This is a genomic window from Vibrio sp. St2 (assembly GCF_947311885.1).
In the GTDB taxonomy this organism is placed as follows: Bacteria; Pseudomonadota; Gammaproteobacteria; order Enterobacterales; family Vibrionaceae; genus Vibrio; species Vibrio coralliilyticus.
Map to the genome: position 1 here is coordinate 1 of NZ_CAMZNA010000004.1, position 57,671 is coordinate 57,671.

Sequence of the window (57,671 nt, forward strand, 5' to 3'; positions counted from 1 at the left end):
CGAGTGGCCAAAGGGATCAGACTGTAAATCTGCTGGCACTGCCTTCGATGGTTCGAATCCGTCCCCCTCCACCATATCAGCGAAAAGCCAGCTCATTGAGCTGGCTTTTTTCGTTTCTACTTTCCAGTTACGCATAAAAAATGCCCCGCACAAGCGAGGCAATGAAGAAAACACTATAGGGGGTGTGTTTACTCTTCAATCAAAATAATGCGTGTCTCGTAAGGACGTAGAGTTTGAGTTTCAGCAACGGCTTCAGGCAAAGCGTAGTTGCCTAATACATACTTAGCACAGTCCACCTTGAAGGACTCTGGCAGTGCACATTGTGCTTCCACGCCATAATAGTTGTTGAGACAAATCAGCGTCTGTTTGGCGCTCTTACGTTGATAGCCAAAGATCTGGTCGTGATTCGGATACAGATCTTGATAGTCCCCTGTCGTGATCACTTCAATCTCTTTGCGCAATTGAATTAATTTCTGATAGAAGTAAAAAACCGAATCACTGTCATCAACGGCTTTAGCTGCGTTCACTTGAGGATAATTTTCTGCCACCGCCAACCAAGGTTGAGCCTGAGAGAAACCAGCATACTGCTCGTCATTCCATTGCATTGGTGTACGTGAGTTGTCACGGGACTTCTGAGCCAGAATATCTATCATCTCTTCGTTACTGACACCTTGCTGGTTGACCATGATGTCATACATATTGGTGCTTTCCACATCACGGTATTGCTCTATCGAGCTATAGCCGGGATTGGTCATCCCAATCTCTTCCCCTTGATAAATGTATGGTGTGCCTTGCATCATATGGACAGAGGCTCCCAACATTTTGGCAGACTCCACTCGATAATTTTTGTCATCGCCTAAGCGGCTCACGACACGTGGCTGATCATGATTACACCAGAACAGTGCCCCCCAACCTTTGCCGTTCAATCCTGTTTGCCAATGGTTAAAGATCTGCTTTAGTTGTGAGAAATCAAAAGGCGCTTTGGTCCATTTCTCACCATTTGGGTAATCCACTTTGAGGTGGTGGAAGTTAAACACCATCGACAGTTCTTTGTTATCCAGAGAGGAATACTGCTGGCAATGCTCCAATGTGGTAGACGACATTTCACCAACCGTAACGCTACCATATTTCTGGAACACTGATTCGCTGATTTCCTGTAAGTATTCATGCACACGAGGGCCATCTGTGTAAAAGCGGCGACCGTCACCAATCTCATCATTCGGGAAATCTTGCTGCTTGGAAATCAGATTAATCACATCAAGACGGAAGCCATCCACTCCTTTGTCAGCCCAGAAGCTGATGACCTTTTTCACTTCCTCACGAACTGTCGGGTTCTCCCAATTGAGATCCGCCTGCTCTTTGGCAAAGAGGTGCAGAAAATACTGGCCTGTTTGCTCATCCATTTCCCAGGCGCTTCCGCCAAACTTGGACTGCCAGTTGTTTGGAACGTCACCTTCAACCGGATCTTTCCAAATGTAGTAATCACGGTATGGGCTGCTCTTATCCCCCAGCGCAGATTGGAACCAAGCGTGTTCGGTCGAGGTATGGTTAACCACAATATCCATGATGATGCGAATACCGCGCTGGTGCGCTTCACTAAGTAGACATTCAAAATCGTCCATGCTGCCAAACTGAGGGTTAATAGCGTAGTAGTCTGAGATGTCATAACCATTATCAATCATCGGAGACTGATAGACTGGTGTTAGCCAAATGGCATCAATACCGAGCAATTTTAAGTAATCGAGCTTAGAAATGATGCCCTTAATATCTCCTGTTCCTTTACTACCGCTATCACAGAAGCTCTTCGGGTAAATCTGATATATCGAAGCCGTTTTCCACCAGTTCGCATCATTTGTGATTGTTGTCATTGCTAAACTCACTTACCAAAAAATAAAAATCGAAAAAATAGCAGAAGCGATCGCCGAATTGCGATCGCTCCTTTTTGTTTGCGCTTAAGCGTTTGCAGGCTCTAGCTCGCCTTTCATTTGTGCACGCTTGTAGAAGAACAGGGTCAATAATGCTGGCAGTGCAATCGCCACCAGCATTGCAATCGCGTAGATGCCCCAGAATTGTGGTTGGATAGACAAAATGCCCGGCAGGCCACCCACACCGATACCATTAGCCATAACACCGGCACTACCACAGATCGCTGCTGCAATAGCACTACCGATCATCGCACTCAGCATTGGGAATTTGTATTTAAGGTTAATACCGTACATCGCTGGCTCGGTGACACCTAGATAAGCAGAGATAGCTGCAGGTACTGAGATATCACGCTCACCGTGTTTCTTACTGATGATGATGATACCGACAACCGCTGATGCCTGAGCAATGTTAGACAGTGCAATCAAAGGCCAGATTGGAGTACCACCTAGGTCTTGCATCAACTGTAGATCAACAGCGTTGGTTGTATGGTGAATACCGGTAATCACCAAAGGTGCATACAGGAAGCCAAACACCATTGAACCAATCACAGCGAAATCACCCGTCATTGCTGCTTTCGCGGCAAACGCCACACCATCACCCAATACGCGACCGAACGGGCCAATCAGAGAGTGCGCCAATACAACAGAAACGATGATAGAAACGAAAGGAACAACAACCAAATATAGGTAAGAAGGAACAATACGCTTAAGGTTCGTTTCGATGAACGCCAACGCGATACCCGCTAACATGGCTGGAATAACCTGAGCCTGATAGCCCACCTTCTCGATAGCAAATAAGCCAAAGTCCCACACTTCTGGCACTTGCTTACCAATCAGGTACGCATTCATTAGCTGAGGAGAGACCAAAGTGACACCAAGCGTAATGCCGAGGATCGGTGTACCACCGAGTTTCTTCACTGTTGACCAACACACACCGACAGGTAAGAAGAAGAAAATGGCTTCACCAATTAGCCATAGGAAGCTGTGAACAGTCGCCCAGAATTGGCTGATTTCCGTCAATGATTGACCATCAAACATCTTGATGTCGCCAATCACGTTGCGGAAGCCCAAGATCAAACCACCTGTAATGATTGCAGGTAACAGTGGTACAAAGATTTCAGCAAGATGGGAGATACCACGTTCCAAAATGTTCATATTCTGACGTGCAGCCTGTTTGGATTCATCTTTCGACGCTTCAGACTTACCCGACAGTTCAATCAGAACTTTATACACTTCATCAACTTCAGTACCGACAACAACTTGAAACTGACCCGCATTAGTGAAACAGCCTTTCACCAGCGACAATGCTTCCAGTGCTTTAGTATCAGCTTTATCCGTGTCATTTAACACAAAGCGAAGGCGCGTCAGACAGTGGCTTACACTGGCGATGTTATCGCGACCGCCAACCAGTTCTATCAGACGCTCAACCTCTTGTTTCGCAATCTTACTCATATCCTTGTCCACCCTAAATTGGTTTCTCGTTCAGATCAGAACTCTCTGATCAAAAGGTTAGTTATAATTAATTTGGGAACATTCCCATTTGTATTTATTATATTGTCAAATCTATCGAAATAGATAAATGGGAACAATCCCATTAATTGAATGAGATCACAGTATAATTCTAAACCATAGAGAAAAGAGAGGCTTAACTCAGGATTGGTTCCTGAGTGAGGTGCACCAGTTCAGACTCTCCATTAAGCTGAGAAATCAATAGCTTGGCAGCTCTTTCTCCAGCCTGAGCATAACCCGGGTCAATACTGAATACTCTCGGAAATAGAAAAGACAGCAGCTCATTACCACCGACACCAGTCACCATCACGTCTTCCCTATCCAACTCCTGAAGACGCTTAATTACACCAAGTGCCAAAGTATCACTGGCACACACAATTGCCTGGGTGGTTGGATTCAACACTTTATCCACCAGCTGATAAGCACTTTCGTGATGAAGGTGACCTGTTTGGTAGTTAGGGGATAATCGCTGCTCTGAACACCAATCTAAGTATGCATTGAGACGAATCTGCCCAGTAGTTCGGTCTGAAGGATCAACACCAATAAAAGCAATCTCACTCACCGATTGGCGCTGAAGGTGTTCCAGTGCACAGCGAATGACGCCTGTATTGTCGTAGTTTATCGATGAGGTTGCGTCGGTATCCATAGCAATCACCAGTGAACGATGTTGCCAACTAGAGAGACGTTCAATGTCAAAATCACTAAAGCCAAACACAATCACGCCGTCAACATTGCGTCTGCGTAGGACGTCGAGATGCTCATTGGTCATCTTGCGGTCAAATTGGCTTTCCATGATCACCGCATCATAGCCGTTACTGTAGAGAACTTGCAGCATGCTGCTGACAGCTTTGTTTTCCGATGGCGAATCAAGACGCGAAATGATAACCCCAACCACTTTCTGACTGCCGCCACGCATCGCTTGCGCCGACTTAGAAGGCACATAGCCAGACTCTTCAATCACACGCTCAACTTTGGCACGAGTTTCCGGTTTGACTTTAGGATCATTAGTTAACACACGGGAAACCGTAGATTTACCAACGCCAGAAAGTTTCGCAATATCAAGGATGGTCAGTTTTTTATTCATAATGCTGTGGATTCGCTCAATTGACAAAGCAGAGTGTACAGAAGATTAACGCTATTGGGTTTTACAGTTTTTGTAAACGACTCTGCCTAATTCTAACCGCGCATCATCACCTTTGGTGTGTAAAGTTACCGGATTTAGAATCGGCTTTGTTCCATTATCTAGGATGTATTTTGCACCAGAACCAGATGGGACCTGAGTGAGGCGGTAGTCATGTTTAGGCAAACGTAAAAGCGCTGCTTGCTCCTCAATCAGATAGGCGACCTCAAACTGCTTGTTTGATTCACACTGGTAGGTCACGAACTGATAAGTGTCATCTGCTTCGCGCTCAATCGCTGAGTGGCTGCAACCAAATAGTGTCGTTCCAGCCAGAAACGCTAACAAAGCATTCATTTTCATCCAAACTCTCCAATAGAAAAAAGGCCGCCTCAAGCGACCTCTTTTCTCGATAATTTACTTCGCTAAGTAGGCAGGGACTTCTTTGATACTGTCCAGTACAACAGAGGCAATCGCCTCACCTTTTTCCGTAACAGGCTTGCCAGTACGTACTAAAATACGCGTACCCACTTCAGCGGCTTCTGCGGCCATCATATCCTCAGCCTTGTCGCCGACCATAACAGAATTCGCCATATCGATTTTGAGAAAGTCACGAGCCGAAATGAACATGCCAGGCTTAGGTTTGCGGCAATTGCAATCTTCTTTGTACTTACCCTGACCATGTTCCGCATGGTGTGGACAATAGTAGAAACCATCAAATTCAACGCCATGATCAACAAAGTTCCAATCCATCCACTGCGTTAGTGAAAGGAAACGATCTTCACTGAATTTACCGCGAGCAATCCCTGACTGGTTGGTCACCAATACAAGCATATAGCCCATCTCTTTGAGCTTTTTCGTCGCTTCAAACACGCCATCAATAAATTCAAAGTCGTGCTCGTCATGAACATATCCGTGGTCGACGTTGATTACGCCATCACGATCCAAAAAGACTGCTGGTTTCGCCAAAATTTGCTTCTCTGTCTACTATTTATTACCAGAATTATTACACGCTTTATTTCTTTCATCACTATCTAATTACTAATCTGTTTGATTGAAATGAACGTTTAGACGTCTAGCCGTAAAAATATCTATTGACACAATTAATGCAAAACCATAGCATCCTCTACTAAATGAGAGGTAGTTCAAAATTATCTACTTTTTCCCAAAGCAGTCTGATAGCGGATTTCTCGATGATAGAAATTAATCAAGTAAACAAGGTATTTCTTCAAGGAAGCAAAGAAATACATGCCCTGAAGGACATCAACCTTCATATCCCACAGGGGACGATATTCGGTGTAATTGGCTCATCAGGAGCAGGGAAAAGTACGCTTATTCGATGTGTCAATATGCTGGAAGCGCCAACATCAGGCTCTATCATTGTTGACGGTATAGATCTTACCAAGCAGTCCAAATCAGAACTGAGTGAAACGCGCCGTAACATCGGCATGATCTTCCAGCATTTTAACCTGCTATCTTCACGTACTGTGTTCGATAATGTTGCTCTACCCCTAGAGCTCGCAGGCAAAGATAAGGCTCAAATCGATGAGAAAGTCACCGAACTGCTCAAATTGGTAGGCCTCTCTGATAAACATGAAAGCTACCCTTCTAACCTGAGTGGTGGCCAAAAGCAGCGTGTGGCTATCGCACGAGCTCTGGCTTCTGATCCAAAAGTATTGCTGTGTGACGAGGCAACCAGCGCTTTGGACCCTGCGACAACGCAATCTATTCTCGAACTGCTCAAAGAGATTAACCGTAAACTGAATATCACTATGCTGCTCATCACCCACGAAATGGACGTGGTAAAGAGCATCTGCCATGAAGTGGCGATCATTGGTGGCGGAGAACTGGTCGAGAAAGGCACGGTAGGTGAAATATTTGCTCACCCGAAAACAGAGCTGGCTCATGAGTTCATCCGTTCTACGCTTGATCTATCTATCCCTGATGATTATCAGGCGCGACTGCAAGAGACCCGCGTTGAAGACAGCTACCCATTAGTTCGACTTGAGTTTACTGGTGCAACTGTAGACGCGCCACTCGTCAGTCAGATCGCGCGTAAATTCAATATTGATGTCAGCATTCTAAGCTCTGACCTTGATTACGCCGGTGGCGTTAAATTCGGCATGATGGTCGCTGAACTGTTTGGTAATGAGCAAGATGACAACGCGGCAATCGAATTCCTCCGTGAACACAATGTAAAAGTAGAGGTACTGGGTTATGTCCTTTAACACAATTTCTGAGTGGCTGAGCCTTAACAGTAACCTTTTAATCGGTGCGACTTGGGAAACCATCTACATGGTCGCAGTGGCAGGTATTGTTGGCTTTGCCGTTGGTATCCCACTGGGCGTTATTCTTCATACAACGAAGAAAGGTGGCCTACTTGAGAACACCAAACTTAATAGCATTCTAGGCGCTGTCGTCAACGTTGGCCGCTCAGTGCCATTCCTAGTGTTAATGGTTGCCATCATTCCAGTTACTAAAATTCTGGTCGGCACTTTTATTGGTACTACAGCAGCTATCGTACCGTTGACTATCGGCGCTATCCCATTTGTTGCTCGCCTTATTGAAGGTGCTTTGTTGGAAGTACCAACAGGCCTAGTGGAAGCGGCTCAATCGATGGGCGCTACTCCGATGCAAATCATCAACAAGGTTCTGCTTCCTGAAGCAATGCCAACGATAGTCAACTCAGTCACCATCACGTTGGTCACTTTAGTCAGCTATTCCGCTATGGCCGGAACCGTTGGTGGCGGCGGCTTAGGTGATGTCGCCATTCGCTACGGCTTCCATCGCTATGATGTGGTTATCATGGCAGTAACCGTGGTGATGCTTATTGTTTTGGTACAAATCATTCAGTCTATCGGCGATGCCATTGTGCGCCGCGTCGATCACAGATAATAAATTTACAGATACAGAATAAGGAGAAAGTCATGAAATTTGGATTAAAAGGTTTACTCGCCATTGCAGCAGTCGCTTCTGCACTTGTCCTATCAGGATGCGGTGACAAGCAAGCAGATACCACTAAGATTAAAGTTGGTGTTATGGCGGGAGCTGAAGCTCAGGTAGCAGAAGTCGCAGCTAAAGTTGCAAAAGAAAAATACGGTCTGGATGTAGAGCTAGTCACTTTCACAGATTACGTAACGCCAAACGCAGCTCTGGATGATGGTTCTATCGACATCAACGCGTTCCAGCACAAACCATACCTAGATCAGCAAGTGACTGACCGTGGTTACAAGCTAACGATTGCGGGCAATACGTTTGTTTACCCTATCGCGGGTTACTCTAAGCAAGTGAAGTCAGTCGATGAAATTCAAGATGGTGCACGTATCGCAGTGCCAAACGATCCAACTAACTTAGGTCGTTCTCTACTGCTTCTTGAACAGCAAGGCCTGCTTAAACTACGCGACGGTGTTGGCCTCCTAGCAACTGTGCGTGATATCGCAGAGAACCCAAAAAACATCACCATTGTTGAGCTAGATGCCGCTCAGCTTCCTCGTTCTCTTGACGATGTAGCTCTGTCTATCATCAACACGACTTACGCAAGCTCAATTGACCTGACACCACAAAAAGATGGCGTATTTGTTGAAGACAAAGAGTCTCCATACGTAAACCTGATTGTTGCGCGTGAAGATAACGTCAAAGCTGAAAACGTACAAAACTTCGTTAAGTCTTACCAGACAGACGAAGTATACACCGCCGCTTCAGACATCTTTAAAGGTGGCGTAGTTAAAGGTTGGTAATCACTTACTCGCCGAATGAAACAAGGGCTGACGTTACTGCGTCAGCCCTTTCTCTTCCAGCGTTTTGATTATTGTTCAAAGGAACTTCTCAATCAGCACTTCATCAATGTACTGACCTTGCACATAAGCGTGCTTCTTTGCCGTCCCTATCACTTCAAAACCCTGATTAAGATACGCCGCTAACGCCGTTGGATTATCTTCTCTAACGTAAGCAAAAAGCTTTTCGTATCCCTTATTTCTTGCCGCTGCAAACGTCTTAGCAAATAGACGGCTGGCAATCTTCATCCCTCGAAACTGCTCATCCACATAGGTTCCGATAATTCCAACATGGGCAAAGGCCTGAGTATAGGACGCAAACGGCTCTACATTCTGAAACCCGAGCACTTGTTGATTCTCTGATATGGCAACATTGAAGACACCTCGCTCAGGAAACTGGCGTATAAAAGCCTGCTCTTCGGCAAGTGAAAACGGGGTATCAATCACGGTAAATTTGCCTTGCTCAATAATTGGATTTAATACACCACGAACACCATCAGCATCCTCGATTTTGACTTCTCTAATTGTTACTTCCATTGGCACTCTCATCACCCTTATCCACTAGAAATCGTAAGTTGTACAATGTTAGGTCTACTCACAATACCAAAAACAAAAAACCGGAGCACTTGGCTCCGGTTTTGTCGTTCGATAATACGTTATGGTGTGTAGTAAGTTGCTGCACCAGGACCAACTGGCAAGCCAAATACGAATACCCATAGATAGAACAGTAGACTCCAACCCACAATAAAGCAGATTGAGTAAGGTAACATGGTCGCAATCAACGTACCGATACCTAGGTTCTTCATGTAACGCGATGCAACAGCCAGAATCAGACCAAAGTAGCTCATCATTGGTGTAATGATGTTGGTCGTTGAGTCACCGATACGGTATGCCGCTTGAATCGTTTCAGGCGCGTAGCCGACTAGCATCAGCATAGGTACGAAGATTGGTGCAGTCACAGCCCATTGTGCAGAAGCTGAGCCAATCATCAGGTTGATGAAGCCACACATCAGAATGAAGGCGAAGAACAACATAGGGCCTGTCAAACCAATGCTCTGTAGGAAGTCTGCACCTGCTACCGCGAACACCTGACCAAAGTTAGTCCACTTGAAGAACGCGACAAATTGAGCCGCGAAGAACACCAGTACAATGTACATACCCATTGAAGACATTGACTTAGACATCGCGTCAATCACGTCGCGGTCATTCTTCATTGTGCCAACTACCTTACCGTAAACAAGGCCAGGGATAGCAAAGAAGACAAAGATGAAAGCAACGATACTTTTCAGGAATGGAGACCCCGCAACCGTGCCTGCGTCTGAACGAAGAATTCCATCTGCTGGAACGATTGTCCAAGCAAGTAGAGCAGAAACCGCAAGTACCGCTAGGCCAGCCATTTTCAGACCTTTCTTCTCAACGTCTGTCAGCTTGCCCATTGAATCGTTGGACAAATCTTCTGACGCTTCTTCTTCGTTGTATTTACCTAATTTAGGCTCAACGATTTTCTCCGTTACGAAGGCACCCATACCAGCGATGAAGAAAGTAGAAACAAACATGAAGTACCAGTTAACTTCTGGGCCAACCGTGTAAGTCGGGTCGATCATTTGTGCTGCAGTTTCTGTAATACCAGAAAGCAGTGGATCAACGGTACCGATTAGTAAGTTTGCTGAATAGCCGCCCGATACACCTGCAAATGCAGCTGCCAGACCCGCAAGAGGGTGACGACCTAAAGAGTGGAACAGCATAGCCGCTAGTGGGATAAGTACCACATAGCCTAGCTCAGATGCCGTATTAGAAATGATACCAGCAAATACTACCGTGACAGTGACCATGCTCTTCGAAGCACCCATCACCAAACCACGCATTGCAGCAGACAGTAGACCTGAATATTCAGCAACCGCGACACCTAGTAGTGCAACTAATACAGTGCCCAATGGCGCAAAGCCGACAAAGTTTTTAACCAGATTGGTAACAATTAACTCAAGACCATCAGCATTTAATAAGCTGACAACCTGAATCATACCGTCAGCCGCACGACCAGGTGCGCCTTCCGGACGAGGGTCTGCCACCGCCAATTCAAAGTAACCAGCGATACCGGAAGCTACTAATATAGCAACACAGAAGATGGCGAAAAGTGTGATCGGGTGGGGTAACAGGTTCCCCAAATATTCGACTGTATCTAAGAAGCGCGTAAATATCGGCCTCTTAGGCGAGTTTTGTTTAATCGAAGCAGATGAACTCATCTGTTCCCTCCTTGTAGTTATTCCTGCGCGTCATTGTGACGAGCTGCCACAAAACTCGCGCAGGTTACTCGACAAAGAGGTCAATTAGAAATCGAAAATGTAATAAAGTGTTATCCAGATCATTATATTTAACGCTAAAAAAACAAAAAACCAGCAGTTTCATCCACATATATAACAATCATTAGAATTATAAATTACATAGAATCATCGAAATTTATAATGTATTCACTATTTTTGGACAGCTTTGAATCTGGGATTAGTTTTACATATTACGTATAACCGTCCTCTTCTTTTTACAATCTGACAATCAGGGTGGCGGCTCTTGGCACTTTTCAGAGACTTCACGACTTTCATTTACTTATCTCCTTTCGAGAATTGGCCAAATCGACGCTTGAAGTTAGCTACTCGACCTTCCTGATGAATAACACGCTGTTTGCCGGTGTAGAAAGGATGGGATTTTGATGAAACTTCAATCGTGAAGTACGGATACGTCTTGCCATCTTTCCACTCGATCGTGCGTTGTGTTTGCAGCGTTGAGCCAATCAAGAAGTACTCATCAATACTTGTGTCATGAAAAACGACGGTTCTGTAATCAGGGTGAATATTAGGTTGCATAATTACCTCTCTATTAACTGTTATGTTATAACGTAATAAATGATAATCATTATCAAAAGGTTTTGCTACCCTTTTTGTGATACTTTTTGCGAATCACTGTATTTGAGAGAAAACAAATGTATTCCGTAGAACCGATCGGTTTTATTGAAAGCCCTTATAAAGAGAAGTTTGCCGTGCCAAGGCAGCCGAGGTTAGTGCCCGAGGCAAGAGCAAGGCTACGTTTAACGGGAGAAGCAAATTGTGCAGAAGCGATCAGAGGCATCGAGCAGTTCAGCCACCTATGGCTGTTGTTTATGTTCGATCAGAATTTGCAGGCCGGATGGAAACCGACAGTACGCCCACCAAGGCTGGGCGGAAACGAACGCATTGGCGTGTTCGCATCACGCTCGACATTCAGGCCAAACGGGATAGGCATGTCTGCGGTCGAGCTTAAAGGCATATCACAATGTGGTGACCAGTTTTATATCGAGCTTGGAAGTGTTGACTTAGTTGATGGTACTCCTGTTATCGACGTCAAACCTTACGTCGAATACTCAGATGCCATTATTAACTGCAGTAGCGGTTATGCCGACGAAGCGCCGTCCATCTCAGAAGTCGTATTCACCGATAGCGCGTTAGCGACACTCAGCCCCCTTCCTGACAGCCAACACATCTCTTTGGTTATTGAACAAGTACTGGCTCAAGATCCTCGTCCCGCTTATAAGAAGAACAAGCCCGACAATAAGGAATACGCGGTAAATCTATTCGATCTGAACGTGAAATTTCGTGTTGAAGGCAACTTAGTGACGGTTACGACCATTGAACGCTTTTGACAAAGCCAATTGGCTGATATTATAGGCGGCTAACTATTTTCCCTTGATGGGATCTCTTTACTCAAGCTCGTTCTGGCTAGAGTATCTAACTTAAATAAACGGATAAATTTAATGCGTACCAGTAATTATCTTCTTTCTACTCTGAAGGAGACTCCAAACGACGCAGAAGTAGTGAGCCACCAGCTCATGCTACGTGCAGGTATGATCCGTAAGCTGGCTTCAGGTCTATACACCTGGCTACCTACCGGTCTACGTGTACTGCGTAAAGTCGAAAACATCGTTCGTCAGGAAATCGACAATGCAGGTGCAGTCGAAACTTTGATGCCCGTTGTTCAGCCGTTTGAACTATGGGAAGAGACAGGCCGCAGCGAAAAGATGGGTCCTGAGCTACTTCGCTTTACTGACCGTCATACTCGTCCGTTTGTTCTTAGTCCTACCGCTGAAGAAGTCATCACTAGCCTTGTGCGTAATGAAGTGAGCTCTTACAAACAGCTACCGCTAAATCTGTATCAAATTCAAACTAAATTCCGTGATGAGCGCCGCCCACGTTTCGGCGTAATGCGTGCACGTGAATTCTGCATGATGGATGCGTACAGCTTTGATATCGATAAAGAAGGTCTGCAGAAGTCTTACGATGCAATGCACGATGCTTACTGTAAAGCGTTTGACCGCATGGGTCTTGAGTACCGTCCGGTACTGGCTGACTCTGGTGCAATCGGCGGCAGCGGTTCTCAAGAGTTCCACGTACTAGCAGAAAGCGGTGAAGATCTAATCGCATTCTCTACCGAATCGGATTACGCAGCGAACATCGAAAAAGCTGAAGCGCTAGCTCTGGCTGACGAAGCTGCTGCTCCAACTCAAGAGATGGAACTTGTTGATACACCAAACGCGAAAACCATCGCAGAGTTAGTCGAGCAACACGGTCTAGCAATTGAGAAAACCGTTAAGACTCTATTTGTTAAGGCGTCTGATGAAGTTGAAGCTGACCTAATTGCGCTTATCATCCGTGGCGACCACGAACTGAACGAAGTGAAAGCGGAAAACCTTCCTCAAGTTGCAGCTCCTCTAGAGATGGCAACAGAAGAAGAGATCCGTGGTCTAATCGGTGCTGGCCCTGGCTCACTAGGCCCTGTGGGTCTTGAACTGCCATTCATCGTTGATCGCTCTGTAGCAGTCATGAGTGACTTTGGCGCGGGTGCTAACATTGACGGCAAACACTACTTCGGTATCAACTGGGGTCGAGATGTTGAGCTAAGCCAAGTTGAAGATTTGCGTAACGTAGTTGAAGGCGATCCAAGCCCTTGTGGTAAAGGTACTATCGCACTAAAACGTGGTATCGAAGTGGGTCACATCTTCCAGCTAGGTAACGTTTACTCACAAGCCATGAACTGTGGAGTTCTTGGTCCAGACGGTAAGAACGTTATTCTAGAAATGGGTTGTTACGGCATCGGTGTTTCCCGTGTTGTTGCTTCTGCGATTGAGCAAAATCATGACAAGTACGGCATCATCTGGCCAGACGCACTCGCACCTTTCCAAGTGGCTATCGTGCCAATGAACATGCACAAGTCAGAAGAAGTAAAAGAAGCGGCTGAGAAGCTGTATGCTGAATTGACGGCGATGGGTATCGAAGTGCTATTCGATGACCGTAAAGAGCGCCCAGGTGTTATGTTCTCTGATATGGAACTTATCGGTATCCCTCACACTATCGTGATCGGCGATCGTTCGATGAAAGAAGGCAACTTTGAGTACAAGAACCGCCGCACTGGTGACAAGACACCTGTTGCGATGGCTGACATCGTTGAACACATTAAAGCTCAACTGGCTTAAGTTGATTAACGCTTAAAAACAGAAAGGCTGATGCATTGCATCAGCTTTTTTACTTGGAGTTTCCATCAAGCCCAATCTGTTGTCTCACTCCAACGGCTCAGTTGGCGCCTGACTTTCGACCTTTTTCGGAGCAAATGGTACATCAATGAGCTCATCGGCATTGCCATCGACAATCTCACCGAAATGTAAAATGCCAAACTCTCCCGGCTTCATTCGATGCCATTCTTCATTATCAGTTAGCGGCTGCGTCGCGATAACTGAAACCACATCATTGGGTGTCGTTTCTTCCTGAAAATTAATCTCGACGTCTTCATCAATTAAAGAAGCTTTACCAAATGGAGCACGACGAGTAATCCAGTAAAGATGGTTGGTACAATACGTCATGACATATTCACCATCTGACAACAGCATGTTGAACACCCCTTTACTTTTCAGGGTTTCACAACATTTCGCCACAAAGCGGAACACACCAATCATATCCTGAGGCGGCTCTGGGAATCGGTCTTCCATCTGCTTAAGCAACCAACAAAACGCCAATTCACTGTCTGTCTGACCCACAGGTCGATGACGCCCCGTATGCAGTTCCTGATAATCAGACAGCTGACCATTGTGAGCAAAAGTCCAATAGCGTCCCCACAATTCTCGGGTAAATGGATGAGTGTTCTCTAGATTGACGCCTCCACGATTCGCCTGACGAATATGGCTGACTATTGCGCAGCTTTTGATCGGATAATTCTGAACCAATTCAGCAATTTTAGACTTGCAGCTTGGGTTCGGATCTTTAAACGTCCGAAAACCTTTACCTTCATAGAAAGTGATCCCCCAGCCATCGCGATGAGGGCCGGTATTGCCACCACGCTGCATCAAGCCAGTAAAACTGAAACAAATGTCTGTCGGTACATTGGCGCTCATTCCGAGCAATTCACACATGGTTTATAAAACTCCCTTGCACTACCTAAGTGCCAGCTTAAACAACACTGGCACTTGCTAAACCAGTTTGAAAATTACTTTTCCATTTCCTTTTCGATCAACTGAATCACAATGTGGATGATCTTAATGTGGATCTCTTGAATTCGGTCAGCGTAACCAAAATGAGGAACACGAATTTCGATATCCGCTAAGCCCGCCATTTTACCGCCATCTTTGCCAGTCAGAGCAATCGTCTTCATACCTTTTGCCTGAGCAGCTTCAATCGCTTTAAGAATGTTGCCAGAGTTGCCCGATGTCGACAGACCAAACAAAACATCGCCTTTCGCACCTACCGCTTCTACGTAACGAGAGAACACATACTCGTAACCAAAGTCGTTACTTACACAAGATAAGTGGCTTGGATCTGAGATAGCGATACCTGGCAAACCCGGGCGATTTTCACGGTAACGACCTGTCAGCTCTTCAGCGAAGTGCATAGCGTCACAGTGTGAGCCGCCGTTACCACAAGAAAGCACCTTGCCACCCTGCTTAAATGAGTCAGCGAGCATCTTCGCCGCCGCTTCAATTTGTGCGATGTTACTTTCATCGCTAAGGAATTTATTTAGTACGTCAGCAGCTTCGGTAAGTTCGTTTTTAATCAGATCCTGGTACATAGGTTTTTCTCTAATTATTTTGTATTAAAAAGGCCGACGCTTATCGTCGCCAAGGTTATAGTCAGAGTTTACTCAAACAATTCTCACTGTCGATAGCTGCCCGCAAACAATTGCGTCTTTATTCCGTTTCTGCACCATCAAAAAGCGCTCGCCTCTTCATTTTTAGAACTTTCACTCTACCAAGATCACTTTTTGAACACATTTGTGTTTTACATTTATTTAATATTTTGATTACACTTTAACTGGTTGGACCTCTTACTAGATAACGGCGTAATCTGAATATCAAGCGCCGAACAAGGAACATTAACTATGGACATCTTGCTCTCTATACTTGGATTTGCTGCAGTTCTGGCGATCTGTCTCTACCATCGCACTTCGCTGGTGAAGTCGATTGCAGCCCTTACCGCCACACTGGCAGTGCTTTCTATACTTGGCACCGCAGGCTCACTCAGCTGGATTCTTTTCATCGCAGCCACTGCGGTAATCGCGATTCCTTCCGTTCGCCAATCTCTAATCAGCCAAAAAGCACTGACTTTGTTTAAAAAAGTCTTACCAGCGATGTCGCAAACGGAAAAAGAAGCTCTCGATGCAGGTACCGTTTGGTGGGAAGCCGAGCTTTTCAAAGGCAAGCCAGACTGGAACAAACTGCATGCAATTCAAAACCCTCAGCTCACTGCCGAGGAACAAGCGTTTCTTGACGGTCCAGTAAACAAGGTTTGCGCGATGGTGAATGATTACCAAGTGACGCACGAACTGGCTGATTTACCCCCAGAAGTCTGGCAGTACCTCAAAGACAACAAATTCTTCGCCATGATCATCAAAAAGAAATACGGTGGTTTAGAGTTTTCTGCTTATGCCCAGTCCTTAGTACTACAGAAATTGACCGGCGTCTCTGGCGTTCTTTCTTCTACCGTTGGTGTGCCTAACTCTTTAGGCCCAGGTGAATTGCTTCAACATTACGGTACGACAGATCAAAAAGATTACTACCTACCCCGCCTTGCAGAAGGTAAAGAAATCCCTTGTTTCGCCCTAACCAGCCCTGAAGCTGGTTCTGATGCGGGTTCCATTCCTGACTTCGGCGTGGTGTGTAAAGGCAAGTGGGAAGGCAAAGAAGTCCTAGGTATGCGCTTAACCTGGAACAAGCGCTACATTACCTTAGCGCCTGTAGCTACGGTTCTGGGCCTTGCCTTTAAACTGCGTGACCCTGAAGGCTTACTTGGTGAACAGGAAGAACTGGGCATCACCTGTGCTCTTATCCCTACCCACCTTAAAGGTGTTGAGATTGGTAACCGCCATTTTCCACTGAACGTTCCTTTCCAAAACGGACCAACTCGTGGTGAAGACCTGTTCGTTCCACTCGACTTCATCATCGGTGGCCCTAAGATGGCTGGCCAAGGCTGGCGTATGCTGGTTGAATGTCTGTCAGTTGGCCGTGGTATCACACTGCCTTCAAACTCTACAGGTGGTATTAAAACGGCAGCGCTTGCTACAGGGGCTTATGCTCGTATTCGCCGCCAGTTCAAACAGCCAATCGGTCAGATGGAAGGTGTGGAAGAGCCATTAGCACGTCTGGGCGGTAACGCGTACGTCATGGATGCAGCCAGTAACCTAACTGTCGCAGGTATTGATTTGGGCGAAAAACCTTCCGTTATCTCCGCGATTGTAAAATACCACTGTACCCACCGTGGTCAGCAGAGCATCATTGACGCTATGGACATTGTGGGTGGTAAAGGTATCTGTATGGGGCCTTCCAACTTCCTAGCACGCGGCTACCAAGGTGCGCCTATTGCTGTAACCGTTGAAGGGGCAAACATCTTAACTCGCTCAATGATCATTTATGGTCAAGGTGCTATCCGTTGCCATCCTTACGTGCTTGAAGAAATGAATGCCGCTTATTCAGACGCTTCTGATGCACTAGATAAGTTTGACGCAGCACTTGCAGGCCACGTCAGCTTCACAATGAGTAACCTGGTACGCAGCTTCTGGCTAGGTCTCACTGATGGTCGTTTCTCATCCGCACCAGTCAAAGACACTACTACTCGCTACTACCAGCAGCTTAACCGCTACAGTGCGAACATTGCATTCCTGTCAGATATTTCAATGGCCGTATTAGGTGGTTCACTGAAGCGTAAAGAGCGTTTATCAGCACGTCTGGGTGATATTCTCAGCCAGCTTTACCTCAGCTCAGCAACACTCAAACGTTATGAGAGCGATGGCCGTATCGCCGACGACCTTCCACTGGTCCACTGGGGACTACAAGATAGCCTGAAGCAGACAGAAGAAGCGATTGATGAATTCCTTGCTAACTTCCCGAACAAATGGCTAGGCAAAGTGCTACGCGTGATGATCTTGCCATTTGGTCGAGTGCGTAAAGCGCCAAGCGATAAGGTTGATAGCCAAGTTGCTCAGATTCTTCAAACACCGTCAGCGACACGTGATCGATTGGGTCGCAACCAATACTTCCAGGCGAGCGAGTTCAATGCCGCAGGTAAGATTGAAGAGGCATTGCACATCATTCTTGAAGCTGAGCCGGTATTTAAGAAAGTCTGTAAAGCCATCAACGAACGACGTCCATTCCTACGTCTCGACTTAATCGCAGACATTGGTCTAGAAAAAGGCATTATCGATTCTGCGGATGCACAACTACTGCGCAAAGCAGAAGAGCATCGCTTATATGCCATTAACGTGGATGATTTTGACCCAAAGGACTTAGCTGCCAAGCCGCTAGAGATAACACCTCAGATGGATGAAGTGGCGTAAAGTTCACACTCACTAAAAAGGGCTGCCGAGATGGCAGCCCTTTTTTGAGGTAACCTCGAATCTTATTTCTTCGGCATCTCCAATTGCATTTCAGGCATCATTTCTTTCTTAGCTCTTAACTTACGCATCACAAACCAAATCGCTAAGCCAAGAATAATCATCACAACATTTCCGACCCCAATCATAATGAAGGTTCGAGTGCGTTTTTCTTCTCGCATTTGAATCAAACGCATTTCTTCCATCAGCTTCTGTTGCATCATGCGTTCTTCTTCCTGCAGTCGACGGGTCTCTGCAAAATCAATTTCTTCAAGCACACTATAAGTATGCTCTTTGATTGGAAACGCCAGTGGGCGGCCTGAGCCCATTTCAGTCGCAAACACCTGACCCATCCAAGAATAATTGCCGATTTCACCGTTATAAGGGATGGTCAGTACCACTTTTTCTGATTCTTCTGAAGCGCTTTCCGCCGCCGAGATTTCGCTATTATCTGGAGACTTGTGCTCAATCTGGGCTGCCAAACTGCCCGGCTGAATCATACCCTGCTCCCCAGAGAAAACCACTTGGTGATCTTTCCCTTCTTCTCGGCTTTGAATAAAAGTGGTTTCAATCGGTGTTGGATAAATCAGCACTTCCTGCTCCTGAGCACGGAGGAACACACCATTGCCTGATGTAATACGTACACGATATTTGCCCGGTTCTGGGGATATGTTCAAAGAAACAGTAAATACACCATCCCCTGCCACTTCATCCAACCCACGGCCATCATCAGCAAACTCACCAATCGTGTAGGGAATTGGTCTTGCTTCCTTGATCAGTTCCTCTTCGTTTTCTACATACTTGGTAAAAGTGACCATCAGCTTGACTCGTTCAAGGAAGTCTCTGAGCACCAAAGGTTTGCCATCCGCCGTCAAGCGAGCGGTAAATTTAATTTCTTCATTTTGAAATAGCCGTGTCGGCATGGTATCCGTCGACAATTCAAGGTGGGAGATAAGGATGATTTTATTCTTAGGTGTGATTTTGCCTATTGCCTGCCAAGGACCGGGCATGGGATTGTCAATCGAGATAATGTCCATGGACGATTCTTGATACCAACGGACATTGTCTGGGCTGCGCCACGCGTAGTACTTTTTACCATCCGGGCGTACCAGAACGACCGGACGTGAGCGCTCCGCACGATAGATAACAAAGGTAATTTGTTTAATGGTTGGGTCTACTCGAAAACGGTTGTCGAGCAGCGACATTGAGGATTCCTCAGCATAACCAAAAGTACTGACCAACAAGCCCAGCAGGGCAAACCAAATCCTCAACATTCCTTCTCCTACTGACGCCAGAGACAGCTTCCGCTCTTCTCCACCAGATCCAATCGATTTTGATGTGCTTCTAGTTCATCGGCCGTTGCACGGATAACCTTTAGCGATTTTCGTCCACCAGCTGCCCGTTTTATTGATTCACCTCCCACATTGCCTTCTGCACTACCTGGATTAAATTGCAGTGATGTCTGGCCACCTGTCATTAACAGGTAGACGTCAGCCAGTATCTCCGCATCGAGCAAAGCGCCGTGGAGGGTACGGTGGGAGTTATCTATACCGTAGCGGTCACACAATACGTCAAGGTTGTTTCGTTTGCCGGGGAAGATTTTCTTCGCCATGGCAAGCGTATCGGTCACCTTACAATAATCGTCAGTTTTACCAATCGTAGGATCGAGCATACCAAACTCGTAATCCATAAAGCCGGTATCGAAGGGCGCGTTGTGAGCGACTAATTCAGCGCCTTTAATAAACTCGAGAAATTCCCTATGAACATCCTGATACTCTGGTTTGTCGACCAGAAACTCGTCAGTGATACCGTGAACTTCGACCGCGTCAGGCTGAATTTCACGATCGGGTTTGATGTAAACGTGAAAATGACGCCCGGTCAGTTTACGGTTGATGATTTCCACCGCACCGATTTCGATAATACGGTGCCCCTGATAATGAGGCCCGCCTTCACGGTTCATACCTGTGGTTTCGGTATCGAGTACCACGATGCGATTGTGGTTAGAATTGTTGCTGGTATTCATAACAAATTGTGTGTCAGACTATGCCAATAATGTGCTTAACCCAATAGTATCAAATCATGACGAAACAAGTGGAAATTTTCACAGATGGTTCTTGCTTAGGCAATCCGGGCCCCGGCGGATACGGCATTGTTTTACGCTACAAACAAGTAGAAAAGACCCTTGCTAAAGGTTATACCCTAACCACGAACAATCGCATGGAAATGATGGCTACTATAGTCGCACTGCAAGCATTAAAAGAACCTTGTGACGTCATACTCACCACTGACAGCCAGTACGTTCGACAAGGCATTACTCAATGGATCCATAACTGGAAAAAACGGGATTGGAAAACGTCCGATAAGAAGCCAGTTAAGAACGCCGATTTATGGAAAGCGCTCGACGCTGAAACCGGACGTCATAAAATAGACTGGCGCTGGGTCAAAGGCCACGCGGGTCATCGAGAGAATGAGATGTGTGATGAGCTCGCCCGTGCTGCTGCTGAAAATCCGACCGACGAAGACACAGGCTATCAGCCTAGTTAGAGCTGCTTCGCTTGCTCGAGATTTTGTAATTGACGCCAATCGGCGTCAATTTTCGTTTTAGCTTCCAATGTGGCTTGATAGGCTTTAAAGGATATGTACGTTTGCGGGCAACAATAAAGTACAAGCTACCCATAGGAGATGCCCAGTCCCCTAAACTGTTTTCAAGCCAAGTCCACATAGTGCGGTATTTCTGCATTGGAAACAGTGCGTAGCTGTCACACTCAATCACTTGATAGTTCAAGACACTCAACCAATCGCGGATACGATTCGGGGTAAACATACGCCCACTCCAAGGCAAGTTATTCTTACGCCACGGCATCAGACTCGCCAAACCAGTGAGGCTGATAGGATTAAACCCAGTGATGATCAAATACCCATCGTCGATCATCACCCGATCGACTTCTCTCAACATTCGATGGGGGTCATTGCAATAATCCAGCTGGTGCGCCATCACAACAGCATCGAAACTTTTTTCAAGAAACGGAAGGTCATAACCATCTGCAATCACATTGTGCAAAGGGTTCTGGATATCAAGGTTAACTTGGTGTTGAATATTACAATTAAAGCTGGTTAACTCGCAGCTCAGCCCACCCAGCTTAAGCATATGATAGCCAAATAGTTTTGGGCACCATTCATCAACACGGGTTTGTATTGATTCACTGACCCATTGGCCATTCTTAAGCTGAGACCATGAATGAGGCTTTTCGAGCTTCTTAGTACTGCGTGCTGGCTTCATACTTAACCTGCTTCACTCTTGGTAACCGGAGAGACAACTATGTTAGATATCAAAAGCATACCTGCATTTAACGACAATTACATCTGGCTGATTAAAAATAGCGATCAGCGTTGTGCTGTCGTCGATCCGGGAGACGCTGCCCCAGTATTGGAGTACCTTAAACAGCACGAGTTAAGCTTAGAGGCGATCTTAATTACCCACCACCATAATGATCACATCGGCGGCGTTCCAGAGTTGGTCAGACAATTTCCGGGCGTCGATGTGGTAGGCCCTGCCAATGAGCCGGTGCCAACACTGACCCACGCAGTTGAGGCCGGTGAGCAAATCGAGCTGTTTGGCGAGATCTTTTTCGTTTTGGGCCTAGAAGGACATACACGCGGACATATTGGCTATGTCGGTGATGGAAAGCTGTTCTGTGGTGATGTTCTGTTCTCCGCCGGATGCGGCCGCGTATTCGAAGGCACGATGGAACAAATGCATACTTCCCTCAATAAGCTGGTTGCCCTACCCGAGGAAACCGAAGTTTACTGTGCACATGAATACACAGCCAGCAATGTCGCTTTTGCTCTTGCGGTAGAGCCAGACAACGAACTGCTGCAACAATACCGTGATGAAGTAAATCGCCTGCGAGCGCAAAACAAACCGACTCTGCCGACCACCATTCGCAAGGAAAAATGGATTAACCCTTTTCTGCGCACAGACCAGCAAAGCGTCATGCGTTCTGTGGCTAACCGAACCCAACAAACGGACTCACTCGCCATTTTTTCGGCGTTACGTGAGTGGAAGAACGAATTTTAACGTTTTGCAACTTGTCACTTCCATATTTAGACAAGTATTATCAGCAGCCAAATAAAAAAAGGGCTGTGAAATGCGAGTTAAACACAGCTGGGTATTAGCACTGCTACTAACAGGATGTCAGCTTACCCAGCAGACAGAGAGCGATAAAACTGCTTCTCCGGAGACCAATAATCCACCACCGGTAACTTCTTCAGAACCGACCACCAAACCTTCAGAGTCGGTAGAGTCATCTAAAACTGTTGTAACACCTCAATCTCAGGAAGATGTTTGGCATCGCATTGCCATGCAATTGGATTTCCCGATTCCCGATGACAAAATGGTGGATTACTACCGTACTTGGTATCTCAAACACCCTAACCACCTTAAAACCGTTTCCGAACGTGCCCAGCCGTTTCTTTACCTGATCACGGAAAAAATTGAACAACGTGACCTCCCCCTAGAGCTTGCTCTTCTGCCTATCGTTGAAAGCTCCTTTGATGCCTTTGCATACTCTCACGGCAGCGCCGCTGGTCTATGGCAGTTTGTTCCCGGTACAGGAAAATATTACGGATTAAAGCAAAACTTCTGGTACGACGGACGTCGTGATGTTGCCGCCTCTACAGATGCGGCTCTTGATTATTTAGAAGTATTGAATAAGCGTTTTGAAGGAAACTGGAATCACGCAATCGCTGCATACAACAGCGGCGGTGGCCGTGTTTCCAGCGCCATTCGCAAGAATAAGCGTTTAGGTAAGCCAACCGATTTCTTCTCTCTGGACCTACCTAAGGAAACCAGTGGATATGTGCCGAAACTACTCGCCCTGGCAGATATCATCGCAAACCAAGATAAATACGGCATCGCTATACCTGCCATTGCCAACCGACCAGTAGTAGAACTGGTTGATCCTAAGGAACAACTGGATTTAGCGATAGCCGCTAACTACGCAGGCATTAGCGTCAAGCAGCTACAGAGCCTAAACCCCGCATACAACCAATGGGCAACTGCCCCTGATGGCCCACATCAACTATTGCTGCCGGTTGGGAAAATCAACACGTTCAAAGCCAAAGTGGCGGAAAACCGTGGCAAAGGTATGAAAGTGGTTCGTTATAAGGTCAAATCTGGCGATAGCTTGAGTGTATTAGCCACCCGATACAACACCACAACGAAAGTCATTCAGAGTGCAAACAACCTTAACGGATACAACATCCGTGTCGGCCAGCATTTGATGATCCCGACATCAACTAAAGATGATCAGGCCTATACACTGAGTGCAACCAACCGGTTGGCAAAAACTCAGGCCAAATCGCGTGGTCAGTATAAGCTCACCCACACTGTACGCTCAGGTGACAGCTTATGGAGCATCGCGCGTGCCAATAAAGTCTCCCATCAGTCTCTCGCAAAGTGGAATGGCATGGGACCAAGAGACACGTTACGTGTTGGACAAAAGCTGGTTATCTGGAAAAACAGTTCTGACGGCGCAATCATCCGTACCGTTTTCTATAACGTGAAATCTGGCGATACCATCAGCGGCATCGCCAACAAATTTAAAGTGAAATCTAATGACATCGTGAAGTGGAACGGGCTAAGCAAAAAGAAATATCTACAGCCTGGTCAAAAGCTAAAACTCTATGTCGATGTAACTAAGGTGAGTGTATGACGCCTTCTTCAAACCCTCTCGTGATGCTGGTTGACGTATTTCGCTCACCCAGCGCTTGTTTCCTCGCACTTTACCAACGTGGTGCTTGGGGCTGGCAAACCTATATCGTGTTGATGTTGTCCCCATTTCTCTTTTGGGGCGCCTACTTTGATGTTGTCGATTTTGAGTGGCTGCGACAGGGCTTGTCTGCTCAGCTCGCACAAACCAACCCGAAACAATTGGAGCTGCTTGATGCGAACACTCTGATGGCCAGTGAGATCATCAGCGACGTAGCAGGCCGAACGTTAACTATTGTGATGTTGGCGTTCTGGTTCAATTTAGCCACCAAACCCAGTCAGCACCAACATGGCTTCTGGCGCTGGTTTGCCGCAAGCACTGTCGTCGTGTTTCCAGCGATCATTGGCGATCTGGCGAGTTACGTCAGCCTGCTTCTCAAGCATGGTCAGGTAATGGTGTATGCGGCGGATCTCAATAGCCTCAATGGCCTGTTGAAACTGCCGTTGACCAATGAGTGGTCACAATTTGCCAGTTCATTCCCGCTGCTCTTACCTTGGTATATCGCTTTAGGCTATGCTGCTGTCGGAACTTGGACGGAATTCGAACGTGGTCAAGCGTTGGTAATTTCAGCGCTACCATGGGTGGCGTATTACATTATCTGGGCGCTATATATCGTCATCAGCTAAACGAAACATGACCTTAAGAGGATTATGGTCAGAGGCGTCGGATTCCGGCGCCTCTGCTTTTATCAGGGTTAATCCTCGATAAAAAACATGATCGAGCGGCAATCCGGTTATAAATTGAGTACGATGATCAGGGCGATAGCTCACCTCTTTCACTCCAAGCGTGTCCAGTGCGCTTCTCATTACCGCCATCCTATCTGCACTCCAACTATTAAAATCACCGGCGACGATAATCGGCCCTTGATGCTTGCTCAGCTCATCAACCAATGTACCAAGCTGCCTCTGATACTCATCCGTACCATAGGTAAAGTTCACCGCATGGATATTGACAACCGACAGCACCTGACCATCAGATAAAGGGTACGTGGCATAAATAGCAGATTTAGGTAAGCGCAGCCAAGGTTCAAGCTCAGTGTAAGCGCAAGCAAGTTTCGGAAGAGACTTAGATAAATTCAGCACCCCTGCACTGCGTTCAAACGCTTTAAACGCATCCACTTGATTACCAAACCAAAGCTGCTGTTTCATCCACTCCTTGAGCTCGGGCGTCATACTGGCTTCTTGGAGCAAAACCAACTGTTTGTCGTCAGAATGCTTGGTTAACTCTTGCGACCAATTATCGCGATTTTGTTTATATATATTCCAAACGAGCAAATTTATGTCACCATCGTTGTCAATGGATTCCACCTGAGAAGCATGTGCACAACGCACCGACACATCTTCCCCTGACTGGGAAATAGTCGATAGTTGAGGCTGCTTAGGAAGAGAAAAAATCAGTTGGAAACTACCAACCACGGCAGCGATAGCAACAATAGGTAAGATCAGCAGGCGCTTTTTTTTCACTTGGAACTACCATTAAGAAAAAAGAGCCTTGCGGCTCTTTTAAGAGAATCGGATTAGATTGCGTCTTCGTCTTCTTCACCAGTACGAATACGAACAATACGCTCAATATCAGTGATAAAGATTTTGCCGTCGCCAATCTTACCGGTTTGAGCCGTCTCAACAATGGTATCGACACATTGCTCTGCAACATCGTCCGTCACAACAATCTCAAGCTTAACCTTAGGTAAGAAATCCACCATGTATTCTGCACCACGGTACAGCTCTGTATGCCCTTTTTGACGACCAAAGCCTTTCACTTCAGAAACCGTCATGCCCGTAATACCAACTTCCGCCAATGCTTCACGAACGTCATCCAATTTAAATGGCTTAATAATGGCTTCGATTTTTTTCATGTTCATCCCTTAAACTTCAGCAATTTGTCTCATTATCCCATGATAAACAGGCAATAAAAAGCCCGAGCTTTTTATGCTCGGGCCAAATACTATTGTCAATGACTTACTTTAGACTCGCGTAGTACGCCGCTAAATTAGCCACATCCGCATCACTTAACGCTGCAGCTTGTGCCTGCATAACAGCAGCTAATCCACCGTTACGTTCTTTGTTTTTGTAGGCATTAATTGACGTCACAATGTACTGTTCGTTTTGGCCTTTCAGGTTAGGGTAACCTGGAATAACAGCGACACCATCTGCGCCGTGACACGCGGCACATACCGCCGCTTTTGCTTTTCCGGCTGCGACATCACCTGCTGCCATAGCTTGTCCAGCAAACAGACTCATTCCGACTACTAGTCCAATAGCGATTTTTTTCATTGCTCTTCCTTATAATTCCATTTTATTTATGTGTCTTTATGTATACAATTTTGACACAACTGGTACTGGCTTGTCCCAGACAAGTTCACAGTCTTGGCCTGCAAAGTGATGATCAACAAATAAATCGGCTACAGCGGCAACCCGCTCCCCACACATTAAAATCGGCACGCGGCGCCTCAACCAACTCGGCACTCCATATTCCTGAAACAATTTTTTCAATTTTCGGCTATGGTTGCGATCAGTAGGCTTCGCGCTCAAGCCTTGAGGCTCAAACGTAACGGATAATGGTGCGGCTTCAAGTGCAGCTTTTGAAAGCTGCCCATTATGACTAGATTGGAGTAATAAAGAGCCCAATGAGTCAGGCAAGTTCAACGCTGTACCAATGGTAATATCCCGCTGCCAGCCAGACAGTTCTTGCCACTGCTCAACCAGATACAAGCGCTGTTCAAAGCGGCGAACTTGACCACCCGATATGGAGAGTGCAGGGTTGGCATCTTGACGACTGAGCGCTACTTCCTGCCACACCTTGTTCAGTTGCTCACGGCTGGGCATGCGTGCCTGATGATGAGAGAGCCACATCCTGAGTAAGCGAGCTCGCATCAAGGGCGTCATCTTCTGCAAAGGCTCAATCCATAAGCTGCCATCTTGATGCAGCACCTCTGCTAAGCGCTCAGTCAATAATTGATCAAGAAGTTGCTCTTGCTCAGCACACAACTCGGCACTGCGCTGCACGGCCTGAGAGAAATGCGGCCAACGTTGCGAGATGACAGGCGCTACCTGATGGCGAATGAAGTTGCGATCAAATCGCGTGTCTTGGTTACTTTCATCTTCAACCCACTGCAATTGTTCAGCTACTGCATAGGCTTTTACATCTGATCGGCTTACTGCTAGCAATGGCCGAACAAGCAGGGCTTCACCAAAAGGCATAGCCTGAGCCATAGCAGATAGCCCCTTGGGCCCACTGCCGCGTTTCAATGCCAGCAAGAATGTCTCAAACTGATCGTCGCTATGCTGCCCCGTAAGCAGTATATCTCCCTTGGAAACATACTTACTTAGAGCCTGATAGCGAGCCTCTCGTGCGCTTTCTTCAATGCTTTCTCCGCTTTTTTCCAGCGTCACTCTCTCAAGGTTAAAAGGAATACAGTCTTCTGAGCACCACTGCTTACACTGCTCGGCCCAATCATCGGCATTACTGCTTAAGCCATGATGGACGTGTACTGCTAGCCCGTCTTGCTGATGCTCACGGCAGTATCTCACCATTAGTGACAGCAGGACTCTGGAATCCAGACCACCACTCAAAGCAAGCACTAACTTACCTCCAGGCTGCCTGTGTTGGTCAATGACAGAAGAAAATGTCTGATATAAATTCATACACAAAGAAGAGAGTTTTCAATGCTGCTAGTTTACCACCCATAACAAAAAAGGCTGAACCTAAGTTCAGCCTTTATTTTTTAATCTTGAGCGATCAACAGTAACCGTAGCTCATTAAGCGCTGGTAACGGCGTTCAAGCAGAGCATCATTGTCAAAATGTTGTAGCTCATCAAGCTGCTTGACCAAAGTCGCTTTCATATTAGCAGCCATTTGGATGTGATCACGATGCGCACCGCCTAAAGGCTCTTCGATGATTTCATCGATCAGTTCTAGCTCTTTCAAACGTGGAGCAATCAGTCCCATCGCTTCCGCTGCTTGTGGCGCTTTGTCTGAATCGCGCCAAAGGATTGAAGCACAACCTTCAGGTGAGATAACAGAATAAGTCGAGTATTGCAGCATGTTCACGTAGTCGCCTACGCCAATAGCTAGTGCACCACCAGAACCACCTTCGCCTACCACGTTACAAATAACAGGCACTTTTAGACCAGCCATTACTTTAAGGTTTTTCGCAATCGCTTCCGACTGACCACGTTCTTCAGCACCAACACCTGGGTATGCACCTGCAGTATCGATGAAAGTGATGATTGGCATGTTGAAACGCTCAGCCGTTTCCATCAAGCGAAGCGCTTTACGGTAACCTTCTGGCTTTGGCATACCAAAGTTACGTTTCACTTTCTCTTTCGTCTCACGACCTTTCTGGTGGCCAATGATCATAACAGGGCGGCCATCAAGACGAGCCATACCGCCAACAATCGCTTTGTCGTCAGCGTAAGCACGATCACCGGCTAGTTCTTCGAATTCAGTAAAAACGTGCTCAATGTAATCAAGCGTGTATGGGCGTAGCGGGTGACGAGCCATCTGAGCTGTTTCCCACGCGCCAAGGTCGCTGAACGTTTTCTTCTTAAGTTCTAAGCTTTTCTTTTCTAGCTGTTCGATCTCTTTGTCCAGATCAACGCCAGAGTCACCACCGTGACGAGAAACACCACGAAGTGCTTCAATCTTAGCTTCAAGTTCTGCGATAGGCTTTTCAAATTCTAAAAAGTTCAGGCTCATCTATAGATCCTTTCTGATTCGGCATTCGACTGCCGAACTTAGTTAAATTCGAGTTCTACCTGGCTCTTACCAAGCAGTTGTTTCAAATTGTCTATTAATTCGTCACTAGGCGTCACACGCCATTCGGTACCTAACGTTAAGCGCGCTCGCGCGTCACTGCGTTGGTAGTATATATGGACAGGAACCGTTCCTGCCTTGTAAGGCTCCAGTATCTTACTAAAGCGCTCAAAAAATTGCTCATCGATTTGAGATTGTTCAATGGACACCGATAAGCCACGGGCATATTTTTCACGCGCCGTGCCGAGATCCATAACCTCGCGCGCGGACATTTTAAGACCACCATTGAAATCATCAAAGCTGACCTGTCCAGAAACGACCAAAATTTTGTCTTGTTCGAGCAATTCAGCGTAGCGATCAAGCGCATCGGAGAACAACATGACTTCCATACGACCGCTACGGTCATCCAAGGTCATGATACCAATACGAGTACCGCGCTTGGTTGTCATTACTCGAGCCGCAATCACCAGACCTGCAACCGTGACACTCTGATCACGTCTTGTTGGTGTCGCATCTTTTAGTCGACAACTGGTGTACTTACCAAGTTCCTTTATGTAGGCATTTATTGGGTGCCCGGTCAAATATAAGCCAAGTGTATCACGTTCTCCTTCCAGCCAAACTTTTTCTGGCCAAGCAGGTACCTTGGTATATTTGTGTTCAACTTCTTCCGGCGCTTCGGTCAAAACACCAAACAAGTCACTTTGACCAAACGCTTCCGCTTGGTGGTATTGGCTGGCAGCTTTTACCGCATCATTAAGTGATGCCATCATCGCCGCTCGGTGCGGACCAAGTCGGTCAAGCGCCCCTGCATAAATGAGCTTCTCTATCACGCGTTTGTTCACTTTCTTAAGATCAATACGAGCACAGAAATCGAACAAGTCTTTAAAGTGGCCATCTTTGTTGCGCGCTTCTAGAATGGCTTCAATCGGACCTTCACCAACCCCCTTGATCGCCCCAATACCGTATACGATCGCACCGTTTTCATCGACGTTAAAACGGTACAAGCCAGCGTTGATATCCGGCGGAAGCACCTTGAGCTTCATACGGAAACATTCGTCTACCAGACCAACCACTTTTTCGGTGTTGTCCATATCGGCGGTCATTACAGCAGCCATGAACTCGGCTGGGTAATGCATCTTCAGCCACAGTGTTTGGTAAGACACCAATGCATAGGCGGCGGAGTGTGATTTGTTGAAACCGTAGCCTGCGAACTTTTCTACCAAGTCGAAGATTTTCATCGCCAACTCGCCGTCGACGCCGTTCTTTACCGCACCATCTTCGAAGGTCGCACGCTGCTTAGCCATTTCCTCTGGTTTTTTCTTACCCATCGCACGACGAAGCATGTCCGCGCCACCAAGGGTGTAGCCAGACAATACCTGTGCGATCTGCATTACCTGCTCCTGATAGAGGATAATGCCGTAAGTCGGATCGAGGATTTCTTTTAGCGATTCATGTTGCCACTTTTCATCTGGGTACGAGATCGCTTCTCGACCATGCTTACGGTCGATAAAGTTATCTACCATGCCCGACTGTAGAGGACCCGGGCGGAACAGCGCCACCAATGCGATGATGTCTTCAAAACAGTCCGGTTGCAGGCGTTTGATCAGTTCTTTCATACCGCGCGATTCGAGCTGGAATACCGCGGTCGTTTCCGAGTTTTGTAACAATCGGAATGATGCCGCATCATCCAATGGAATCGATTCGATGCGAACTGGAGCTTTGCCTTCACGCTCAAGGCGTGGGTTAATCAGACCAAGAGCCCAGTCGATGATGGTTAAGGTACGTAGACCTAGGAAGTCAAACTTGACCAGACCAGCAGTTTCTACATCGTTCTTATCGAACTGAGTAACCGGGAAGTGACCTTCTGCATCGGCATAAATTGGCGCAAAGTCAGTAATGGTGGTTGGCGAGATTACAACACCACCCGCGTGCTTACCGGCGTTACGTGTACACCCTTCAAGGATGCGACACATATCGATAAGCTCTTTCACTTCTTCGTCAGCTTCGTACAGTTCAGGTAGCGCTGGCTCCGCTTTGAATGCCTTTTCCAAAGTCATTCCCGGATCAGGCGGCACCAGTTTTGAAATACGGTCAACAAAGCCAAATGGGTGGCCTAGTACACGTCCTACGTCACGAATTACCGCTTTCGCGGCCATGGTACCGAAAGTGATGATCTGAGATACCGCATCACGGCCATACATTTCTGCAACGTGGTCAATTACTTGGTCACGCTTATCCATACAGAAGTCGACATCGAAGTCGGGCATGGAGACACGTTCTGGGTTGAGGAAGCGCTCGAAGAGCAGATCGTATTCCAACGGGTCGAGGTCGGTGATTTGCAATGCATAAGCCACCAATGAACCGGCGCCCGAACCACGCCCAGGCCCTACAGGAATATCATTATCCTTCGACCACTGAATGAACTCCATTACGATCAGGAAGTAGCCTGGGAAGCCCATATTATTAATAACTTCCAATTCGACTTTTAGACGCTCATCGTACTCAGGACGTCGCTTTGCTCGCTCTTCTTCGTCGGGAAACAGAAATTCTAAGCGCTCTTCAAGGCCTTCCTCTGACTTTTTAACCAGAAATTCGGTTTCCTCCATCCCCTCTGTCGGGAATGCAGGCAGGAAGTACTCGCCCAAACGTACCGTCACATTACAACGCTTAGCAATTTCAACACTATTTTCCAGCGCTTCAGGGATATCGGCGAACAACTCGCACATCTCTTCTTCGCTACGTAAATATTGCTGAGCACTGTAGTTTTTAGGGCGGCGAGGATCTTCTAGCGTGTAACCATCATGGATCGCCACACGAATCTCGTGCGCCTCAAACGTCGTTTCATCTAGAATCACAACATCGTTCGTAGCGACAACAGGCAGTTGCTCTTTCTCTGCAAAGTCCAAAGCAAAGTGAAGATAAGTTTCTTCATCTGCTCGCCCTGTACGCGTCAGCTCTAGGAAAAATCGGTCGGCAAAGTGTTGATGATAAAAATCCGCGCAGTTTTGAGCAACTTTATGGTTCCCCTTCAGTAACGCTTTACCAATCTCTCCACTTTTTGCCCCTGATAGAACAATCAGCCCTGCAGACAACTCAGCTAGCCATTGTTTATCAATAACAGGTTGATGCTGAACATGGCCGCGCAGATACGCTTTAGAGATCAACAAGGTTAGGTTTTTATACCCTTCATTGTCTGCTGCCAGCACGGTGAGTTTAGTCAACTCTTCACCAAACTCTTCTGACTGCATCGCAAAATCAGCGCCAATAATTGGCTTCACGCCACACCCATGAGCCGTTCCATAAAACTTCACCAAACCACATAAGTTGGTGAAATCAGTTAATGCCATGGCTGGCATTCCCATTTCAGCCACTTTCTTAACCAAAGGAGGCACTTTCGATAGGCCATCGACCATGGAAAAGTCACTGTGAACTTTTAGGTGAATAAATTTAGGATCTGACATCAATGATTCCGCAGTTTTGCTTATTCGGGGAGGTTACTGGGGTATTTTACGTGATATAAAATCTTAGATATACCCCAGTCAGTGAGGGTTTCTAATCTAAACCCAAGGCTTTTTTGACTGGTTTGAAGCTCTTACGGTGCTGATCAATCACGCCATGTTGCTCAATGGCCTCAAAATGGGCTTTGGTTGGATAGCCTTTATGCTTTGCAAAACCAAATTGAGGATGAAGCTTGTCGAGCTCTTCCATCTCTTGATCGCGCACCACCTTAGCAATAATCGAAGCTGCACTGATCTCTGCGACGCGCATATCACCTTTAACCACCGCCTGAGCATCCATATTGAGCTGAGGTACGCGGTTTCCATCGATGAGTGCAAAGTCAGGCGTAACCTCCAGCCCTGCTATCGCTCGTTGCATCGCGACCATGGTTGCTTGGAGAATATTGAGCTGATCAATTTCCTCCGGAGAGCAGCGCCCAACAGACCAAGCGAGTGCTTTCTCTTTAATCTCTGGCAGTAATGCAAGTCTCTTCTTCTCGGTCAATTTTTTCGAATCATTGAGACCTTCGATAGGGTTATTCGGGTCCAAAATCACGGCCGCAGTCACCACATCACCGACCAGCGGACCACGCCCCACTTCATCCACACCGGCAATCAAGCGATACCCTTGTGGGTATTCGAATGGTGGCAGTTCTTTTTTTTCTTTTGTCATGATGGCTATTTACCTATCAGGTTCAATACGGCTTTGGCGGCTTGTTTATCTGCATCTTTTCGAATCCAGTGATGCATTTCTGTAAACTTCTCAATCATGCACTGCCCTTGTTCACCAAGCAGCTTTTCAACTTCGATCTCTAAGTTTTCAGGCGTACAGTCTTCTTGCAACAACTCTTTGACCAGCTCTTGATCAGCAAGAATATTGGGTAAAGAAACGTATTTAGTTTTGAGCATTTGGCGAGCAATAAACGCAGTCACAGCATTCACCCGGTAACCCACCACCATTGGCCGCTTAATCAGCATACACTCCAATGCCACTGTACCTGATGCCAGCATTACCGCATCAGAAGCAGTGATCACATTTCGGGCAGTATCATTGACCAATTTGAAATCTAATTCTGGAGCCAGTTCCTGCCAGACTTGTTCAAATTGCTCACGGCGTTTTTGATTGACCAAGGCGACGACAAAACCTATATCCGGATGTTTAAGATGCAAACGACGACACGTTTCAATAAAAGGGGCAGCCAGCATTTTTAATTCACTACCACGACTCCCGGGTAGAACAGCGAGCCACTTTTTATTTTGCTCAAGACCTAGCAGCTCACGGGCCGGCGCTTTTGGAGATTCTAGAGGAATCGCATCAGCTAAGGTATGGCCAATAAATTCGCATGGCACCTGATATTTATCATAAAACGCTTTTTCAAATGGCAGAAAAGCCAGCACCAAGTTAGTAGCCGCTTCAATCTTAAAAATACGTTTTTGACGCCATGCCCAGACGGAAGGACTGACGTAATGCACGGTTTTGATTCCCGCTTTTTTAAGGTCAAGTTCAAGGCGCAGGTTAAAGTCTGGTGCATCAATTCCGACAAAGACATCTGGTGGATTTTCGGTGAAATAGCGAACCAACTCAGCTTTGACTTTCAGTAAGCGAGGGAGCCTGCCTAGCACTTCCACAAGCCCCATAACTGCAAGCTCTTCCATATCAAACAGAGACTCACAACCCTGGGCGATCATTTTCGGACCACCAATACCTACAAACTCCGCATTTGGATACTGTTGCTTAACGGCTTTGATAAAACCTTCACCTAAGGTATCGCCAGACAGCTCCCCGGCAATGATACCAACGCGAAGTGGCTTTTTGTTATCCATAATCCCTAACCTCAAAAACACAAAAAGACCGCAACCTAGGGCCGCGATCTTTTCAATTTGGACTCAGTAACAGTTAGCGAATAACGCCACGCTCTGAACTTTCTACGAAATCAATAAAGTGCTTAATGGATGGCCACTGTTGTGCCATTTCCAGCAAAACTTCTTTGGCCTCAGCCTGTGTTTTGCCCGCTCGATAGAATTCTTTATAAGCGTTGCGTAATGCGCGCAGTTCACTCTTTTCAAAGCCATTACGCTGCAAGCCCACCAAATTCAACCCAAATGGTGTCGCATGGTTACCTTGAGCAAGCACATATGGCGGAACATCTTTCACTACCGCTGAACAGCCACCGATATAGCTGAATGCGCCCACTTTACAGAAAGGGTGAATCGCAGACAGTGCCATCACACCGGCATGGTCTTCAACTGTCACATGACCACCTAAGATAGCGTTGTTACCAACATGAGTGTGGTTACCAACAATCACATCGTGAGCAATGTGTGCATTAACACACAATAAATTGTCATCACCAATAACTGTGGTCGCCTTGTCTTGTACGGTACCACGGTGGATCTGCACAGCTTCACGAATCACGTTTCGGTCGCCAATCACAACCGTTGTATCTTCACCACCGTATTTCTTATCTTGGTTTTCTTCACCAATCACGGCATGCGGGAAAATACGGTTATCTTTACCAATCGTGGTATGGCCTTTAATAACCACATGCGACATAATTTCTGTGCCTTCACCAATTTCAATTTTGCCTGAAATATAGGTAAAAGGACCAACGGTCACGTTAGCGGCAATTTTCACATCCCCTTCAATCACTGAAGAAGGGTGCACCTGAGCTGTTTCATGAATCATATTAAAACTCTCGACGAGCACACTTAAGCTCTGCAGAACACACAACTTCGCCGTCTACTTTCGCAACACCGTTAAACGCTGCAATACCACGACGCTCTTTAATGAATTCTACTTCAATAACCAGTTGATCGCCTGGTGTTACTGGTTTGCGGAACTTCGCACCATCAACACTTGCAAAGTAGTACAGCTCATTTTCAGAAGGCGCACCAAACGATTTAAATGCTAGTAGACCCGTAGCCTGAGCCATCGCTTCCAAGATCAGAACACCTGGAAAAACCGGCAGTTGAGGGAAATGACCTGTAAACTGAGGCTCATTCACTGAAACGTTTTTGATCGCCTTAAGGTATTTTTCTTCTTGGAAATCGATAACACGATCGATCAGCAAGAATGGGTAGCGATGTGGTAACAGTTCCTGGATTTCAGTGATGTTCATCGTTTTGTTTTCAGTAGTCAAAGTCATATTCCTATCTTGAATGCTAAATTAACTGGCAGGCATTATACCCAAGTCATCCCAATATGCTAAGTACGCACTGCGATGTTGTTGTATTGAGTCCACATAATCAGTCAGAAAAAAAGACCCGCACATCGCGAGTCTTTTTATTCAGAATCAGATTAAGAGTCTTCGCCCTGATCCAGCTGTTTTTCAACCGCCTTAAGACGCTTGTTCATCTCATCAATTCGATGAACCCGAGTTGCAGTCTTACGCCACTCTTTATTTGGCTGCAGTGGGATACCGGAAGAGTACATACCCTTTTCTTTAATGCCGCGCATGACCATTCCCATACCGGTAATAGTGACGCCATCGGCAATTTCGATATGGCCATTGATAACAGTACCACCACCGATAATGCAGTATTTGCCGATTGTAGTACTGCCGGCGACAATCGTACCACCAGCTAAAGCTGAACCATATCCGATGTGTACGTTGTGAGCGATCTGCATTTGGTTGTCAATGATCACATTGTCTTCAATCACAGTATCGTCTAAAGCACCACGGTCTATCGTTGTACAAGAACCAATTTCAACGCGATTGCCAATACGCACCGTACCCAGTTGAGGGATTTTAACCCACTCACCTTTATCATTCGCGTAACCAAATCCGTCTGCGCCAATCACTGTGTTCGCTTGGATAAGACAATCAGAACCAATTACAACATCGTGATAGATACTGATATTCGACCACAATTTGGTATTTGCACCAATTTGAGCCTTTTTACCGATAAAACAGCCAGCGCCAATCACAACGTTGTCAGCCAGTTGAACACCCGACTCAATCACAGCGTTCGCGCCAATGGAAACATTGTTGCCAAGCTGAGCATCATCGGCGATAACCGCAGACGGCGCTATCTCATTGGCCGGTAGTGGCGTGGTATCCAAAGCTTGTGTCACTTTAGCAAAAGCGATGTAAGGATCGTCAACCACCAGAACATTACCAGCGCACAACTCACGCTGCGCATCCTTAACCATTACCACGGTCGCCTGACAGTCAGCAAGGTGCTTAGCGTATTTAGGATTAGATAGGAAAGTAACATGACCTTCCATCGCTCTATCCATAGGCGCTACCATGGTCACCACTGCGTCGGCGTCACCATGTAATTTCCCGCCAGTAATTGAAGCCAGTTCGGCTAGTGTAATTGCTGTCATAGCCAATTATTTCAGTGAGTTAATAACTTGTTCAGAGATATTGTATTCTGGCTTACCATATTGCATTGTCTGAATATCGACAACGATGTCGTAGCCTTCTTTCTCTGCCACTTTCTTAACAGCGTCCTGAATTACTTTGAACAGTTTCTGTTTTTCTTGTGCTTCGCGACGAGCTGAAGCTTTTTCTAGAGCCTGAGCTTTGATTTTGTATTTGCTGTCAAGTTGAGCAACTTCAACACGTAGCTTTTCAACTTCTTCTTGGCCTAGCAACTCGCCATCACGCTGCAACTTTTCAATTTTTGTTTTAGCTTCAGCCTGAATAGATTTCAGTTCATCGGCTTTATCTTTGAACTCTTCCTGCATTTTTTGCAGTACGACTTCACGTTGAGGAAGTGCTTGGAAAACTTGAGCTGTATTGATATAGCCAATTTTCTGCGCGGCTTCTGCTGCATTAGCAAAGAATGAAGACGACATTACAACAAGGCTAAGACCAGCCGCTTTAATCATTTTGTTCACTGTAAATTCCTCTGTATTTAGAAGGTTCTGCCGATAGTGAAAGTGAAGAATTCTTCGTCGTCACCTTCATAAATTTTGATTGGTTTCGCAATAGAGAAGACCAATGGCCCCATTGGAGACATCCATTGCAGTGCTGCACCATAAGATGCACGGTAATTGGTTGGATCAGAGTAATCTTCGTAGTACTGCGTACCTTGATAGGCTGAGTTATAAGCAAACTCTGTATCCCAGACACTCGCCGCATCGACAAATAAACTGGTGCGAATCTGACTACGCGCTTCATCCGAAGCAAATGGCGTCGGTACAATAAGCTCCATGCTCGCCAGCGCAATCGCGTTACCACCCACAGAATCATCGGTAGCATTCACACAGCCGTTGTTACCACAGCTGCCATTATTGGTGGTATACACCGCTTTAGGACCGGCTGAGTTAGAGCGGAAACCGCGTAATGAAGTAAAACCACCCGCGTAGTAGTTTTCATAGAATGGGAACAGGTTATCGTTACCGTCTGTTTGACCATAACCGTTACCGTAACCTAAACGACCACGCATCAAGAGAGTAAACTCGTGCTTCTTAGTGATTGGCACGTACTGACGCACGTCATACTGAACTTTGAAGTACTGCGCGTCCGAGCTTGGAATGGTTGCTTTGGCAAATGCACGCTGATAGTTACCGGCAGTTGGGAAGAAACCACGGTTCAGGTTGTTGCGCGTCCAAGAGATATTCAAATCAAAATCGTTGGTAATGATATCGCCTTCAGGTTGGCCAATACTCTGAGCAAATAATTGCGCCTGATCGTAAGTTGGGACGTTACCAATCTTATTGTGCGTATAGCCGATACCAAACTCTAAACTGTTCAGCTCGTTAACCGGGAAACCCCATGTCAAACTGGTTCCGTAACTTTCATTGGTATAGTCAACGATACCTGCTTCAGAAGCTTCAAAAGTGTTGTAGAAAATCTTACCGCCTAAGCTAACACCATCAAGGTTCCAGTACGGATCGCGATAATCAAGGCTCACATTTTTCTGGTAGTCGTTCATCATTGCGCTGACGCCTACGCGATTACCTGAACCTAAGAAATTATCTTGTTGTAAGCCAACCTGGAAACTCACGCCAGACTCTGTACCGTAGCCGATACCAAAGTTGACGCTGCCTGAGTTCGCTTCTTTAACGTTATAGACCAGATCAACTTGGTCTTCGCTACCTGGTACACGAACAGTTTGGACGTCTACTGTTTCAAAGTACCCTAGACGATTCAGGCGATTCTTACCGGTTTCAATCGATTTTGAGTTAAGCCAGCTGCCTTCCATCTGACGCATTTCACGACGCAAAACTTCATCTTTGGTGGCATTGTTACCGACAAAACGGATATCGCGCACGTAGATACGCTTACCTGCTTCAACGTTAACCACGAGAGAGACCTGTTGAGTCTCATCATCAAATTCTGGAATAGTGCGAACCTGAGGGTACGCGTAACCAGCTTCACCAAGAACACGTTTCACGTTTTCTTCTAAACTTGTTACTTGGGAACCGTTATAGACGTCCCCCCTTTCAAACGGAACCAGAGCTTCAAACTCCGCTTCTTTGCCAATCAGCTCGCCACGGAACTTCACGTCTTTCACCGTGTAAGGTAAGCCTTCATTCACCGCAAGAGTAATGTAGACCCCTTTCTTATCTGGGGAGATCGCTACCTGCGTTGAATCGACTTTAAATTTGAGATAACCACGATCTAGGTAATAAGACTTGAGAGCCTCGATGTCACCCGCTAAAACCTGCTTCTGATATTTATCATCAGACAGGAAATTCCACCAAGCGACATCTACATTCAGGTTGAAGCGACTTAGTAACTCTTCATCGGTAAAGACTTCATTACCAATAAAGTTAATCTGCTGGATTTTTGCCGACACCCCCTCAGAGAAAACAAATTTCAGATCCGAGCGGTTACGAGGCAAAGGAGTGACGACCGCTTTCACCGTCGCATTGTACTTACCAACACTGTAGTAAAAGTCTTCGAGTCCTTTTTCAATGTTCGATAGCGTTGTGCGATCCAGAGCTTCGCCCACACGCACACCAGATGCATCCAGGTTCTGTTGTAATTGCTCTTCTTTGATAGCCTTGTTGCCAGAAAAGGAGATGTTAGCTATCGTAGGACGCTCTTTGACCTGCACCAATAGCTGGTTACCATCTCGCAGCACTTTGATGTCTTCAAAGTTGCCTGACGCGTATAACGCTTTAATGATCTCAGACACATCTTGGTTATCAACAGTATCACCGATGCGTACCGGCATTTTTAACAATGCCGCACCCAGTGCGACACGCTGTAAACCGTCAATCTGTATGTCTTCAACAACAAAGTTCTCGGCACCATTTGCAGTTACGCTCGTTGCCAATAGCGTTGCAAATAGAATTTTTTTCATCGCCATATTTGTTTTAGTTATTCCTTACTACAACCTTTGCCCTGTTACAGACGAGCAAAATCATTAAATATCGCCACTGCCATCAGAGAGAAAATAATTGCCCCACCAATGCGGTACCCCATTTCCTGAATGCGCTCAGGAACTGGTCGTCTGATCACTGCTTCAATAGCAAAAAACAATAAGTGTCCACCATCCAACATAGGTAATGGTACAAGGTTAATGATGCCTAAGTTGACACTAATTAACGCTAAGAAACCTAGGAAATATACCAGCCCGTAGTCGGCGGTCGTCCCTGCTCCTTTCGCAATTGAAATAGGTCCACTTAGGTTATTTAATCCAACGTCACCAACGATCAGCTTTTTAAGCATGCTGATCGTTAGATCGATAATTTGTCCGGTTTTCTCAATCGCTTTTCCGACTGATTCAAATACACCAAATTGGATCTCGAAGCGATAATTTTCCGGCCATTCTGCGACTTCAGGAGCGATTCCGGCAAATCCAATCGTTCGCTTATCCGCAAGTTCACGACTATCAGGAGTTAGGATGAGGTTTTGTACCTCACCAGCACGCTCAATCTGCAAGTCAATGGCTTGATTCGGGTGCCCTTGAATCAGCTCAACTACTTGCTGCCAATTGGTGATCGGTTGACCATTAGCCACGAGCAATGTATCTCCAGCTTGTAAGCCTGCCGCCTCACCAGCACCTCCTTCAGAAATCGTCACCAGTGTGGTTGAGATTTCAGGAGTAAAAGGTTTAAAACCCAATGCTGACATAGCAGACTCGTGTTCTGGGTCAAAGTTCCAATTGGTTAAGTCAAACGTTCTAACTTCTTCAACACCCACACCATCAGCGGGTGCCACTGTCATCGTTAATCGCTCATCACCAATATGGCTAATCAATCCCATATTGACGGATTCCCAGTCCGGAGTTTGGACGCCAGAGACGGCTTTTAGTTCCATTCCGGATTCTAAACCTGCTTCAGCAGCGATGGAATGAGGCTCTACCTGGCCAACCACTGGCTTAACCGCTGGTACACCTATCATGAATACCAGCCAGTAAGCAAATACAGCAAAGAAAAAGTTAAATGCAGGCCCTGCCGCTACTATCAAAGTTCGCTTCCATAAAGGTTGCGTATCAAAAGCGTCCTTTTTCTGCTCTTCAGGTACGTCATCTACGCGTCCGTCGAGCATCTTGACGTAGCCACCTAATGGAATGATTGAAATACTGTATTCAGTGCCATCTTTACCTATTTTGCTCCAGATTGATTTACCGAAACCAATCGAGAACTTTTCGACTTTGACACCACAACGGCGCGCAACCCAGAAATGGCCATATTCATGCACGGCAACTAAAATACCTAACGCAATGATAAATGATGCGAAATTCCACAATATCCCAGTCATAATGCACGCTCTTCAATGATTTCGACGGCCAACGCTCGCGCCATTTTATCCAGCTCTAAGATGCTTTCCAAGCTATCACAAACTGAATGATTATTGTTAGAGCAAACTTGCTCCACTACTCGCTCGTTGACAACAGCAATGTCAGTGAATTTGAGCTGGCGTGAAAGGAAATGCTCGACCGCCACTTCGTTTGCCGCATTTAGTGCAGTAGTCGCATGCTGCCCTTCATAACAAGCCTCAATGGCCAATTTCAGACAAGGGTAACGTTTAAAGTCGGGCTCTAAGAAAGTCAATTCACCCACGGTGGTGAAATCTAGGGGTTTAACGCCCGCAGACACACGTTCTGGATAAGAGAGTGTTAGCGCAATCGGCGTCGCCATATCGGGCTCACCCATTTGTGCCAGTACCGAACCATCTTTGTATTGAACCATAGAATGGATGACGGATTGAGGATGAATCAAAACTTTGAGCTGCTCTCGGCATGTGTTAAACAGCCATTTAGCTTCAATATACTCCAAACCTTTGTTCATCATGGTAGCAGAGTCGACCGAAATTTTTGGTCCCATCGACCAGTTTGGATGGGCAATGGCTTGCTCAGGTGTGACAGCTGGCAACGTACTGATATCGCTGTAACGGAAAGGGCCACCGGAACCAGTCAACAAAATATGTTGGATGCCGTGCTCACCTAAATCACAACCGCCTAGATTGGTCTGAATAGACTCTGGCAAACATTGGAATATCGCATTGTGTTCACTATCTACAGGCATCAGTTCAGCACCGTGGGCTTTCACCGTGTCGATAAATAGCTGCCCTGACATGACTAAAGCTTCTTTGTTAGCCAGTAAGATGCGCTTGCCTGCTTTGACTGCCGCCATTGTCGGTAGCAAGCCTGCCGCACCAACAATCGCTGCCATCACGGTATCAACTTCGTCAAACGAAGAAACATGACACATGGCTTCCTGACCCGCTAACACTTGCGTTGAAACTTTGAGTTCTTGCAACTGCGTTTTCAGTGTCATCGCGGCACTATCGCTGGCCATCACTGCATATTTAGGCTGCCATTTCTGACAAAGTTGGCGCATTTTATCGACATTATTACCCGCAGCCAGAGCCACAATCGAGAAGTGCTGAGGATTCTGTTCAATAACTTTAAACGTGCTGTCACCTATCGAACCGGTTGCACCTAAAATTGTCAGCTTACGCATAGCTAGAAACCAATGAGAGTATAACGGCAGGCTCTAGCCTGCCTTATAAATTAGAATATGAAGTATAGAAGAGCAAAGACCGGAAACGCAGCTGTCAGGCTGTCAATTCGGTCCAGTACACCGCCGTGGCCTGGAATGATGTTGCTGCTATCTTTGATACCAGACACACGCTTGAACATGCTTTCAACTAAATCTCCCAGAACAGATATCACTACGGTTACTAACGTAATCATCACCATTGCCACGGGGCTGCTGAACTCAATTTCAAACCAATTCGCCGTTGCCCAGCCAACAGCAATCGCAGTAACAATGCCACCAATCAAACCTTCAATTGTTTTATTCGGGCTGACATGAGGGGCCATTTTTCGCTTACCAAAGCTCTTTCCGGCAAAGTAGGCACCGCTGTCCGCTGCCCAGACAATAAAGCATACAAACAGAACAAGTTTAGCCCCGTGATAAGTATCTTGATTGATGCCTTCCGCTCTAAGCAATAAAACACTCCAGAAAAAAGGTAGCAAGGTCAAAATACCAAACAGGTGACGAAGCACGTTGGAGTGCTGCCAGAATTTGGCTGAGTTAGGGTAAGTGATGGCTAAACTGCTGGAAGCCAACCACCAGACGCCACCCGCAAGAAGTACCGCTAAATGGCCTTCAGTCACCGCATTTAAGCTAAGTGCATCAAAAGGAAGCAGGGTCAGTGTCGCAACACTGACTAAAAGGCCAGGGATTAACGCGGTAAGACGTGTTTTATAATCAACAAACTGAGTCCATTCCCAATACCCAATCACTGTCACGACTGCAATCGCGAGCATGAACAAGGGAAGCGATAGCTCAAAAATGCCGAGTATCACTAATGGAGCAAGGATAAGCGCGGTTATAATTCTTTGTTTCAAACTTGATTCCTTTAATCGCTTTCCATCAATGCCTTGATTTGTTCACCGGTACAACCGAATCGTCTCTCTCGATTAACAAACCAAGTCACTGCTTCAATCAAGCTGTTTTCATCGAACTCTGGCCAGTAAATTGGCGTAAAATACATCTCAGCGTAAGCCATTTGCCACAGCATAAAGTTACTGATTCGGCATTCACCACTGGTTCGAATCAGCAAATCAACTTCAGGTAAATCTGACATCGTCAGGTGTTGTGTGATTAGCGCTTCATCAATCTCATCAGCACTGAGCTCACCTTTTGATACCTTTTGTGCGATGACTTTAGTTGCTTCAACAATATCCCACTTGCCACCGTAGTTGGCCGCAATATTGATGACCATCCCGCTGTTATCCGCCGTTAATGCTTCAGCCTGGGCAATTTTCTTTTGCAAACGCTCATTGAATCGACTTGTGTCACCAATCACACGCAAACGTAGGTTGTTTTTGTGCAGCTTTTTTACTTCTGTCGACAAAACAGTAATAAATAGCTCCATCAAGACGCCCACTTCTTCTTCTGGACGACGCCAATTTTCACTACTGAAAGCGAATAAAGTAATGGCTTTAATGCCTAGCTTGGCAGAGGTAGAGATCGCCTTTCTGACGGCTGCAACACCATTTTTATGGCCAAATACACGCGGTTTGCCTTGTGCTTTCGCCCAGCGGCCATTGCCGTCCATGATGATTGCAATATGTTTAGGAAGTGATTCTGGTGAGAGTTGAGAGTTTTGCATACAAGGATTTATGATTACCAGCAGGGGACAAAGAGTAGCATAAAAAAACGCTGTGCTGCGAGCACAGCGTTCTCTGTATCCAGAGTCTAGATGGAATTAAACTTCCATCAACTCTTTTTCTTTTGCCGCTAATACTTCATCGACTTGCTTAACAGCTGCATCAGTGATTTTCTGGATCTCGTCCTGACCTTTACGATCTTCATCTTCAGAGATTTCTTTGTCTTTCAATAGCGCTTTTAGTTCACCGTTCGCATCGCGACGGATATTACGGATAGCCACACGACCACCTTCAGCTTCGCCACGAACGATTTTCACGAGATCTTTACGACGCTCTTCCGTTAACGGTGGAAGTGGAACGCGGATGATAGTACCTGCGGACATAGGGTTCAGGCCTAGGTCAGACATCATGATCGCTTTCTCAACTTTTGGCGTTAGCTCTTTATCGAATACTGTGATTGCTAGTGTACGAGCATCTTCTGCTACTACGTTTGCTACCTGGTTTAGAGGAGTCGGCGCACCGTAGTACTCTACCGAGATACCAGAAAGTAGGCTTGGATGAGCACGACCTGTACGTACTTTAGAAAGGTTGTTCTTTAGCGCTTCTACGCTTTTTTCCATGCGCTCTTGAGCGTCTTGTTTGATTTCGTTAATCACAATATCACCTTAATGTGTAATTCTTTTCAGAAGAAAGCCTAATCAGGATTCTTCAAAAGGCAATGCCGCAGCATGAATTAGTCACGCTGCGGTTGAATGAATTATTCAGCAGTGCTAATCAGAGTGCCTTCTGCTTCACCCATTACCACGCGACGTAGTGCACCTGGTTTGTTCATATTGAATACGCGGATTGGCATTTTATGGTCACGAGCCAGTGTAAATGCTGCTAAATCCATCACTTTTAGTTCTTTATCAAGAACTTCTGCGTAGCTCAGGTTATCATACAGCTCTGCGTCAGGGTTGGCTACTGGGTCAGCCGTAAATACACCATCAACTTTTGTCGCTTTTAGAACTACGTCAGCTTCAATCTCAATTCCGCGTAGACATGCAGCAGAATCTGTTGTGAAAAATGGGTTACCTGTACCTGCTGAGAAGATAACAACACGGCCTTGGCGCAACTCGCGGATTGCGTCTGCCCAGTTGTAATCGTCACACACACCTTTTAGTGGGATTGCAGACATAACACGAGCATTGACGTATGCACGGTGCAAAGCATCACGCATCGCCAAACCGTTCATTACTGTTGCTAACATACCCATGTGGTCACCAACAACACGGTTCATACCCGCTTCAGCAAGACCTGCACCACGGAACAAGTTACCACCACCGATAACCACACCGACCTGAACACCCAGTTCAACCAGTTCTTTTACTTCTTGAGCCATACGATCCAAGATCGCAGGATCAATACCAAAACCTTCTTCGCCTTGAAGTGCTTCACCACTCAGTTTTAACAGAATACGTTGATACGCTGGTTTAGGGTTCGTAGTCATGGAGTTTACCTTCCAAAAGAGAGTTGTTGTTGATTAACAGTCATGGATGGACAAGAGATGCATTTTCTATTCTGAAAAACGCTGAATTCTTGCCCATTCATCACGGCTAATCGTTTAGACGCCAGTCGTAAAAAGACCGCAGCCTTGGCTACGGTCTAAACTTTATGCGTTTCTCTAAGGATTAACCTTTTTGAGCAGCTGCTACTTCGTCAGCGAAGCTCATTTCTTCGCCTTTATCGATACCTTCACCTACTTCTAGGCGAACGAATGTAGCTACTGAAGCACCGCGCTCTTTCAGGATTTCGCCTACAGACTTCTTAGGTTCCATAACGAAAGCTTGACCAGTCAGAGAGATTTCGCCTGTGAATTTCTTCATGCGGCCAACAACCATTTTCTCTGCGATTTCAGCTGGTTTACCTTCGTTCATAGCGATTTCTACTTGAACAGCTTTCTCTTTTTCTACTACGTCAGCAGGTACGTCTTCTGGGTTTACGTACTCTGGACGAGAAGCAGCTACGTGCATTGCAACGTGCTTAAGAGTTTCAGCGTCGCCTTCACCAGCAACAACTACACCGATTTTCTCACCGTGACGGTAAGAAGCGATTGCAGCACCCTCAACGTACTGAACGCGACGGATGTTGATGTTTTCGCCGATCTTAGCAACAAGAGCAACACGCTCTTCTTCGAATTTAGCTACTAGCTCTTCAACAGAAGCTTTAGATGCTAGAGCGTCTGCTGCAACTTTCTCTGCGAATGCAGTGAAGTTAGCATCTTTAGCAACGAAGTCAGTTTGGCAGTTAACTTCAAGAAGAACTGATACACCGTTGTCTTCTTTGATGATGATTGCACCTTCAGCCGCAACGTTACCTGCCTTCTTAGCAGCTTTCGCAGCACCTGATTTACGCATGTTTTCGATTGCTAGTTCAACGTCGCCGTTAGTTTCAACTAGCGCTTTCTTACATTCCATCATGCCTGCGCCAGTACGGTCGCGCAGTTCTTTAACTAGAGCAGCAGTAACAGCCATTCTCTATTCCTCAGTTTAAATCTGGATTTGGTAAAAAACAGGGGCCTACATTTTCGGCCCCTGCTGATAACTATAACTTAGTTTATGCGACAACTAGATTTCACATAGACCAAGTGTGACGCGGAGCCGCTATTATTCAGCTTCTACGAAACCGTCTTTTTCAGCAGCTGCAGCAACATCTTTGTTACGACCTTCAGTTACTGCAGAAGCAGCAGCGTTTAGGTATAGCTGTACCGCACGGATTGCGTCATCGTTACCAGGGATAACGAAGTCAACGCCATCTGGGTTAGAGTTAGTATCAACTACAGCGTAAACTGGGATACCTAGGTTGTTTGCTTCTTTAACTGCGATGTGTTCGTGATCAGCGTCGATTACGAATAGAGCGTCTGGTAGGCCGCCCATATCTTTGATACCACCAAGAGATTTCTCTAGCTTCTCCATTTCGCGAGTACGCATTAGAGCTTCTTTCTTAGTTAGCTTGTCAAAAGTACCATCTTGAGACTGTGCTTCTAGGTCTTTTAGACGCTTGATAGACTGACGAACAGTTTTGTAGTTTGTTAGCATACCGCCTAACCAGCGGTTGTTAACGTAGAACTGGTTGCTTGCAACAGCAGCTTCTTTAACAGCTTCAGATGCAGCGCGCTTAGTACCTACAAATAGAACTTTACCTTTCTTTTCGCCAACTTTAGCTAGCTCAGCTAGAGCGTCGTTGAACATTGGTACAGTTTTTTCTAGGTTGATGATATGAACTTTGTTACGAGCACCAAAGATGAATGGCTTCATTTTTGGGTTCCAGTAACGAGTCTGGTGACCGAAGTGAACACCAGCTTTAAGCATATCGCGCATTGATACAGTTGCCATTTTAAAATCCTCTATGGGGTTAGGCCTCCACATCCCCCATAACTCCGACTAGGCTTCTGCCCAGCACCCCGGAATATGTGACGGAATGTGTGTGATTTAAAGATATAAGTTAATTGGAAGTCGTCAGCTTCGCCACGAGGTTTCACCAAACAGAGAGAACAGACCACATTTCCGGCGCGCTTTATACCATATTTTTGCCCTTCATGGCTAGTAAAAAACGATTATTCATTGCACAGACTGGCTCTCTCAGTGCCTACTTGCGTATAGAGCTACATGAAGAATCATTCTCATTATGTACGGTTCCTGCTAGAATGCGCCCATTCGCACCATAGAGTGCCACTGAATGAAATAGAGAAAGCCGATGTCAATCAAGATCAAAACCGCTGAAGAAATCGAGCGCATGCGAATCGCAGGCGCACTGGCCGCTGAAATCCTAGAAATGATCGAACCTCACATCAAAGAAGGGGTAACGACAGATGAATTGAATCAGATTTGTCACGACTACGGGATCGAAAAAGGCGCTTACTCTGCACCTCTTGATTACCATGGATTCCCTAAATCCATTTGTACTTCAATCAACCACATTGTGTGTCACGGTATTCCAGCGTCAGAAGACGAAGTGGGTAGCAACGGTCAGCCGAAACCTGCCGTTTTGAGAAACGGAGACATCATCAACGTTGATATTACTGTCATTGTTCCTAACGATGAAAATGCCGACCTCAGCGTGCGCCCGCAGGGTTATCATGGCGACACATCTAAGATGTTCTTCGTCGGTGATGTGTCTCCGGCTGATAAGCGCCTGTGTATGGTCACGCAAGAAGCACTGTATGTGGGGATGCGCAAGGTAAAACCGGGAGCAACTGTCGGTGACATCGGCACTGCGATTGAAAAGTACATTAAAGAAAACAACAAAAAGAACCCACGTAATAAGTTCTCTATTGTAAAAGACTTCTGTGGCCATGGTATCGGTAATGAGTTCCACGAAGAGCCACAGATTGTTCATTACAAGAACAACGATCGCCGTGTTCTCAAAGAAGGCATGTGCTTTACTATCGAACCGATGATTAACGCGGGCAAGTTCGGCGTCACAGTTGACGCTGAAGATGACTGGACTGTCTATACCGGTGACGGCAAGAAGTCAGCGCAATACGAGCACACGTTGCTGGTAACCAAGACGGGCTGTGAAGTAATGACTTTACGCAGCGACGACACTATCCCTCGTATAATGAACAACGTCTAATCTGATTTATTGATTTAATATCCCCGTTTCACGGGGATATTTTTTTATCAGCGCCATTTTGATAGATTGGTATCTAATGGATATTTAGCACGGACTCGCGGTATGCCCTTTCAGTCTCCTCTGACATTCGAAGATGATCAGATCTCAGTCAATGAACTCAAATCTCAACTGGAGCAATTTGCTCTCTATCAGAAGCAGGAATTTCTCGAACATCACCCTGTGACAGACCTCGTTTTAGGTCGTTCTGATTATATTGACTTACTTCTCAACCGCCTGTGGCAACACTTTGGCTTTTCCGACCTGCCTAATATCAGCTTAGTTGCGGTCGGTGGTTATGGACGGGGTGAACTTCACCCACTGTCAGATATCGATATTTTGATCGTTTCTCGCCATAGCTTGCCTGATAACCTAGCGAATAAAGTCAGCGAGTTCATTACCTTACTCTGGGATCTTAGACTCGAAATAGGCCATGCAGTACGGACGGTTGAAGAGTGTGCAGCTATAGGTCGCGACGATCTCACTGTTGCCACCAACTTGCAGGAAGCCAGATTGCTGTGCGGCTGTGAAGAGACTTTCCAGAAGTTAAAACTGGAAATTCATTCCGAATCGTTTTGGCCAAGTGAAACCTTTTACAAAGCGAAAATTCAGGAACAGCGAAGCCGTCACGCCAGATACCATGACACCACATACAATCTTGAGCCTGATATCAAATCGACACCAGGGGGTCTGCGAGATATCCATACCTTGAGCTGGGTCGCCAGACGCCATTTTGGTGCGACGTCTTTGCTCGAAATGAGCAAATATGGCTTTCTAACCGACGCTGAATATCGTGAGCTGGTTGAGTGTCAGGATTATCTCTGGCGAGTGCGCTTTGCACTGCACTTACATCTGAAAAGGTACGACAATCGCCTTACCTTTGCTCATCAGGCTCAAGTCGCAGATTGTCTAGGCTTCGAAGGCGAAGGGAATCGCGGCGTTGAAATGATGATGAAGGAGTTCTACCGTACGCTCAGACGTGTCGCTGAACTCAACAAAATGCTGCTTAAACTGTTTGACCAAGCCATTTTAAACAATGGGGTTGAGTGTCAACCTGAGATCCTCAGTGAAGATTTTCAGCGTCGGGGTCACCTAATAGAAGCTCGCAAGCCAGCTTTATTTCAGGCCCGTCCAGAAACCATTCTCGATATGTTCCTTCATATCGCTAACGACTCAAGCATTGAAGGGGTTGCACCACCGACGCTACGTCAACTTCGAACCGCTCGTCGCCGACTGAACAAGTTCCTTCATACCATTCCAGAGGCACGAGAAAAGTTTATTGAGCTTTGTCGCCACCCGAACGCTCTGCACAAGGCTTTCAGTTTGATGCACAAGCTTGGTGTCCTCGCCGCTTACTTACCACAATGGAGCCAGATTGTGGGTCAGATGCAGTTTGATCTGTTCCATGTGTACACCGTCGACGAGCACAGCGTTAGGTTACTCAAACACATCAACACCTTCGGTAACTCACAGAATTACGACAAGCACCCTATCTGCTGCGAAGTGTACCCACGTATTCAAAAGAAAGAGTTGTTGATCATTGCGGCTATTTTCCATGACATCGGTAAAGGGCGTGGCGGTGACCACTCAGTGATTGGTGAAGGGGAAGCTTACAGCTTTTGTATCGAGCACGGTCTCTCAAAACCTGAAGCCAAATTGGTCGCCTGGCTAGTAAGACATCACCTACTTATGTCAGTCACTGCACAACGCCGTGATATTTATGATCCAGAGGTGATTACTGAATTTGCCAAAAAGGTACGTGACGAAGAATACCTTGAGTATCTAGTGTGTTTGACCGTGGCCGATATCTGCGCGACTAACCCCGAACTATGGAACAGCTGGAAACGGACCCTTTTGGCAGAGCTCTTCTACTCCACGCAAAGAGCATTACGCCGCGGGCTGGAGAACCCTGTCGATGTGAGAGAGCGAATCCGCCACAACCAGCAGCTTGCCTCTGCCCTATTACGCAAAGAAGGATTTAGTGCACGAGAAATTGAAGTGCTATGGCAGCGTTTCAAAGCGGATTATTTTCTCCGCCACACCCACAAGCAGATCGCTTGGCACTGTATGCACTTGCTCCGCCATGAAGATCATGCAAAACCACTAATCTTAATCTCGAAGAAAGCGACCCGAGGGGGCACGGAAGTGTTTGTCTATAGCCGTGACCAACACGCCTTATTCGCAACAGTGGTGGCCGAGCTGGATAGGCGTAATTTTAACGTTCACGATGCTCAAGTTATGACTAGTAAAGATGGTTATGTACTCGATACTTTTATGGTCTTGGACCAACACGGTCAGGCGGTTGATGAAAGCCGTCACAAGGCCGTGATTAAACATCTAGCCCACGTGTTGAAAGATGGCAGGCCAACAAAAATCAAAACCCGTCGTGTACCACGCAATCTTCAGCACTTTAAAGTCAAAACACGGGTCGATTTCCTACCAACAAAGAGCAAAAAGCGTACTTTAATGGAGTTTGTTGCCTTAGACACACCAGGGTTACTGGCAACCGTCGGGGCGACTTTTGCGGATTTAGACCTTCACCTTCATGCAGCAAAAATCACCACCATTGGTGAACGAGCAGAAGATTTGTTCATCATCACCGGTGAGCAAGGTGGCAAGTTAACTGAAGAGCAAGAAGCACAACTTAGAGAAAGTCTCACCGCTAATGTGGCCGAGCTGGCACCGTAAGCGATCTTGTCCACAAGTTGTAAAGGTGTACTAAAAATCAGCTATCTACAACGTGATTAGGCTGCTACATTATTGATGTTAACAATATTTGTACACCCTGCTCATAAGTGCGCAGGGTGATTTTGAATCAACACAAAGAGGTAGCCTATGTTCCCACACCTCACTGGTTTAGGTATTCACGATCCTAAACAGATTGAGCGCTATTCACTACGCCAAGAAGCGCACAAGGATGTGTTAAAGATCTATTTCCACAAGCAGAAAGGCGAGTTATTCGCTAAAAGCGTAAAGTTCAAATATCCTCGTCAGGTTAAAAACGTTCTTGTGGACAGCGGAAGCCATAAGTACAAAGAAGTAACTGAGATCAACCGCAATCTGACTCTAGTCATCGATGAGTTGAACAAACTCACTAAGCCAGAGAAGCTCGTTGAAGTGGATGTGAAGCAGAAGATTCTTTCCGATCTTCGCCACCTAGAGAAAGTCGTTTCAAGTAAGATCACAGAGATCGAAGCTGATCTAGAAAAACTTAAATAAATCGCTTCAAGAATAGAAACAATTTGAAGGGCCGATGTAAGAGCATGAGCCCTTTTCTTTTACGTGTGAGAGACCAGAAACCTGCTCACCACCTCATCAAACTAGACGAGCCAGCCTGCGTATTTGCCCACCAAGTAAAGCGCAACACCAGCCATGATACCCGCGACGATATCATCCAGCATAATACCCAATCCACCGTGGACACGCTTATCTAACCAGCCAATCGGCCATGGCTTAACCATATCAAAGAAACGAAACAGCACGAACCCGGTCAGTACCCATTTCCAGTCCGTCGCTGAAAGTTGAAACAATGGCACCACCAGCATGGTTATCCAAAAGCCGGCGAATTCATCCCATACGATGGAACCATGGTCGTGCACCCCCATGTCGTCCGAGGTCACCTGACATATTTTGATACCTATCAGGCAAGAGGCAATTACAGCCAAGATGTATACAGGTAAAGGCAATTGAACCAAAAAGAAGTAGAAAGGGACTGCAGCCAGCGTCCCCATCGTACCCGGCACGACAGGAGAAAGACCACTACCAAAGCCTGTCGCGAGCAGGTGCCAAGGGTTTTTCAATGAGATAAGTGAAAGTGGATTTGTCATTATACTACTTAGAATTATTTAAAGTGATCATAGCCTTGCAGCATCCAATCTAACGCTTGCCCTTGCTGGTGCAACTCAAACGTTCCTTGTGGTCGTATTTGACCAATGCAGGTAATCTTAGCGCCACAATGCGCAAGAGCACTCTCGATGGAGCCTTTATTATGCTCAGGTACCGTAAAGCACAGTTCGTACTCTTCCCCGCTGGACAAGGCATATTGCTGAGCTTCAGCTAAAGTACCCGAAAATTGGATAAGAGCATTAGAGACAGGTAACAGCGAGACGTCAAGGCTTGCCCCAACAGAAGAACGTTTCAGAATGTGTTGCAGATCTGAAATCAAACCATCTGAAATATCGATAGCTGAGCTGGCGAGATTAAGGAGTGCTTGACCAACCAAAACGCGAGGCGTCGAGAGATAATGGCGTTGTTCTAATTCCTGAGCAAAAGGCTGAGACTTCAGTTCCGGGTTGAGGATGACATCCAGGCCGGCTTTGCTGTCCCCTAAATCACCCGTTACATAAACCCAATCGCCCACTTGAGCCCCATCACGACGTAGTGCTTTATCTGGGTCAACCAACCCTTGCACCGTAAGCGTTAGACTTAACGGGCCTTTAGTGGTGTCACCACCAATCAACTGCACCCCATAATAATCCGCAAGCTCAAAAAATGCGTCGCAGAAAGGCGCTAACCAAGCCTCATCGGGTTCAGGCATCGTCAGGGCAAATGACACCCATGCTGGTGTCGCACCCATGGCTGCGAGATCACTGATGTTGGATGCTAATGCTTTATGTGCAACCCAAGCAGGGTTGGCATTTTCAAGAAAATGAGTCCCTGACACCAGCGTATCTGTGCTGATCGCGACAGATAACCCCTCAGGTACTCTAACTAAGGCGCAATCATCACCGGCCGCCAGCAGGACATCTTTACGTGACGCCTGTCGGTCAACGAAATACTTTTCAATTAAATTAAATTCACCAGACATAGTACTCAATGTAACGTTAGGCATAAAAAAGGCCAGCATTTGCTGACCTTTTTCTATCAATTCGGCTTATTTTTTGCGAACGTGTGGTGCGGCTTTATCTAGCACACCGTTGACAAACTTGTGGCTCTCTTCAGCAGCGAACACTTTAGCCAGTTCGATTGCTTCATTGATTACCACTTTGTAAGGCACATCTTCACGACGCGTCATTTCATACATAGCAAGACGAAGCAAAGCCAGCTCCATCATGTCCAAATCTTGCATTGGGCGAGCAGTGTAAGGACGAATCTTGCTGTCTAGCTCTGTGTGACTTAGCACAACACCTGTTAGCAGGTCACGGAAGTATGCAACGTCAGTATCTGGTGCAACAAGCGCTGGCTCAGCAGCATGATGCTCTTCTTCATCATACTTACCACCAGATAAGAACTGCTCTTCAATAGTGGCAACATTCTCTTTAGTAATTTGCCATGAGTAGATCGCTTGTAGAGCGAATCGACGTGCATTACGACGTGCGGCTGGTTTCACACTGGCCCCCATTAGGAATCGATTTCAGATAGAACGTTAATCATTTCAAGTGCGCTTAGTGCAGCCTCTGCACCTTTATTACCAGCCTTGGTTCCTGCGCGCTCGATTGCTTGGTCAATTGTATCAACGGTCAATACACCAAACGCCACTGGAAGACTGTACTCCAGAGACACCTGTGCAAGGCCTTTGTTACATTCACTACAAACATAGTCAAAGTGAGGTGTCCCGCCACGAATAACAGTACCTAGTGATACGATCGCATCAAACTTGCCTGTTTTTGCTACGCGCTGAGCTACCAATGGAAGCTCAACCGCACCCGGACAGCGAACAACGGTGATGTTATCTTCGCTGATTTGTCCATGACGCTTTAAAGTATCGATTGCACCAGACAATAGACTTTCGTTAATAAAACTGTTGAAACGAGAAATAACGATAGCAATTTTTGCGTTTGGCGCTGGGAAGCCACCCTCGATCACTTTCATAAGCCTTCCTTTAACTATGTTCATCAAGTGAGAATCGCCGGATTCTAGCACAAATCTGTGAGCAATATCTAATGGAAATTTAGCATTACTCAATTAGCAGAACGGCGTTAAAAACAAAGAAGGCAATTGGTTCATCACCCTTTGCCTTCTTATACAATCTAGTCGTTTTCTATCTGCTTATTCGCAAACGTATTCAACCACATTAAGACCGAACCCACCCAAGGCGTGGTATTTCTTATTGGTTGAAGAAAGTAGACGCATGTCATGCACACCCAAATCCGCCAAAATCTGCGAACCGACACCAACACGTCGTGATGTTCCTTGCTTCTTCGCCAAGGTTGGCGCTTCGCCTTTGTCTTGGGCTTCAAACATTTTCACGCGGTGGATAAGCAAGTCAGTTGACTCTTCATTACCAAGAATCACCAAGACGCCACCTTCTTCACCAATGCGCTTCATTGCTTTATCTAGCGTCCAGCTTCTTTCAGCATTGCGATCACTACGCAGTAGGTCTGTAAACGTATCCTGAAGGTGAACTCGAACCAATGGCGCGTTCTCTTGCACGTTGCCTTTACATAGCGCGTAGTGAACCTGATTGTCGATAGTATCGCGGAAGGTCACCAGTTCAAACTCACCGTATTCTGTCGGCAATTTGCACTCTGCAACACGCTCGATAGTCGTTTCTGTGTTGTTGCGGTATTCGATCAAATCAGCAATCGTACCTAACTTGATACCATGTTTCTCAGCGAAGATTTCTAGATCTGGGCGACGAGCCATTGTGCCGTCGTCATTGAGGATTTCAACAATCACACCGGAAGGTTCAAAGCCAGCCAAACGCGCCAAGTCACAACCAGCTTCAGTATGGCCAGCACGAGTCAGGACACCACCATCTTGTGCTGCTAGTGGGAAGATATGTCCTGGTTGAACCAAGTCCGCCGCTTTGGCATCTTTTGCAACCGCAGCTTGCACGGTGCGTGCACGGTCTGCTGCCGAGATGCCCGTTGTCACGCCTTCCGCCGCTTCAATAGAAACCGTGAAGTTAGTCGTGTACTGCGCGTTGTTGTCTTGAACCATTGGTGGTAAACCTAAACGCTCACAACGTTCTTTGGTCATCGTCAGGCAGATCAGGCCACGGCCGTGAGTTGCCATGAAGTTGATCGCTTCTGGAGTGACATGTTCGGCCGCCATGATCAGATCGCCTTCATTTTCACGATCTTCATCATCCATCAGGATGACCATTTTACCTAAGCGAATGTCTTCGATGATTTCTTGAGGCGTACTAATTGGCATTTCTCTGTTCCTGTTATCTGGGCACTTGGCGACTTTATTCTGTGTCAACGCCCAGCATTCTAGGCTGGGCGTCCGTTAATTTATGCAAAACCGTTTTGCTGGAGAAACTCCATGGTCAAACGCGATTCTGGCTGCTCTTTTTGGCTGGTCAGTAAACGTTCCATGTAGCGCGCTAACACGTCCACTTCCAAATTCACTTTTCGTCCAACATGGAAATCTGCGATGGTCGTTTCTTCGCCAGTGTGTGGCACTATCGTAAGTTTGAAGGCATTTTTGCGCAGAGCATTCACCGTCAGGCTGATGCCATCCACAGTGACGGAGCCTTTCTCAGCCACATATTTAGATAGCTCTTCAGGCATGGAAACCCAGAACTCAATCGCTCTTCCCACTTGGTTACGTTCAGTAATTTCACCAACACCATCCACGTGACCAGAAACAATATGACCACCAAAGCGCGTGGTTGGCAGCATGGCTTTTTCGAGGTTGACCTTGCCACCCACTTGGTAATCCGTAAACCCAGTTTTGTTCAAAGTTTCTAACGACAAATCGGCGCTATAGCTGGTTGAATTGAAATCCACAACCGTCAAACACACGCCATTCGTTGCTATGCTATCGCCGAGTTTGACGTCTGACATATCCAGCTTACCCACTTCAACGGTGACACTAATGTCTTCACCTTTCGGAGTAATTGCTGTTAGCGTCCCAACAGCTTCAATAATTCCTGTAAACATATTTACGCTTCTTTGTACTTAAGTCGGGCTACAAGGCGAATGTCTTGGCCAACTTGTCTGATATCTTGAATATCGAGTTCAATGACCTCTGCCATCGACTCCAGGCCAAGCGCACCGAATAAGCCCCGGCCGTCACTGCCCATAATTTTAGGCGCTAGATACAATACTAACTCATCCACCAAGCCTTCTTTAATCAGACTGCTTGCCAGAGTGGCACCCGCTTCAACCCAGAGATGATTAATATTGTGATGGGAGACCAAATTTGCAAATGTTGATTTCAAATCGATTTGCTCTGAGCCATTAAGTAAGGGATCTACATCGCCTTGTGCAGAGATAACAATACGCTCACCATCAGTCGAATAGAATTTGAGTTCAGAAGATAGCTGCTGCTGACGATCCAACACCACTCTGACAGGTTGGCGCACATCACTTTCAGGCAGCTTAGCCTGCACAGATTCAGGTAGCTCAGACCAACGGACATTCAGTGATGCGTTGTCCTCAATTACCGTTTTGCTTGTCGATAAGATAGCGCCAGCTTGAGCACGATAGTTCTGCACATCTTGCCTCGCTTGAGGAGACGTAATCCACTGGCTTTGACCATTACTCAGCGCGGTTTGGCCATCGAGACTTGCGGCCATTTTCAGCTGCACAAACGGCATTCCGGTTTTCATACGTTTGATGAAAGCAGAATTCAGAGCCATCGCATCGCTTTCTAGCAATCCAACCTGAACTTCAATACCCGCATCTCGCAACATTTTAATGCCACGCCCCGCCACTTGTGGGTTTGGGTCTTCCATAGCACAAATCACTTTTGCAACCTTGGCTTTAATCAAACCTTCAGCGCATGGAGGGGTACGGCCATAATGAGAACAAGGCTCGAGGGTAACATAAGCGGTCGCCCCCACAGACTTGTCGCCTGCCATTCTTAATGCATGTACTTCAGCATGAGGTTCGCCAGCACGATAGTGAAAGCCTTCACCCACGATGTCGTCATCAAGGGTAATAACACAACCAACATTCGGATTTGGTGCCGTGGTGTAGATGCCGCCTTTAGCTAATTCAATCGCACGCGACATCATTTGATAATCTTGAGGGGTGAATTCAGACATGTTTACGTTAATCTTCTAATCGGGCAATTTCTTCGCCAAACTCACGAATATCTTCAAAGCTACGGTAAACGGACGCAAAGCGAATGTAAGCGACTTTATCCAGCTCTTTAAGCTGATCCATAACCAAATTACCGATCATTTCACTAGGTACTTCACGCTCTCCGGTTGCCCGTAGCTGAGATTTGATCATGCTGATCGCCAGCTCAACAGAGTCCGCACTCACTGGGCGTTTTTCCAACGCTCGCTGCAAACCACCGACCATTTTATCTTCATTGAATGGTTCGCGATTTCCATTTGATTTAATCACGCGAGGCATCACAAGTTCAGCAGT

56 protein-coding genes (1 of these 56 running past the window's edge) are annotated in these 57,671 nt (G+C 46.4%); 13 read left to right on the forward strand and 43 right to left on the reverse strand.

Features of this window, described 5'->3' with window-relative positions:
* Positions 1 to 188: 188 nt before the first annotated feature.
* The 5 genes from treC to gmhB all read right to left on the reverse strand — a co-directional run bounded on the left by treC (position 189) and on the right by gmhB (position 5,520).
* Positions 189 to 1,868 carry an alpha,alpha-phosphotrehalase gene (treC, locus tag QMA41_RS13740; RefSeq protein WP_281629963.1) on the reverse strand — a complete coding sequence of 560 codons (1,680 nt, stop codon included), beginning with the start codon at positions 1,866 to 1,868 and terminating at the stop codon, positions 189 to 191.
* A gap of 84 nt (positions 1,869 to 1,952) precedes the next feature.
* Entirely contained in the window at positions 1,953 to 3,377 is a 1,425-nt protein-coding gene (gene treB, locus QMA41_RS13745) for a PTS trehalose transporter subunit IIBC (RefSeq protein WP_281629964.1), read from the reverse strand.
* A gap of 193 nt (positions 3,378 to 3,570) precedes the next feature.
* Entirely contained in the window at positions 3,571 to 4,518 is a 948-nt protein-coding gene (gene treR / locus QMA41_RS13750; RefSeq protein WP_038509984.1) for a trehalose operon repressor TreR, read from the reverse strand.
* Between the two features lie 51 nt (positions 4,519 to 4,569).
* On the reverse strand, positions 4,570 to 4,908 hold the full coding sequence (locus tag QMA41_RS13755; protein ID WP_038160950.1) for an MliC family protein: 339 nt from the start codon (positions 4,906 to 4,908) through the stop codon (positions 4,570 to 4,572).
* A gap of 60 nt (positions 4,909 to 4,968) precedes the next feature.
* Positions 4,969 to 5,520 carry a D-glycero-beta-D-manno-heptose 1,7-bisphosphate 7-phosphatase gene (gene gmhB / locus QMA41_RS13760; protein WP_019276473.1) on the reverse strand — a complete coding sequence of 184 codons (552 nt, stop codon included), beginning with the start codon at positions 5,518 to 5,520 and terminating at the stop codon, positions 4,969 to 4,971.
* A 224-nt stretch (positions 5,521 to 5,744) separates the two neighbouring features.
* Here gmhB and metN point away from each other — a divergent pair, with 224 nt between their 5' ends.
* Genes metN through QMA41_RS13775 form a run of 3 tightly spaced genes read left to right on the forward strand, consistent with a single transcriptional unit; the run spans position 5,745 to position 8,288 of the window.
* A complete protein-coding gene (gene metN, locus QMA41_RS13765; protein ID WP_095560730.1) occupies positions 5,745 to 6,779 on the forward strand; it encodes a methionine ABC transporter ATP-binding protein MetN in 1,035 nt (344 codons plus the stop codon).
* A complete protein-coding gene (locus QMA41_RS13770; protein ID WP_006957863.1) occupies positions 6,769 to 7,446 on the forward strand; it encodes a methionine ABC transporter permease in 678 nt (225 codons plus the stop codon). Before metN ends, QMA41_RS13770 begins: the two co-directional genes overlap by 11 nt.
* A 32-nt stretch (positions 7,447 to 7,478) precedes the next feature.
* Positions 7,479 to 8,288, forward strand: a complete 810-nt coding sequence (locus QMA41_RS13775) for a MetQ/NlpA family lipoprotein (RefSeq protein ID WP_281629965.1) — start codon at positions 7,479 to 7,481, stop codon at positions 8,286 to 8,288.
* A 75-nt stretch (positions 8,289 to 8,363) separates the two neighbouring features.
* Here the strand turns inward: QMA41_RS13775 and QMA41_RS13780 are convergent, their stop codons facing one another.
* The 4 genes from QMA41_RS13780 to QMA41_RS13795 form a co-directional block, all read right to left on the reverse strand.
* Positions 8,364 to 8,861, reverse strand: coding sequence for a GNAT family N-acetyltransferase (locus QMA41_RS13780; RefSeq protein ID WP_281629966.1), 498 nt, complete (start codon positions 8,859 to 8,861; stop codon positions 8,364 to 8,366).
* Positions 8,862 to 8,980: 119 nt separating this feature from the next.
* A complete protein-coding gene (locus QMA41_RS13785; RefSeq protein ID WP_281629967.1) occupies positions 8,981 to 10,567 on the reverse strand; it encodes an AbgT family transporter in 1,587 nt (528 codons plus the stop codon).
* Between the two features lie 228 nt (positions 10,568 to 10,795).
* The gene (gene ykgO, locus QMA41_RS13790) at positions 10,796 to 10,921 is read right to left on the reverse strand and encodes a type B 50S ribosomal protein L36 (protein WP_005380299.1); all 126 of its coding nucleotides are present in this window, start codon (positions 10,919 to 10,921) and stop codon (positions 10,796 to 10,798) included.
* A complete protein-coding gene (locus QMA41_RS13795) occupies positions 10,922 to 11,182 on the reverse strand; it encodes a type B 50S ribosomal protein L31 (RefSeq protein WP_019276469.1) in 261 nt (86 codons plus the stop codon).
* A 116-nt stretch (positions 11,183 to 11,298) separates the two neighbouring features.
* Here QMA41_RS13795 and tsaA point away from each other — a divergent pair, with 116 nt between their 5' ends.
* Complete coding sequence (gene tsaA, locus QMA41_RS13800; protein ID WP_281629968.1) at positions 11,299 to 11,994, forward strand: tRNA (N6-threonylcarbamoyladenosine(37)-N6)-methyltransferase TrmO; 696 nt, start codon at positions 11,299 to 11,301, stop codon at positions 11,992 to 11,994.
* A 111-nt stretch (positions 11,995 to 12,105) separates the two neighbouring features.
* Positions 12,106 to 13,821, forward strand: coding sequence for a proline--tRNA ligase (locus tag QMA41_RS13805; protein ID WP_006957875.1), 1,716 nt, complete (start codon positions 12,106 to 12,108; stop codon positions 13,819 to 13,821).
* An 84-nt stretch (positions 13,822 to 13,905) separates the two neighbouring features.
* Here QMA41_RS13805 and QMA41_RS13810 read toward each other — a convergent pair whose 3' ends face one another.
* Together QMA41_RS13810 and lpcA are read right to left on the reverse strand one after the other, a co-directional pair.
* On the reverse strand, positions 13,906 to 14,751 hold the full coding sequence (locus QMA41_RS13810) for a class II glutamine amidotransferase (protein WP_171352470.1): 846 nt from the start codon (positions 14,749 to 14,751) through the stop codon (positions 13,906 to 13,908).
* Between the two features lie 74 nt (positions 14,752 to 14,825).
* A complete protein-coding gene (gene lpcA / locus QMA41_RS13815; protein ID WP_006957880.1) occupies positions 14,826 to 15,404 on the reverse strand; it encodes a D-sedoheptulose 7-phosphate isomerase in 579 nt (192 codons plus the stop codon).
* A gap of 309 nt (positions 15,405 to 15,713) precedes the next feature.
* Here lpcA and fadE point away from each other — a divergent pair, with 309 nt between their 5' ends.
* Positions 15,714 to 18,164, forward strand: coding sequence for an acyl-CoA dehydrogenase FadE (gene fadE / locus QMA41_RS13820; RefSeq protein ID WP_281629969.1), 2,451 nt, complete (start codon positions 15,714 to 15,716; stop codon positions 18,162 to 18,164).
* Positions 18,165 to 18,226: 62 nt separating this feature from the next.
* On the opposite strand, the gene QMA41_RS13825 is transcribed toward fadE, so the two are convergent.
* Together QMA41_RS13825 and dnaQ are read right to left on the reverse strand one after the other, a co-directional pair.
* The gene (locus QMA41_RS13825; RefSeq protein WP_171347553.1) at positions 18,227 to 19,474 is read right to left on the reverse strand and encodes a TIGR03503 family protein; all 1,248 of its coding nucleotides are present in this window, start codon (positions 19,472 to 19,474) and stop codon (positions 18,227 to 18,229) included.
* 8 nt (positions 19,475 to 19,482) lie between these two features.
* A complete protein-coding gene (gene dnaQ, locus QMA41_RS13830; RefSeq protein ID WP_281629970.1) occupies positions 19,483 to 20,223 on the reverse strand; it encodes a DNA polymerase III subunit epsilon in 741 nt (246 codons plus the stop codon).
* A 56-nt stretch (positions 20,224 to 20,279) separates the two neighbouring features.
* On the opposite strand from dnaQ, the gene rnhA reads away from it, so the two are divergent.
* On the forward strand, positions 20,280 to 20,744 hold the full coding sequence (rnhA, locus tag QMA41_RS13835) for a ribonuclease HI (RefSeq protein WP_006957886.1): 465 nt from the start codon (positions 20,280 to 20,282) through the stop codon (positions 20,742 to 20,744).
* Here the strand turns inward: rnhA and QMA41_RS13840 are convergent.
* Complete coding sequence (locus QMA41_RS13840; RefSeq protein ID WP_006957888.1) at positions 20,737 to 21,480, reverse strand: class I SAM-dependent methyltransferase; 744 nt, start codon at positions 21,478 to 21,480, stop codon at positions 20,737 to 20,739. The genes rnhA and QMA41_RS13840 overlap by 8 nt on opposite strands.
* 39 nt (positions 21,481 to 21,519) lie before the next feature.
* Between QMA41_RS13840 and gloB the strand changes: the two genes are divergently transcribed.
* The 3 genes from gloB (at position 21,520) to QMA41_RS13855 (ending at position 24,597) form a co-directional block, all read left to right on the forward strand.
* Complete coding sequence (gene gloB, locus QMA41_RS13845; protein WP_019276462.1) at positions 21,520 to 22,278, forward strand: hydroxyacylglutathione hydrolase; 759 nt, start codon at positions 21,520 to 21,522, stop codon at positions 22,276 to 22,278.
* Positions 22,279 to 22,348: 70 nt separating this feature from the next.
* A complete protein-coding gene (locus QMA41_RS13850; protein WP_281629971.1) occupies positions 22,349 to 23,914 on the forward strand; it encodes a LysM peptidoglycan-binding domain-containing protein in 1,566 nt (521 codons plus the stop codon).
* Complete coding sequence (locus tag QMA41_RS13855; RefSeq protein ID WP_281629972.1) at positions 23,911 to 24,597, forward strand: YIP1 family protein; 687 nt, start codon at positions 23,911 to 23,913, stop codon at positions 24,595 to 24,597. The genes QMA41_RS13850 and QMA41_RS13855 overlap by 4 nt, the downstream gene beginning before the upstream one ends.
* Here the strand turns inward: QMA41_RS13855 and QMA41_RS13860 are convergent.
* From QMA41_RS13860 to rpsB, 21 genes are all read right to left on the reverse strand, one after another.
* A complete protein-coding gene (locus tag QMA41_RS13860) occupies positions 24,577 to 25,434 on the reverse strand; it encodes an endonuclease/exonuclease/phosphatase family protein (RefSeq protein WP_281629973.1) in 858 nt (285 codons plus the stop codon). The two genes, QMA41_RS13855 and QMA41_RS13860, sit on opposite strands and share 21 nt — an antisense overlap.
* Positions 25,435 to 25,487: 53 nt before the next feature.
* On the reverse strand, positions 25,488 to 25,826 hold the full coding sequence (glnB, locus tag QMA41_RS13865) for a nitrogen regulatory protein P-II (RefSeq protein WP_006957894.1): 339 nt from the start codon (positions 25,824 to 25,826) through the stop codon (positions 25,488 to 25,490).
* A gap of 103 nt (positions 25,827 to 25,929) precedes the next feature.
* Positions 25,930 to 26,244, reverse strand: a complete 315-nt coding sequence (locus QMA41_RS13870) for a c-type cytochrome (RefSeq protein ID WP_006957895.1) — start codon at positions 26,242 to 26,244, stop codon at positions 25,930 to 25,932.
* Between the two features lie 36 nt (positions 26,245 to 26,280).
* Positions 26,281 to 27,615, reverse strand: a complete 1,335-nt coding sequence (gene tilS, locus QMA41_RS13875; RefSeq protein WP_281629974.1) for a tRNA lysidine(34) synthetase TilS — start codon at positions 27,613 to 27,615, stop codon at positions 26,281 to 26,283.
* Positions 27,616 to 27,709: 94 nt separating this feature from the next.
* On the reverse strand, positions 27,710 to 28,669 hold the full coding sequence (gene accA / locus QMA41_RS13880) for an acetyl-CoA carboxylase carboxyl transferase subunit alpha (protein ID WP_019276455.1): 960 nt from the start codon (positions 28,667 to 28,669) through the stop codon (positions 27,710 to 27,712).
* 38 nt (positions 28,670 to 28,707) lie between these two features.
* A complete protein-coding gene (dnaE, locus tag QMA41_RS13885; protein ID WP_281629975.1) occupies positions 28,708 to 32,187 on the reverse strand; it encodes a DNA polymerase III subunit alpha in 3,480 nt (1,159 codons plus the stop codon).
* Between the two features lie 91 nt (positions 32,188 to 32,278).
* Positions 32,279 to 32,896 carry a ribonuclease HII gene (gene rnhB / locus QMA41_RS13890; RefSeq protein ID WP_281629976.1) on the reverse strand — a complete coding sequence of 206 codons (618 nt, stop codon included), beginning with the start codon at positions 32,894 to 32,896 and terminating at the stop codon, positions 32,279 to 32,281.
* Positions 32,897 to 32,901: 5 nt separating this feature from the next.
* Positions 32,902 to 34,047 carry a lipid-A-disaccharide synthase gene (gene lpxB / locus QMA41_RS13895; RefSeq protein WP_281629977.1) on the reverse strand — a complete coding sequence of 382 codons (1,146 nt, stop codon included), beginning with the start codon at positions 34,045 to 34,047 and terminating at the stop codon, positions 32,902 to 32,904.
* A 73-nt stretch (positions 34,048 to 34,120) separates the two neighbouring features.
* Positions 34,121 to 34,909: an acyl-ACP--UDP-N-acetylglucosamine O-acyltransferase gene (gene lpxA / locus QMA41_RS13900; RefSeq protein WP_021456394.1), complete on the reverse strand. Its 789-nt coding sequence runs from the start codon at positions 34,907 to 34,909 to the stop codon at positions 34,121 to 34,123.
* A gap of 1 nt (position 34,910) precedes the next feature.
* Positions 34,911 to 35,363: a 3-hydroxyacyl-ACP dehydratase FabZ gene (gene fabZ / locus QMA41_RS13905; protein WP_006957902.1), complete on the reverse strand. Its 453-nt coding sequence runs from the start codon at positions 35,361 to 35,363 to the stop codon at positions 34,911 to 34,913.
* Between the two features lie 158 nt (positions 35,364 to 35,521).
* The gene (lpxD, locus tag QMA41_RS13910) at positions 35,522 to 36,553 is read right to left on the reverse strand and encodes a UDP-3-O-(3-hydroxymyristoyl)glucosamine N-acyltransferase (RefSeq protein ID WP_281629978.1); all 1,032 of its coding nucleotides are present in this window, start codon (positions 36,551 to 36,553) and stop codon (positions 35,522 to 35,524) included.
* A gap of 6 nt (positions 36,554 to 36,559) precedes the next feature.
* Positions 36,560 to 37,060, reverse strand: a complete 501-nt coding sequence (locus QMA41_RS13915; protein WP_029236186.1) for an OmpH family outer membrane protein — start codon at positions 37,058 to 37,060, stop codon at positions 36,560 to 36,562.
* A gap of 26 nt (positions 37,061 to 37,086) precedes the next feature.
* Positions 37,087 to 39,492, reverse strand: a complete 2,406-nt coding sequence (gene bamA / locus QMA41_RS13920) for an outer membrane protein assembly factor BamA (protein WP_281629979.1) — start codon at positions 39,490 to 39,492, stop codon at positions 37,087 to 37,089.
* Between the two features lie 38 nt (positions 39,493 to 39,530).
* Positions 39,531 to 40,889, reverse strand: a complete 1,359-nt coding sequence (gene rseP, locus QMA41_RS13925; protein WP_281629980.1) for a sigma E protease regulator RseP — start codon at positions 40,887 to 40,889, stop codon at positions 39,531 to 39,533.
* A complete protein-coding gene (gene ispC, locus QMA41_RS13930; RefSeq protein ID WP_281629981.1) occupies positions 40,886 to 42,094 on the reverse strand; it encodes a 1-deoxy-D-xylulose-5-phosphate reductoisomerase in 1,209 nt (402 codons plus the stop codon). Before ispC ends, rseP begins: the two co-directional genes overlap by 4 nt.
* Before the next feature lie 50 nt (positions 42,095 to 42,144).
* Positions 42,145 to 42,987, reverse strand: coding sequence for a phosphatidate cytidylyltransferase (locus tag QMA41_RS13935; RefSeq protein WP_095571846.1), 843 nt, complete (start codon positions 42,985 to 42,987; stop codon positions 42,145 to 42,147).
* 11 nt (positions 42,988 to 42,998) lie between these two features.
* Complete coding sequence (locus tag QMA41_RS13940; RefSeq protein ID WP_021456401.1) at positions 42,999 to 43,754, reverse strand: isoprenyl transferase; 756 nt, start codon at positions 43,752 to 43,754, stop codon at positions 42,999 to 43,001.
* A 96-nt stretch (positions 43,755 to 43,850) separates the two neighbouring features.
* Entirely contained in the window at positions 43,851 to 44,408 is a 558-nt protein-coding gene (gene frr, locus QMA41_RS13945) for a ribosome recycling factor (protein WP_019276443.1), read from the reverse strand.
* A 101-nt stretch (positions 44,409 to 44,509) separates the two neighbouring features.
* Complete coding sequence (pyrH, locus tag QMA41_RS13950; protein WP_006957910.1) at positions 44,510 to 45,241, reverse strand: UMP kinase; 732 nt, start codon at positions 45,239 to 45,241, stop codon at positions 44,510 to 44,512.
* Between the two features lie 181 nt (positions 45,242 to 45,422).
* The gene (gene tsf, locus QMA41_RS13955; protein WP_006957911.1) at positions 45,423 to 46,265 is read right to left on the reverse strand and encodes a translation elongation factor Ts; all 843 of its coding nucleotides are present in this window, start codon (positions 46,263 to 46,265) and stop codon (positions 45,423 to 45,425) included.
* A 132-nt stretch (positions 46,266 to 46,397) separates the two neighbouring features.
* The gene (gene rpsB / locus QMA41_RS13960; RefSeq protein WP_006957912.1) at positions 46,398 to 47,126 is read right to left on the reverse strand and encodes a 30S ribosomal protein S2; all 729 of its coding nucleotides are present in this window, start codon (positions 47,124 to 47,126) and stop codon (positions 46,398 to 46,400) included.
* Between the two features lie 361 nt (positions 47,127 to 47,487).
* On the opposite strand from rpsB, the gene map reads away from it, so the two are divergent.
* The 3 genes from map to QMA41_RS13975 all read left to right on the forward strand — a co-directional run bounded on the left by map (position 47,488) and on the right by QMA41_RS13975 (position 51,621).
* The gene (gene map / locus QMA41_RS13965; protein ID WP_038160730.1) at positions 47,488 to 48,366 is read left to right on the forward strand and encodes a type I methionyl aminopeptidase; all 879 of its coding nucleotides are present in this window, start codon (positions 47,488 to 47,490) and stop codon (positions 48,364 to 48,366) included.
* Between the two features lie 102 nt (positions 48,367 to 48,468).
* Entirely contained in the window at positions 48,469 to 51,090 is a 2,622-nt protein-coding gene (gene glnD, locus QMA41_RS13970; protein ID WP_281629982.1) for a bifunctional uridylyltransferase/uridylyl-removing protein GlnD, read from the forward strand.
* Between the two features lie 147 nt (positions 51,091 to 51,237).
* Positions 51,238 to 51,621: a DUF3461 family protein gene (locus tag QMA41_RS13975; protein ID WP_006957915.1), complete on the forward strand. Its 384-nt coding sequence runs from the start codon at positions 51,238 to 51,240 to the stop codon at positions 51,619 to 51,621.
* Between the two features lie 101 nt (positions 51,622 to 51,722).
* Here QMA41_RS13975 and pgpA read toward each other — a convergent pair whose 3' ends face one another.
* The 8 genes from pgpA to nrdR all read right to left on the reverse strand — a co-directional run.
* Positions 51,723 to 52,229 carry a phosphatidylglycerophosphatase A gene (gene pgpA, locus QMA41_RS13980; RefSeq protein ID WP_172849385.1) on the reverse strand — a complete coding sequence of 169 codons (507 nt, stop codon included), beginning with the start codon at positions 52,227 to 52,229 and terminating at the stop codon, positions 51,723 to 51,725.
* 14 nt (positions 52,230 to 52,243) lie between these two features.
* On the reverse strand, positions 52,244 to 53,209 hold the full coding sequence (gene thiL, locus QMA41_RS13985; RefSeq protein WP_281630096.1) for a thiamine-phosphate kinase: 966 nt from the start codon (positions 53,207 to 53,209) through the stop codon (positions 52,244 to 52,246).
* Between the two features lie 66 nt (positions 53,210 to 53,275).
* On the reverse strand, positions 53,276 to 53,743 hold the full coding sequence (gene nusB, locus QMA41_RS13990; RefSeq protein ID WP_006957918.1) for a transcription antitermination factor NusB: 468 nt from the start codon (positions 53,741 to 53,743) through the stop codon (positions 53,276 to 53,278).
* Positions 53,743 to 54,213 carry a 6,7-dimethyl-8-ribityllumazine synthase gene (gene ribE / locus QMA41_RS13995; protein ID WP_006957919.1) on the reverse strand — a complete coding sequence of 157 codons (471 nt, stop codon included), beginning with the start codon at positions 54,211 to 54,213 and terminating at the stop codon, positions 53,743 to 53,745. The genes nusB and ribE overlap by 1 nt, the downstream gene beginning before the upstream one ends.
* A gap of 177 nt (positions 54,214 to 54,390) precedes the next feature.
* A complete protein-coding gene (gene ribBA / locus QMA41_RS14000; RefSeq protein ID WP_006957920.1) occupies positions 54,391 to 55,500 on the reverse strand; it encodes a bifunctional 3,4-dihydroxy-2-butanone-4-phosphate synthase/GTP cyclohydrolase II in 1,110 nt (369 codons plus the stop codon).
* An 80-nt stretch (positions 55,501 to 55,580) separates the two neighbouring features.
* A complete protein-coding gene (locus QMA41_RS14005) occupies positions 55,581 to 56,231 on the reverse strand; it encodes a riboflavin synthase (RefSeq protein WP_006957921.1) in 651 nt (216 codons plus the stop codon).
* A 2-nt stretch (positions 56,232 to 56,233) separates the two neighbouring features.
* On the reverse strand, positions 56,234 to 57,340 hold the full coding sequence (gene ribD / locus QMA41_RS14010) for a bifunctional diaminohydroxyphosphoribosylaminopyrimidine deaminase/5-amino-6-(5-phosphoribosylamino)uracil reductase RibD (RefSeq protein WP_281629983.1): 1,107 nt from the start codon (positions 57,338 to 57,340) through the stop codon (positions 56,234 to 56,236).
* A gap of 7 nt (positions 57,341 to 57,347) precedes the next feature.
* Positions 57,348 to 57,671, reverse strand: the 3' portion of a protein-coding gene (nrdR, locus tag QMA41_RS14015; protein ID WP_006957923.1) for a transcriptional regulator NrdR. Its footprint extends 126 nt past the window's final position; only the last 324 of its 450 coding nucleotides appear in the window; the start codon falls outside the window, past its right edge; its stop codon occupies positions 57,348 to 57,350.

Bases quoted from the DNA above. Each gene is read 5' to 3' on its own strand.
- treC (WP_281629963.1), bottom strand. From the start codon at position 1,868: ATGACAACAATCACAAATGATGCGAACTGGTGGAAAACGGCTTCGATA.
- treB (WP_281629964.1), bottom strand. From the start codon at position 3,377: ATGAGTAAGATTGCGAAACAAGAGGTTGAGCGTCTGATAGAACTGGTT.
- treR (WP_038509984.1), bottom strand. From the start codon at position 4,518: ATGAATAAAAAACTGACCATCCTTGATATTGCGAAACTTTCTGGCGTT.
- QMA41_RS13755 (WP_038160950.1), bottom strand. From the start codon at position 4,908: ATGAATGCTTTGTTAGCGTTTCTGGCTGGAACGACACTATTTGGTTGC.
- metN (WP_095560730.1), top strand. From the start codon at position 5,745: ATGATAGAAATTAATCAAGTAAACAAGGTATTTCTTCAAGGAAGCAAA.
- QMA41_RS13770 (WP_006957863.1), top strand. From the start codon at position 6,769: ATGTCCTTTAACACAATTTCTGAGTGGCTGAGCCTTAACAGTAACCTT.
- QMA41_RS13775 (WP_281629965.1), top strand. From the start codon at position 7,479: ATGAAATTTGGATTAAAAGGTTTACTCGCCATTGCAGCAGTCGCTTCT.
- QMA41_RS13780 (WP_281629966.1), bottom strand. From the start codon at position 8,861: ATGGAAGTAACAATTAGAGAAGTCAAAATCGAGGATGCTGATGGTGTT.
- QMA41_RS13785 (WP_281629967.1), bottom strand. From the start codon at position 10,567: ATGAGTTCATCTGCTTCGATTAAACAAAACTCGCCTAAGAGGCCGATA.
- ykgO (WP_005380299.1), bottom strand. From the start codon at position 10,921: ATGAAAGTCGTGAAGTCTCTGAAAAGTGCCAAGAGCCGCCACCCTGAT.
- QMA41_RS13795 (WP_019276469.1), bottom strand. From the start codon at position 11,182: ATGCAACCTAATATTCACCCTGATTACAGAACCGTCGTTTTTCATGAC.
- tsaA (WP_281629968.1), top strand. From the start codon at position 11,299: ATGTATTCCGTAGAACCGATCGGTTTTATTGAAAGCCCTTATAAAGAG.
- QMA41_RS13805 (WP_006957875.1), top strand. From the start codon at position 12,106: ATGCGTACCAGTAATTATCTTCTTTCTACTCTGAAGGAGACTCCAAAC.
- QMA41_RS13810 (WP_171352470.1), bottom strand. From the start codon at position 14,751: ATGTGTGAATTGCTCGGAATGAGCGCCAATGTACCGACAGACATTTGT.
- lpcA (WP_006957880.1), bottom strand. From the start codon at position 15,404: ATGTACCAGGATCTGATTAAAAACGAACTTACCGAAGCTGCTGACGTA.
- fadE (WP_281629969.1), top strand. From the start codon at position 15,714: ATGGACATCTTGCTCTCTATACTTGGATTTGCTGCAGTTCTGGCGATC.
- QMA41_RS13825 (WP_171347553.1), bottom strand. From the start codon at position 19,474: ATGTTGAGGATTTGGTTTGCCCTGCTGGGCTTGTTGGTCAGTACTTTT.
- dnaQ (WP_281629970.1), bottom strand. From the start codon at position 20,223: ATGAATACCAGCAACAATTCTAACCACAATCGCATCGTGGTACTCGAT.
- rnhA (WP_006957886.1), top strand. From the start codon at position 20,280: ATGACGAAACAAGTGGAAATTTTCACAGATGGTTCTTGCTTAGGCAAT.
- QMA41_RS13840 (WP_006957888.1), bottom strand. From the start codon at position 21,480: ATGAAGCCAGCACGCAGTACTAAGAAGCTCGAAAAGCCTCATTCATGG.
- gloB (WP_019276462.1), top strand. From the start codon at position 21,520: ATGTTAGATATCAAAAGCATACCTGCATTTAACGACAATTACATCTGG.
- QMA41_RS13850 (WP_281629971.1), top strand. From the start codon at position 22,349: ATGCGAGTTAAACACAGCTGGGTATTAGCACTGCTACTAACAGGATGT.
- QMA41_RS13855 (WP_281629972.1), top strand. From the start codon at position 23,911: ATGACGCCTTCTTCAAACCCTCTCGTGATGCTGGTTGACGTATTTCGC.
- glnB (WP_006957894.1), bottom strand. From the start codon at position 25,826: ATGAAAAAAATCGAAGCCATTATTAAGCCATTTAAATTGGATGACGTT.
- QMA41_RS13870 (WP_006957895.1), bottom strand. From the start codon at position 26,244: ATGAAAAAAATCGCTATTGGACTAGTAGTCGGAATGAGTCTGTTTGCT.
- tilS (WP_281629974.1), bottom strand. From the start codon at position 27,615: ATGAATTTATATCAGACATTTTCTTCTGTCATTGACCAACACAGGCAG.
- accA (WP_019276455.1), bottom strand. From the start codon at position 28,669: ATGAGCCTGAACTTTTTAGAATTTGAAAAGCCTATCGCAGAACTTGAA.
- dnaE (WP_281629975.1), bottom strand. From the start codon at position 32,187: ATGTCAGATCCTAAATTTATTCACCTAAAAGTTCACAGTGACTTTTCC.
- rnhB (WP_281629976.1), bottom strand. From the start codon at position 32,896: ATGACAAAAGAAAAAAAAGAACTGCCACCATTCGAATACCCACAAGGG.
- lpxB (WP_281629977.1), bottom strand. From the start codon at position 34,047: ATGGATAACAAAAAGCCACTTCGCGTTGGTATCATTGCCGGGGAGCTG.
- lpxA (WP_021456394.1), bottom strand. From the start codon at position 34,909: ATGATTCATGAAACAGCTCAGGTGCACCCTTCTTCAGTGATTGAAGGG.
- lpxD (WP_281629978.1), bottom strand. From the start codon at position 36,553: ATGACAGCAATTACACTAGCCGAACTGGCTTCAATTACTGGCGGGAAA.
- QMA41_RS13915 (WP_029236186.1), bottom strand. From the start codon at position 37,060: ATGATTAAAGCGGCTGGTCTTAGCCTTGTTGTAATGTCGTCTTCATTC.
- bamA (WP_281629979.1), bottom strand. From the start codon at position 39,492: ATGGCGATGAAAAAAATTCTATTTGCAACGCTATTGGCAACGAGCGTA.
- rseP (WP_281629980.1), bottom strand. From the start codon at position 40,889: ATGACTGGGATATTGTGGAATTTCGCATCATTTATCATTGCGTTAGGT.
- ispC (WP_281629981.1), bottom strand. From the start codon at position 42,094: ATGCGTAAGCTGACAATTTTAGGTGCAACCGGTTCGATAGGTGACAGC.
- QMA41_RS13940 (WP_021456401.1), bottom strand. From the start codon at position 43,754: ATGCAAAACTCTCAACTCTCACCAGAATCACTTCCTAAACATATTGCA.
- pyrH (WP_006957910.1), bottom strand. From the start codon at position 45,241: ATGACTACGAACCCTAAACCAGCGTATCAACGTATTCTGTTAAAACTG.
- tsf (WP_006957911.1), bottom strand. From the start codon at position 46,265: ATGGCTGTTACTGCTGCTCTAGTTAAAGAACTGCGCGACCGTACTGGC.
- rpsB (WP_006957912.1), bottom strand. From the start codon at position 47,126: ATGGCAACTGTATCAATGCGCGATATGCTTAAAGCTGGTGTTCACTTC.
- map (WP_038160730.1), top strand. From the start codon at position 47,488: ATGTCAATCAAGATCAAAACCGCTGAAGAAATCGAGCGCATGCGAATC.
- glnD (WP_281629982.1), top strand. From the start codon at position 48,469: ATGCCCTTTCAGTCTCCTCTGACATTCGAAGATGATCAGATCTCAGTC.
- QMA41_RS13975 (WP_006957915.1), top strand. From the start codon at position 51,238: ATGTTCCCACACCTCACTGGTTTAGGTATTCACGATCCTAAACAGATT.
- pgpA (WP_172849385.1), bottom strand. From the start codon at position 52,229: ATGACAAATCCACTTTCACTTATCTCATTGAAAAACCCTTGGCACCTG.
- thiL (WP_281630096.1), bottom strand. From the start codon at position 53,209: ATGTCTGGTGAATTTAATTTAATTGAAAAGTATTTCGTTGACCGACAG.
- nusB (WP_006957918.1), bottom strand. From the start codon at position 53,743: ATGGGGGCCAGTGTGAAACCAGCCGCACGTCGTAATGCACGTCGATTC.
- ribE (WP_006957919.1), bottom strand. From the start codon at position 54,213: ATGAAAGTGATCGAGGGTGGCTTCCCAGCGCCAAACGCAAAAATTGCT.
- ribBA (WP_006957920.1), bottom strand. From the start codon at position 55,500: ATGCCAATTAGTACGCCTCAAGAAATCATCGAAGACATTCGCTTAGGT.
- QMA41_RS14005 (WP_006957921.1), bottom strand. From the start codon at position 56,231: ATGTTTACAGGAATTATTGAAGCTGTTGGGACGCTAACAGCAATTACT.
- ribD (WP_281629983.1), bottom strand. From the start codon at position 57,340: ATGTCTGAATTCACCCCTCAAGATTATCAAATGATGTCGCGTGCGATT.